Consider the following 57,671-nt stretch of genomic DNA (forward strand, 5'->3'; position numbering starts at 1 on the left):
CGACCTTATTTATTTTTATTTATTATTTAACTGAACAGATACTTTTCCTTTAAATTCATCTCCTTTAAAATTGATTCTATAACTTTTATAAGATTCTAAATGAATAGATTCTTTTTTATTCATTTTCCCTTTTGAAGCACTACCTATTTGAGTTAATTCTTTTCCTGTATAATCTACAATCGAGAAATCCATTAAACCATTTTTTTGTTTCACTTCATAATCTAATTCAAGTTCTATATCTTGATTTGTTTTCAAGAAATAATAAACTTCTCCTTGCATTTGTGTAAAGTCCAAAAAGATTTGATTATTATTTCGTCTAATAACTTTTGTTGCTGAATATGTTGTTCCTTCTGTTTTATAAATTCCATCAATACTTAAATATCTTGACGCATTCGTTGACACATTAGAAACAGTTGAAATTGTCACACAAGATTGTACCAACATCACTGCAAAACACAATAAAATAAATTTTCTCATAACATCATATCTTTACTATTAAGATGCATGTTTTATAAAAAAGTTACAGCAAAGGTTTAAATTCTATTCGTTTTTTCTCGCACCAACACACCCACAACACCTAAAATAACCACCTCATCATTTTCGTGTATTTGCACACAATCTTTGTAATTTGGATTTATCGCAATCAATTTATTGTTTATTTTATCAAAACGTTTCAACGTATAATCTTCATTATTAACGGAAACAATAATATCATCATGATGCAACGGAATAAGATCTGTCCGAATCACCAAAATATCATTTTTTTGATAAACAGGATACATCGAATCTCCGCCAACAACAATCAAAAAAGTAGATTCGGGATGCGTTAAATAACGTTCGTCCAAACTTATCTTATCATCTACAAAATCTTCCGCAGGCGAAGGAAATCCAGCATTTACATGACCAAAATTCGGAATATATTTTTTCTCACCATCTGTATTTATCACAAAAAGATTGAGTTCTTTGTCTAACATTTTTATCTCTCCATTCATTTTTTCTATCGTTTAATACACCACCAACAAATCTTTCCACTTGGTTGTATAACAAGGTGATAAATTATTTTGACGCATTTTCCACGTTTTATTCAACTCTTGCGAAGCTAATTTTATTTTTGCCGCACCAAATTTTTTGTTCAACAAATCGATGACTTTCATCAAATCTGGGTGATTTGGATTTTCTTCTTCAAAAAGCGATAATTGTTTTTGATCTGACGAAACAATTCCAGACACCACTACTCCAGCCTTTTTGTACTCATAACCATCTTTATAAATTTGCTCAAACGCTTTAATTGCAAATTTGGACAACGTTATACTTGAATTCGATTCGTAAGGTAAATGGACCGAAATTGTACGGTAATATTGTGGTTTATTTCTATCAAAATTATTGGTCTGAATAAAAACTGTAACCAAATTGCAAGAAGAATTCTGTTTCCGAAGTTTCTCTGCACACGAAACCGCAAAAGTAGCAACACGCTCTTTTACATATTCAAAATCGTTGGTATATTCTTCAAAACTACGCGTCGTTGCAATACTTTTCTTTGCCGAAATCGCTTCTAAATCTAACACCGCTTCACCTAACAAATCTTTTTTCAAACGCAAACCTACTATCGAAAATTCTTTCCGAAGAAAATCATCTTTTAATTGTACAAAATCCAACGCTTTATTGACACCGATCATTCTCAAACGTCGTGACATTCGTCTACCAATTCCCCAAACATCTTCGATATTTAACCATTTTAACGCTTTATGGATTTGTTCTTGCGTCTGAATAACATAAATTCCTTGATGAACTTCTGGAAATTTTTTCGCAATATGATTCGCTAATTTCGCCAAGGATTTTGTTGGAGCAATTCCGACACAAACTGGCAATTTTGTAAATTGATATATTTTAGATTTGATTTCTAATCCGTAATTTTTCAAATCAAAACGTTCAAATCCATTCAATTTTAAGAAACATTCGTCTATCGAATAAATTTCTTGATCAGGCGAATACAACGATAAAATCGACATTACACGACTGCTCATATCCGCATATAATTGATAATTTGACGAAAAAACTTTGATTTTTTTCTGTTCAAAAATACGCTGAAATTGATGCGCAGGCGCACCCATTGGAATTCCAGCTAACTTTGCTTCGGCAGAACGCGAAATTACACAACCATCATTATTAGACAATACTACAATTGGCTGATGAAGAAGCTTCGGTTGAAAAACACGATGGCAACTGGCGTAAAAATTATTACAATCTATCAATACGAACATAGTACAAAGTTGAGAAGTTAAAACGCCATATTGTGTCATCGAAAATGTTAATTTATTCCAAAACAAAAAAACCACTCAAATGAGTGGTTTGTATCCTTATTTAATTTTATATTTTTTATGTAAATCTTTTATTACAACAGTTGGTTCATAAACCGTTTGAAATTTTACTGGTTTACTGTTTTTGAAATATTGCACTTTCAGCCACGTATCATTATTATCTAACTTTGTATAGCTGTTACTTTTTTCCAATACTTTATCGTTCACTGTACTTAAAATTGCAAAATAATCGAAATTATTACGTTGACCAATTTCTGCTGCTCTCAACAAAGCATAGTCAAACGTTTTGTCTTTTTTATTGTATTCGTTTCCATCAAAACTAACAATATACGTATCATTGTTCACCTTTTCTTCGGTATACCCACCTGTACCATTATCTTTTTGGTATGCAACAGCCTTGCTGTTATGACAACTTGCTAAAGCAAAAATAAATGCTGTAGCACATAAAATTTGAGTTAATTTTTTCATATCATTATAATTTAGTTATTGTTCTTTAACAAAAGTTGTTCCTTTTAAGATATGTTTTTGATATTTCTAAATATTTTCTTAACAAATTATTTTTGAATAAAATGCTTTGTTATAAACATTTCTGATTAACAGTGTGTTTATTAAACATTTAAAATCAATTTTGGCACAACATATTTAACATTCTATTAACTAATTGATTCTAATAAAAATCATTTAAGTTTTAATGCTTTATCTGATAAACTCGCCTATTTTTGTAATTCAATTATAAGTAATGAGTAAATTAGAAAAATATCTATTTTCTACCAGAACCATGACGGTCTTGCTATTCATCTACGCAATCGCCATGGGTTATGCCACTTTCATTGAAAATGACTACGATACGGCTACTGCAAAAGCTGTTATTTACGAGGCAAAGTGGTTTGAGGTATTAATGATTTGGTTGATCGTTTTGTTCTTAATGAATATCAAACGATACCGATTATGGTCAAAGGAAAAATTGCCTTTGTTGGTTTTCCACTTAGCATTTTTGTTTATTTTTATTGGAGGAGGAATTACTCGTTACATCAGTTTCGAGGGTGAAATGCCTATTCCAGAAGGAGGAACAAGTAACGAAATTACATCGTACAAATCTTATTTCAAGATGATGGTTGATGATGGTACACAACGTTTAGCGTACGACAATCATCAATACAACATGACATATTTTGACAGAAAAGATAGTACAAGTTCTTTGTTCCATAGACACTTTGAAGGTGAATATCAGTTCAAAGATAAAGTCATTAAATTAAAAACTTTTGATTACGTACCTCACGCTTTAGATACAGTTGTAAGAAAAAAAGAAGGAATTAATGTTTTAGAAATCGTAACAGTTGGACAAACTGGACGTAATTCTGTTTTCATCAGAAATGGTGAAATCAAAAGTGTTAATGGAACTTTAGTTTCGTACAATAGACCGCAAGATGGTGCTGTACAAATTACTGGAGAAGGAGAAAATTTGGTTATCAAATCACCTTTCGAAGGAGAATATGTACAAATGGTTGGACAACAAGTTGGACAAATTACAGACATGCAGAAATTGCAAGAAGGTGCTGGAAAAGTTGAGTTTAATGTTCCTGCTCCATTAAAATTACGTTCATTGTATACAATCAACGGAGCGCAATTTGTAGTTCCAAATCCGGCTTTCAAAGGAGAAGTTTTATATAGACAAGGTTCTAAATTTAAAGCAGAAGAAAAAAATCTACCTGGTGCAATTAGAGCCGAAGTTATTGTTGGTGATAAACGCGATACAGTGACGATTGTTGGTGGAAAAGGTGTCACAAATTATTCTGCTGACGTACAAATTGACGGAATGAATATTTCGTTAGGTTACGGTTCAAAATTAGTAAAAGTTCCATTTAGCATTCGTTTAGATGACTTTATTTTAGATCGTTACCCTGGCTCTACAAATCCTTCTTCTTTCGAATCTAACATTACAGTTATCGACGAAGGAAAAGAAACAAAACATCACATTTATATGAACAATGTAATGGATTATAAAGGTTACCGTTTCTTCCAATCGAGTTATTTCCCAACAGAAGACGGAACTATTTTACAAGTTAACCAAGACTGGTGGGGAACTAACATTACTTATTTAGGATACTTCTTATTATTTGGGGGAATGTTTGTTTCATTATTCTGGAAAGGAACTCGTTTTACACAATTAAACTCTTTATTAAAAAGTTTACATACCAAAAAAGTAAATATTTTACTTCCATTATTTTTACTTTCTGGATTAGCATTTGCTCAAAATCCAAGTACTACTGATGGCGAAAAAAATGGACATCAAAAAATTCAGACTGATTCGGAAAAAGGTAATGTTCATTCATCGGAGCACATTGGTAGTTTTTCTACAAAAATGGCTGATGGTGATGAATTAGCGAAGAACGTAAAAATTCCGGACGAGCACGCTGATAAATTTGGTCATTTACTTACACAAGATATCGAAGGACGTATAAAACCTGTTAATACGCAAGCTTTAGAAATCCTTAGAAAAGTTTATAAAAAAGATAAATTCCACGGATTATCTGCCAATAAATGGTTTATTTCTTTGCAATTAGACCCTGCTTATTGGGTAAATGCTCCGATGATTGAAGTTGGAGATAAAGGAGGAGATCGTTTAAAGAAAATTACAAACGCAAACGAAGATGGTTACACATCTTTAATGAATTTGATCGATCCAAAAACGACTCGTTTTAAATTAGATAAAGCCTATAACGAGGCATTCTCAAGAAAACCTTCAGAGCGTTCTAAATTTGATGAGGAAGTAATTAAGGTTACAGAGCGTTTCAATATTTTAGATCAAACTGCAAAAGGATATCAATTAAAAATAATTCCAGTTCAGAATGATCCTTCAGAGCGTTGGACTTCTTGGATTTATCAAACACAAGAAAATCCTGTAGAAATCGATACAATGGCACTTGGAATGATTAGTGTTTATTTTAACATGGTTTCGAAAGGATTAGAAAATGGTAATTGGACGCCTGCAGATAATGCGGTAGATTATATCGATAAATACCAACAAAAATGGGGTAAAAATGTTGTGCCTTCTCCAACAAAAGTTGAGATAGAAGTGTTATACAACAAATACAACGTTTTCTTTTGGGTGATGATTGCTTATTGTATGATTGGTGGAGTCTTAATGATTTTATCATTCATTCAGTTATTTTCAGAAAGCAAAGCACTTCATCGAATTATCAATGTTTGTTTGGGATTAATATTTATTGTCTTTATCGTACAAGCCGCAGGACTTGGTGTTCGTTGGTATTTAACTGGACACGCACCTTGGTCTAACGGTTACGAAGCCATTGTATTTATTTCATGGATTAGTGTTTTAGCTGGATTGTTATTATACAAAAACCGAAACGCATTTATTCCAACAACAGGAGCTATGGTTGCTGTAATTATGATGGGATTTGCGCACGGAGGTTCTATGTTAGATCCACAAATTACACCATTAGTACCTGTACTAAAATCGTATTGGTTAATTGTACACGTTGCGATTATCGTTTCATCTTATGGTTTCTTCGGATTAAGTGCTGTTTTAGGAGTTTTCTCATTAATTATCATGATGATTAAGCCAAATAAAAAGATTGAAATTTCGCTAAAAGAAATGACTTACGTTTCTGAAATGTCATTAACAATTGGTATTTTCTTACTTACTGTTGGTACATTCTTAGGAGGTATGTGGGCAAACGAATCTTGGGGACGTTACTGGTCTTGGGATCCAAAAGAAACTTGGGCTTTCGTTTCAGTAATTGTTTATGCAGTCGTTTTACACATGCGTTTAGTTCCAGGATTAAGAGGAAAATTAACTTTCAACATCGCTGCAATGTGGGCCGTTTGGACAGTAATTATGACGTATTTTGGCGTTAACTATTACTTATCTGGATTACATTCATACGCAGCCGGAGATCCAATTCCAATTCCATTTTGGGTTCCTGCAACAGCAGTCGCAATGTTAGTTTTATCTATTGCAGCTTGGTATTTCCAAAACAAAGTTTACCATGTAAAATCAAAAGATTAATTTCTTTGAATATTATAAATGTTAAAAGCTCATCGAAAGGTGAGCTTTTTTTATTTTGGTTTTAATAATCATTAAATATAATTTTTAAAACCTAGACGTTAAAGAAATCTATATTATTAATGATACAAAATAGATTCTTAGAAGAAGCTTATATTTTATAAAACTAAAAAAAGGTAATCCAAAAACTCGGATTACCTTTTTAATTTGAAAAATATTTAAAAGAATTGTTTTATTTAAAATCAGCGTCAGAAACGTTTTTATTAATTTCTACTGATTCAATTACTATTTTAGCTGTTTGAGGTCCAGCTTCTGTTAAAATTTCTGTTGGCATTAAAATACCTTCAAAAGTTTTATATTCTTTGTTTATCGTCGTCGCAACCATTTCTCCTTGTGGAGATTTCATTTTTTGTTCAGACTTCATTAACAAGCCAGTTTTTACATCATAATAATCTGTACGAGAAATATCAGCAGCAACAACTTTGTAATATTCAACTCCGTTTTCAGAAACGATTCCTTCTACTTTAGCCGTTTTATAACCTTCTGATAATGGTACAAACAAAGAATTTGTTTTCTTTAAAGGTGCTGTCAATTCAGCTGGTAAGTCAAATTTTTGTCCTTGTATAACAAATCCTTTTTCACCATCAAAAGCTTGTGTAACATTCATTCCACCTATACTCATAACCGTAATAGACTTGTTTGGAGCTAAATCCTTTTTTGTATAAGTTCCAGACATTCCCATCATCTCAATTTTTCCTTTTTGAGCAATCGATTTTACAGCTTTCACTTTGTCCGTACCACCAATAGCTTTGAAAAAATTATCTGTAATTTGAGCAACTGAAACAGTTGTAGTTTTTGCACCAGAAGTTGGTTTATCAGTTTTATTTCCGAAAGAATCGTAGTAATTAACTGAGTAACCTAGCTTTTCTAAAGCTGGAGCAATTTGCTCTAATTTCCCTGTTACATTGATTTTTGCTTGATCTGGACGGAAATATTTTTTCGAAACGCGTAATACATCATCAATTGTTACAGCATTAATATTTTTGATGTAATCTGCATAAAAACTATCTGATAATTGATTTGTTTTTTTCGTTAAAGCTTGGTTAGCAACCGTAGAAGGACTTTCTAAAGTCAAGATAAAGTTTCCTAAGAATTTCGCTTTTACATCATTCAACGTTTGCTGATCAATTTTGTTTAACGTCATCCCTTTGATTTCCTTCATCGTCTCAACGATTGCAGAATCCGTCACTTCGTTACGAACAGTTGCATTTGTATTGAAACGTCCAATGTAACGAGAATCAGAAACTCCCCCACGTGCACCATATGTCCAACCATGCGCTTCACGAAGATTCATATTCAATTTCGAATTGAAATCTCCCCCTAAAATAGACGACGCAATTAACGCTGCATAATAATCTGGATCTTTCTTCGTTAACTGAACTGGATACGAAACTGAAACCACAGATTGCACTGCATTAGGCATATTAATCGCGTTTAATTCCGTTTTTGTAACCTCTTCTACTTTTGGAAATGCTGGAATATTTAATTTTCCTGCTTGCCAAGAATTAAAGTTTTTCTTCGCCAATGCTTTTACATCTTTTGTCGAGATATCTCCAACAACAATCAAATAAGCATTGTTTGGTTTGTAGTAGGTATTGTAGTAATCCTTCACATCTTGCAATGTAATTTTCTCAATTTGGGCTGGTGTATCAAATTCTGAGAAAGGATTATTTTTTCCATAAACTAATATGTTCGAAACCCGAGATGCTGCAGCTTCTACAGATTTTTCATTCGATTTTAAACCTTCGATGTAGCGTTTTTTAACATCCGCAAATTCACTTTCAGTAAAGTTTGGATTCATAGCTCCATCTGCCATATAACCAAAAATCTCATTGAAATATTTAGTCAAAGAACTTGCAGAAGCTCCTTCCTCCCAAAAGTTAACACGAGCACCTAAAAACTCAATACGTTTATTGAAATCATCTTTGGATTTTGTTTTCGTTCCTGTTCCTAACATTTCGCTCAACAAAGACTCTGCTCCTTTTTTTGCACCTAATGCAAATGGTGGATTATCGATGGTTAATGTTGCTGAAACTCGTGGTAATTTATGATTTTCAACAACGATAACTGTTAAACCATTTTTTAATTTGAATTCGTTCGATTTTCCTAAATTAACCGTCGGTGCTGGACCTGGTTTTGGCATTGGAATCGCCACTTGCGCATTTAAGCTAACTGCCATAAAAGCGATTGCAAGAGATAATATTTTTGTTTTCATAATTCGGTTGTTTTTTATTTTGCAGCTTTTTTAGATTCTGGTAAATAATGAATAATTACACGTTGGTTTTTGTTTAGATACTTTTTAGCAACATTGCGAATATCTTCTCTTGTTACAGATTGATAAATTTTCAATTCTTCGTTGATTTTATTTGTATCTCCGCCCAACATATAAGCATCCGCTAAAGCATGTGCAATGTTTTGAACACCCGATTTTGAAGCCACAAAACTATTTTCAATTCCATTTAAGATTTTTTGGTAATCTTCTTCAGAAATCAAATTTGTTTGAACTTTTTCTATATCTTGTTGTAAATCTCCTTCTAATTTATCCAAAGAAACTTCTCCTTGAGGTAAAATTCCGATTGAATAAATTCCGTAATCTTCCATTTGACGATTGAAAGCAAATATTTGTAATGCTTCTTTTTTCTCGTCAACATATTTTTTATATAAAACTGATGATTTTCCACCTGTTAAATAGCTTGATAACATTTCTAATGCATAAGCATCTTTTGATTTGTTATCTGGCGTACGATAATTAATCGCCAATAAAGGAATCTGAATATTTGCATCATATTCTGTTGCACGAATTTCTGATGTAATTGGATCTTCCTTCTCAACAGTTTTCACAACATCTTTTCCTCTTGGAATTACACCAAAATATTTCTCAATTAATTTCTTTGCTTCGTCTTTATTAAAATCACCCGCAACAACTAATACAGCATTATTTGGCACATAAAAAGTTTGACTAAAGTGTTTGAAATCGTCTAATTTTGCATTACTCAAATCCTCAAAAGAACCAATTACACTCCAACGGTAAGGATGTTTTTTGAAAACATGAGGATTAACCGCTTCTCCGTACGAAAATTTACCATAAGGTTGATTGTCTAAACGAGAACGTTTTTCTTCTTTTACAACTTCTTTTTGTGTATCAACACCAATTTGATTGATGATTGGCTGACGCAAACGATCAGATTCCATCCATAATCCTAATTCTAAATTATTTGATGGAAAAGTTTCGTAATAATATGTTCTGTCCGTTGTTGTATTCGCATTGTTAGAACCTCCGTGAGAAGAAACAATTTTGAACCATTCTCCTCTCTTAATATTCTCCGTTCCTTCGAATAATAAATGCTCAAAAAAGTGTGCAAAACCTGTTTTACCAACTTGCTCATCTTTCGAACCTACGTGATACATAACACCTGTTGTAATAACTGGAGCAGAATTATCTTGATGAAGGATAACATGCAATCCGTTTGGTAGAGTATACTCATCAAATTTTATTTGCTGACCAAATAAAGCTGATCCTGCAAATAAAATAGACATAAAAATTTTCTTCATTTAGTAATTTTTAAGTTTTTTATCTATTATGCTTATGTAACATTAGTAGCAGTTTTTTTGAAAATGTTACACCAAATTTGCATAATAATTAAAAAAAGTAAAATAATACACGTCTATTGATTTAGTAGGCATTTGTATTAATTTACAACAATATTTCATAATATACCTATAGTAATTGTTATTGTATTTGCTATAGATTTGTAAAAATCGAGAGAAAAAAATGGATTTTATAGAGTTTTTTGGTTTTGTAGGTGCCTTCTTCATCGGATTAATTATGGGAGTTCTTGGTGGTGGTGGATCTATTTTAGCCGTTCCTATTTTAGCGTATATTTTTCATTTCGACGAAAAAATTGCTACTGCTTATTCATTATCCATCGTTGGATCGACAGGATTGATTGGAGGAATAAAACAAGCTTCGCAAAAAATGGTTGATTGGAAAGTCGTTTTTCAATTTGGATTACCAGCTGTTGTTGGAATTACATTGGTTCGTGCATTTTTAATTCCTGCCCTACCAAGTAATTTATTTTCTATAGGCGATTTTATCGTCACACGTCGAATGGCAATGTTTGGTTTATTCGCTATTCTGATGGTTTTCGCAGCTATTTCTATGTTAAAAGGTAAGAAAGAAGAACAAATTAATCAGAAAAATGATAAGCTAAATCCTGTTTTATTAATTCAAGGATTTTTAATCGGAGGATTAACAGGAATGGTTGGTGCTGGCGGTGGTTTTTTGATTGTTCCGGCATTAATGATGGTTGCAAAATTAGATATGAAAAAAGCTTCGGCAACTTCGTTGGTAATTATTGCCATCAATTCACTTATCGGATTTTTTATTGGTGATGCTTTACACATCAAGATTGATTGGAGTTTCTTGAGTGTTTTCATTGGAATTTCTATGGTTGGAATTCTTGTCGGAACCTACATCAACAAATTTTTACCAGTACAATTTCTAAAGCGAACATTTGCTATCTTTATTATTTTAATGGCTATTTTTATGTTCATCGAAGAATTTATAATTCAATAATTTAAAGTATGGAACTGAACGAAAACTTTTGGAACGATAAATACACCACAAATCAAACTGGTTGGGATTTAAAAGCTCCTTCTACTCCGCTAAAAGAGTATATCGATCAATTAGAAGATAAAAATATCCGTATTTTGATTCCTGGTTGTGGAAATGCTTACGAAGCAGAATACCTTTTGGAACAAGGTTTTACAAATATTACATTGATTGATATTTCGGAAATTGTAGTTGAAAAAATCAAAGAAAAATTTAAACATAATCCCAATATCAAAGTTCTTCATCAAGATTTTTTTGAGTTAGATGGTGAGTTTGATTTGATTTTAGAGCAAACTTTTTTCTGTGCGTTAGATCCAAAATTACGTCAAAATTATAGCATCAAAATGAATGAACTATTAGCCGAAAACGGAAAATTAGTTGGTGTATTATTTAACAGAGAATTCAAAAATGACACGCCACCTTTTGGAGGTAATAAAACTGAATATCAGACGTATTTCAACGATTATTTTGATTTCAAAGTCATGGAAAATTGTTACAATTCTATTCCGCCAAGAGCAAAAACTGAATTATTTATTAATCTAAAAAAGATTGCCAAATAACCTATGATTTCATTCATAAATTTTAGGCTAACTATCAATCTTATTTGAGTTTAAATAGAAGAAAAGTATCAGAATTCATCCATCAGAGGAAAATTCTAAATTTAAATATTTGTATTTTTACACACTAAATCATTCTTATGAAAATTGAACAAATTTACACCGGATGTCTTGCGCAAGGTGCTTATTATATAGAAAGCAATGGTGAAGTTGCAATTATTGATCCATTGAGAGAAACACAATCTTATATCGATCAAGCGACAAAAGACAATGCAAAAATCAAATACATTTTCGAAACGCATTTTCATGCAGACTTCGTTTCTGGACATGTAGATTTAGCTCAAAAAACTGGTGCTACAATTATTTATGGTCCAACTGCAGAACCAAATTTTGATGCACATATCGCAACTGATGGCGAAGTTTTTTCTTTAGGAAATATAACTATTACAGCTTTACACACGCCAGGTCATACAATGGAGAGTACAACGTATTTGTTGAAAGATGAAAACGGTAAAGATTATGCAATTTTTACAGGAGATACTTTATTTATTGGTGATGTTGGTCGTCCAGATTTAGCTCAAAAATTAAATACAGATTTAACGCAAGAAAAATTAGCTGGTTATTTATTTGATTCTTTACGAAACAAAATTATGCCTTTGGCTGACGATATTATCGTATATCCTGCACATGGAGCGGGTTCTGCTTGTGGAAAAAATATGAGTAAAGAAACTTTTGACACATTAGGAAATCAAAAACAAATGAATTATGCTTTGAATCCTACTATGACAAAAGAAGAATTTATTACTGAATTAACTTCAGGATTAATGCCTCCTCCATTCTATTTTCCAGAAAATGTGATGATGAATAAATTAGGTGTCGAATCTTTGGATGTTGTGAAAGAACGTGCGAACAAAGCTTTATCTCCAGACGAATTTATTCAAGTTGCGGAAGATACAAATGCTTTAATTTTAGATGTTCGCGATCCGCAAACTTTCGCAGCAGGATTTATTCCAAATTCTATCAATATCGGAATTAGAGGAAATTTTGCACCATGGGTTGGTACATTAATTACAGATATCAAACAACCAATTTTGTTAATTGCAGAAATTGGTGAAGAAGAGGAAGCGGTAACACGTTTGGCTCGTGTCGGATATGACAATGTAATCGGATTTTTGAACAATGGTTTCCAAGCTTGGGTTGAGGCTGAAAAAGATTTCGATGAAATTGTTTCGGTTTCTCCAGAAGAGTTTGTAGAGTTAGTTGATGAAACTGAATTAAAAATTTTGGACGTTCGTAAGCCAGGTGAATACGAAACTTCTCACGTAGAAGGTGCAATTACAGCTCCTTTAGATTTCATAAATGAATCTATGAAATTAATCGATCCTGAAGAAACCTATTTAGTACATTGTGCAGGAGGTTATCGATCGATGATTTTCACTTCAATTTTACGCGCTCGCGGTTACGAAAATTTGATTGACGTTGCTGGAGGTTTTGGTAAAATAAAAGAAGTTGAAGGTGTAAAAATTGTAGAAGGAACTTCGCCTTGTCAATCAGGATATAATTCTTGTTCAACGAAATAAACAATTTATTTTAAAAAATAACGTTATAGCCTTGTGATAAACAAGGCTTTTTTTATATTCGTCATCTAAATTCATTCAATGAAAAAATTGTTATTCATCGCTACTCTTTTTACATGTATTACCGCTTTTGCTCAACAGAAAATACATGGAGCTGAATCGTTTGCGTTAACTATTCCGAAAGATTTTCAGCGTACAGTTGGGTTAAATGATTATGCAACTATTCAGTTTGAAAGTCTTGCTCCAAAGCCAAATTCGTATGGTTTTGTGATTTTTGAACACAAAGATGAATTAAAATTAGCAGATTCTAATTTAGATATGATTGATTATACGCTAAATTCTATCGAGCCATATAAAACACAAAAAGGGTTTAATTACATCAAAAAACCTTATGTTGCCTACGAACAGGGATTCAATTATGCCTATACCGAATTTGAAACAAATAATCCCGAATCTGGTCATATTTATTTCCTACAAACTGTAATCGAAACGAAAGAATTTGTCTATCAGATTTTACAATATTGCAGTTTCGAAAATCAAAAAATAATGAAAAGCGATTTTGTCAAAATTGTAAATAGCTTCAAAGTAGAATAAAACTTTAAATTTAAAAAAAAAAAAAACAATACTTTATATGAAGAAAATTTTATTGGCTTTTACGCTAATGTTATGTCTTATGAACAATACAAATGCGCAGTCAACAATAATTGGCTCTGAAGCTTTCTCTGTAAATTTACCAGCTGGATATCAGCGAACAATTGGTACAAATGATTTTTCTATAGTACAATGGGAAAATAATGACAGTACAGCTTATGGTTTTATCATTACTGAAAATATTGATGAATTAAAACTAGGTAATATTTCTGATGATTTAGCTTCTTACATGGATATAATGGTTTCAAATTATTCTAGTAATCCTAAGTTTAAATCTTTAAATACAAAACAATTTAAAACAAGTAAAGGAAAAGAAACTTTTCAAAAACAAATTAGTTATTACAATGAAGAATTAGAGTCTAATGTTTATCTACAAATCAATATTTTTAAGACAAAAAATTTCATCTATCAAGTAGTCAATTTTGGTAGTGACGATTTCTTAAAAAATTCAAAAGAATATACAGATTACATTATCAATAATATCGATTTACCTTTTTAAAAATCATAAAAAACCTTCCTATTTCGGAAGGTTTTTGTTTTTTTGTTCTATCCAAAGTGACATATATTTTGTACTTTGATGATGATGATGTTGCAAAATTTGACCAATAAAATTTAGATTTCGATGTTGAATTAAATTTTCTTCAATCGATTTAATTTTCTCTAAAAAGTCAGCTTCAAATTTAGTTTTAATGTAATTTTCGTTCAGAATTTTGATTCCATTTTGTTGAGCAATTTCCCACTCTTTCTCATTATTGTAAAGCAAAATAGCTTTCTCCACAAACGCTTCAAAATCATCTTCTACAAAACCATTCCAATCAAAATTATCTTTCATTGCTTCTGCTCCAATCGTAGTCGTAACCGAAGGAGTTCCAGTTTGCATTGCATCTACAAACTTTCCTTTTACACCTGCACCAAAATTAATCGGAGCCAACAAAATTTTGTAATTTGACATCGTTTCTTGCGCATTTTCTGCTCTACTTTTGATCAAAAAACGTTCGGAAGGATTATTCAATTGCAAAACTTTTTGCGTTGCATAAGCGCCATAAATATGTAATTCAGCTTTCGGAAGTTTCTTTCTCAAAATTGGCCAAATTTCTTTTTTTAAGGTCTGAACACAATTAAAATTAGGTTCATGAATAAAATTTCCGATAAACATAAAATGTTCTCTTTCTTCAAAATTTTTCCAAGAATTGATTTTTTCATTTGTAATTTCATTTTCTAAAAAAGGTAAATAATACAAGATTTTTTCATCAATTTTAAATTGATTTTGAAGAATATCCATTTCCTTTTTCGAAATCATCAACGATAAATCACAGCGTAAAATAGAAGCTATTTCTCGTTTTGCTAAATCAGAAAACAATAAATCTTCTGTAAATTCTATTCCTTTTTTAGCTGCTTCTTGTCGCGCATTTCGTAGAAAATGTAAATCTTCTGTGTCCAAAATTTTCAATGCATTTGGACATTCTTTCGAAACGCGCCAACCATATTGTTCTTCAATCATAAAACGATCAAAAAGAACAATTTCAGGATTTAATTCTCTTACAAAATCATCAAAACTATCATCATTTAACTGAATTTCAACTTCTTTTATTCCTTTCAAAATCAAATCAAAACTATAATCAGATTTTGAAGCAGCACACGCAAAAGTTATCTCAAATTCAGTTTTTTTGAAACAATCGATTAACTGAATCATTCGAGTTCCTGCCGCAGAAGAAGTTGGTTCTGGCCAAACTTGACCAATGATTAAAAGTTTTTTCATCCCACAAAATTACACTTTCTGTTTCTTAATTGGAAGATTAAATATTATACACACAATTTGGCTTATTTTAATGTAAATTTGCAGCTAAAATTATATAAAATGTCTTATCAAACTGTTTTTGAAGAATTTTTCGAGCAAGTAAAATCAAGTATCAAAGAAGGAACTTTTGCAAAACTTACAATGGCCAAAACTATTGGAGATACTGATCTTAAAAATATTTTTGTTCGTTTACATCTTTTAGAAAATAATGAGTACAATTTTGCCTTCACATTTCGTTATAAAACCGAAGAAGTTGAGCAATTTCATAGTGTTGAACAGACTTTTTTAATTTTGAGTTCTTACATCAAAAATCCATTTACAAACGCTTTATTATTTACAATTGAGAAAGATTTAATTTTTAAAGTCAATAAAAAGAATGCTGCAAGTTTAACAGAGCAAGCTCCAACTTTTAAACATGCTTCGGATGTGATGTTAGAAATGATTGAAAAGAAAACCATTTAGAAAACGATTTTTCACATTCAATCTTTAAACAATATAATTTCGTAAATTTGGACTTAATATTTTTCGAAAAATGCTTGGATTAAAACTTTTGACAGACCCACGTTGGGCTGATATTGCGGAAAGAAATTTAGAAGAAATTTTAACAGACCATGCGTGGTGTGAGCAAAAAGCGGCAACAAATGCGATTACAATGATTGCGTATAATTCTGAACATGACGAATTTATTCAAGAAATGTCAGATATTGCCATCGAAGAAATGCAACATTTCAAAATGGTTGTAGAAATTATCGAGCGTCGTGGATACAAATTAGGTCGCGAGCGTAAAGATGATTACGTTGGTCAGTTGATGAAATTTTGTAAAAAAGATGGTTCTCGTAATATGGCTTTTGTGGATCGTTTATTATTCGCAGCGATGATTGAAGCTAGAAGTTGTGAACGTTTCAGAACATTATCACAAAATATTAATGACGAAGAATTAGCAAAATTTTACTATGATTTGATGGTTTCGGAAGCAAATCATTATACTACTTTCTTAAATTTTGCTCGAAAACTTTCCACTGATGTTGATGTGGACAAACGTTGGAAAGAATGGTTGGATTTCGAAGGAAAATTGATTCAATCTTATGGAAATAAAGAAGCAATTCACGGATAAAAACCCGTTTAAAAATAAGAAAAAAGAGTTCATTCAAATTTAATAGAATGAACTCTTTTTTCTTTCCTATCCTACATCAATTTAAATCTAAAATTCTATACGTAAATTTGACTAAATCTAAAATAGAATAGGAATGTTTGGCGATCTACATATTGATCCTAAAACTGGTTATACGCAAACTCCTCAACAACGTATGAGTGAGATTATAGAAGAAGTGAAATTAATGGACGAAATTGGATTAGATTTCTTTGGAATTAGAGAGCATCATCGTCCTGATTACGCAGTTTCTTCTCCAGAAATTATTTTGGCTGCTTTGTCTACAGTTACAAAAAATATTAAGTTGGGAAGTGCCGTTTCTGTCATCAGTTCTACAGATCTCGTAAAGTTGTATCAAGATTTTGCTAGTGTTGACAATTTATCGAATGGACGTGCTGAAATTATGGCTGGACGCGGTTCATTCATCGAATCTTTCCCTCTTTTCGGTTATGATTTAAACGATTACGATGCTCTTTTTGATGAAAAACTTCGATTACTTTTAGATTTAAATAAAAACGAAGTAATAAACTGGCGAGGAAAGTTTAGAATGCCAATTATTAATCAAAGTGTTTATCCAAAACCTGTGCAAGAAAAACTACCTATTTGGATTGCTGTTGGCGGAACAAAATCATCAATTGTACGTGCTGCAACATTAGGTTTACCTATTATTTTCGCAATTATTGGAGGCAATCCTGCTGATTTTAACTATCTGTTCGAAATTTATAAACAAGTTTATATCGAAAATGGACATGACATAAATAAAATGCAAATTGGCGTTCACATGCATTCTTTTTTTGGAGAGCATGGCGAAAAAGTTGCTGAAGAATATTTTCCAATTTATGGCGCACAAATGAATAGAATTGGGGCAAGTAGAGGTTGGCCAAAATATAGAAAACAACAATTTGATTATGGACGTTCTACAAATGGACATTTGATTGTTGGAGACGCTTCTTTGGCGGTTGATCGTATTTTGAAATATCAGGAAATGTTTGGTTTAACTCGTTTTTCTGCTCACATGGATGTTGGAGCGCCAAATCATTTGGATATGATGAAATCTATCGAAATTTTTGGAAAAGATATTTTACCAAAAGTGAAAAAGGTAACAAAATAAATTTAACATATACTGACAAAAGACACGATTCGTTTTCGTGTCTTTTTTTATTTTCGTTAAAATTGAATGAATGAAGAAAATATTAGCCTGTTTTATTGTTTTAGCCAACTTCGGTGTGCAAGCACAAGAAAGTAATTTTAGAACTTGGAATACCTTAAATATCAATCAAAAAATCAATAAAGATTTTAATTTTCAGTCGGATATACAATATCGTTCGTACGAAGATTTAGATCAGTTACAACAACTTTTGATTCGTGGAGGAATTGGTTACAACTTAACCGAAAATAACAATACAGTGTTAGCTGGTTACGCCTACATTCAGAACAGAACACCTACTTCTACCGATGATTATGCACATAGTCACGAGCATCGTTTGTATCAACAATTCAATACAAAACATACTTTACAACGTTTTAATTTTGCCCATCGCTTTCGTGTCGAAGAACGCTTTTTAGAAAATGATACACAATTTAGATTTCGTTATCAATTGACTGCAACTATTCCTCTAAATAATGCCAAATTAATCGAAAACACGTGGTATTTGAAAGCGTATGATGAGATTTTTCTACAAGCTGTAAAAGATAAAACGTTTGATAGAAATCGACTTGGTTTAAGCTTTGGTTACGTTATTTCGCCTACTTTTAGTTTAGAAGCTGGTTACATGTTACAAAGTCTTAAAGCATCTCATACTGATCATTTGATGATTGGATTAACAGTTAATAATCTGATAAAATAGAGTCTTATCTTGGTTAGAATAATTTACACTTGATTATATGAAAGTTAAGCTAAATGGAAAAACAAAAGTAAAATGCACTATTTTTATTGATAAATCAATAACTTTATTAAAATAGCTTACTAATTACTCTATAAAATAAGACCAAGGTATATCAAATCTTCCTCGTCTTTCTGCTACTTTAAGCTTTTCTCCTTCAAAACTTGAGTAATACTTTTTATAATCTACTTTTATCTCTTTTTCTATAAATGTATTGTTCCAATCTTCAATTATTAAATAATAACTACTACCTCCTTTACTATTTTTCTTAATTTTTTTCAAAATCTGAGTTTCATAAATTTGAGGAGTAGATTGATCATACTTACAATTAATGAATATAACAGAATAAATAGAAAATACTTCAATTAATATTATGATAAAAACATTATAAACAAAATTTTTCTTGTTGTAAATCAATATTTTAAATTGATTAAAATAATAGATTATTAAGATTAATAACGCTATAACACTCGAAGGAACCCATACATTTTTATAATCTAAGACATTGTAATCCATAGCGGTTCTAATGATTAATCCAAAACAAGATAACATAAAACCTATAGAAATTGTTGGAAGATTTGGTCTAATTTCAGGCTCAATTGAGATCAAACCTCGATAATATCTAACTAAAATGATGCAAAAAATAGGATAAACAAAAGATAAATAAATTAAAATTTCATTAAAAAACTGAAAAACTAATGTACTCAAACCGAAAATGCATCCAATAATATTAATTAATAAAGCCGTTCTTTTCAACGACTTTAAATCAGTAAATTTTTGTTCAATAATAACTAAATCTAAAAAATTCATAAAATCTAAAAATCCGCTCAATGAGCGGATTTTCTATTTGTAATAAAATATATCATTTCCTATTAAGCTTCACAAGAAGAACAAGAAACTAAGTTTGCAACTAATTCCTTAGAAACTGATTGTGAACGCTGATAGTACAATGTTTTTACACCTAATTGCCAAGCTTCGATCATCAAACGGTTAACTTCTTTCACAGGTAAATCTGGTGGAATATTTAGGTTTAATGACTGCGATTGATCTACATATTTTTGACGAATCGCTGCTTGTTGAACAATTTCTAATTGAGAAATTTCTTTGAATGTTTTGAACACATCTTTTTCCTCTTTTGTCAATTGTTCTAAATGTTGCACAGAGCCACCATTCAACATGATTTCGCGCCAAATATCTTCGTTATCGATTCCTTTTTCTTGTAATAATTTAGTCAAATATTTATTCTTACGCATAAAGTTTCCTTTCGATAAACCTGCTTTGTAATAATTTGAAGCAAACGGCTCAATTCCTGGAGAAGTTTGTCCTAAAATCGCAGAAGAAGACGTAGTTGGTGCAATTGCACAAGTTGTTGTATTACGACGTCCGTAGCCTTTTAAAACCTCTGGTTCACCATAAATACGAGCTAATTCTTCCGAAGCTTTATCTGCTTTAGATTGAATATGCTTGAAAATTTCTGTTGTACGTAATTTCGCTTCCATTCCTTCAAAAGGAATCATGTTGCGTTGTAAGTAAGAGTGCCACCCTAATACACCTAAACCTAATGCACGGTGACGTTTTGCAAAACGATTAGCTGATGCTAAATAATGATTTCCTTCTGTTTTTTCGATGAATTCTTGTAAAACTGCATCTAAAAAGAAAATTGCTAAACGTACTGCCTCAGTATCTTTCCATTCATCGTATAGCTCTAAGTTCATAGAAGATAAACAACAAATAAATGATTCATCAGCAGATGAAGGCAACATAATTTCTGAACAAAGATTAGAAGCATTAATTGACATTCCTAAATCTTTGTAAACCTGTGGTTTATTTTTATTTACGTTATCTGTAAAGAATAAATATGGTAATCCTTTTTCTTGACGTGATTCTAAAACTTTCGCCCAAATTTGACGTTTATCCGCATCTCCATCAATCATTTCTTGCATCCAATAATCTGGCACACAAACACCATAAAATAAATTCTGAATTGAACTTCCTATCGATTTAATTTTCAAAAATTCTTCGATATCATCATGGTCAATATCCAAATAAGCCGCAAAAGCTCCACGACGTGTAGAACCTTGAGAAACCACATTCATCGCAGAATTGAACAATTCCATAAACGAAACAGCACCACTACTCTTTCCGTTATCTGTAATCGCCGCTCCACGCTCACGTAATTCACCAAAATAACCAGAAGTACCACCACCGATTTTAGTTTGCATAATAACTTCTCCTAATTTATGCGTAATTCCTTCAATACTATCTGGAATATGAACATTGAAACAAGAAATTGGTAAACCACGCTCTGTTCCCATATTTGCCCAAATTGGAGATGATAAACTCATCCAACCTCTTTCTATCATTTCTTTGAAAGATTCTTGCAATTCTGGTTTGTATAAACGTTTTGCAGCCGCAGCCGTGATACGATCTATAGCTCCTTCAACTGTTTCCCCTTTCAATAAATAACCTCTATTCAAAATTTGTTCAGATTCAGAGTTTTTCCACCATAATTTTGGTGCTTCACCGTCAAAAAATATATTTTGAATGTCGTCGTGTGGTATTGGATTGTCCATAGCTTTAGAATTTATAATGATATGATATTGTTAAATAATTTTATTTATAGTTGTGTTTTTGATAAAAAGTTTTGGCGGTTTAAAATAAATCGTCGGCCGAAATACTTTTGTCGTGTTTAGTATAATCTACTGGTCTTTTTGCGAAGAAATCATCTAAGCTACTTGCAAAAACTTCTTCCTCAAACCAAGCCATCGGCTTATATTGTTCTTGGGAAATATGAAATATTTTTTTGTATCCAATTTTAGCAATTGCTTCATCAATACGGTATTTCATATAATTTAATAAATCTGCTTTTGAGTAATAACTAAATTCTCCTTTCTCGAAAATCCAATCTAACATCATTTCTTCTTGGTCAATATAACCACGAACAGCAGTTTCTACCCAATTTTGATCTAATTCCTCTGGTAATAAACCTTCTTCACGAATTTTATTAATCAAATAAATCCCAGCATTTGCGTGAATTTGCTCATCTGTAGATGTCCAAGCAATGATATTTGCTGTATTTTTCATTAAACCATCAAAACGTGTAAATGCCAAAATATTTGCAAATTTCGAGAATAACGAACTATCTTCGATTACCAATGCAAAGAACAATAATTTCTCTACAATTGATTTGTTCTCGTCACGCATAATTTCTCCAACAAACGTATTATAACTTTTGAAAATTGGATTTTGCAAGGCTACATTAAACTCATCTAAATAACCATTTACCTCCAAAATACGCGAATACGCTTCACTATGTCTAAACTCACATTCTGCAAAAGTAGCACCTAATCCATTCAATTCTGGCTTTGGAAAATAATGATACAAATCTCCCCAAAATCCTTTTACCGTTACCTCTACTTGCGCAATTGATAAAATAGAACGTTTGTGAATTTCGCGTTTCGCATCATCTAAATTAGCATGATAATCTTGGATATCTGAAGTAAAATCTACTTCTCCGTGTACCCAATATGCTTTTTGGATTGCTTCTGTAAAGGTTAAAATTTCAGGATATTCAAATGGTTTATAATTTACCCTTTTATCAAAAATAGACATAGTTTTTTGGACTTTTTAGATTAATAAACTTTGGTAAAAACGAATTCTTTCATCAAAATAAATGAAGTTGGTTCTTTTATTTTATTTAGAAATTTGAACCTCAATAGGGTTACATTCTCGTTTCAATTACTCATCGATTCTTTCAAAATTAAGATAAGATTTTACAATTAAAAATTTTGTAATCTTAAAAATTAAAAAGGTTATCAACAAGTTGTTAATTATTTGATTATTAATTAATTATTTTTGAATTTTTATTCGTTATAATTTAATAATTTTTATCAAAATAACAACTATAACTTGGATTAATTTTCTATAATTTAACAAAAAAATAGGCAAGCCTTGTTGTAGACTTGCCTAAAGAATATGATAAATTCTAAATTTTATCTTGCAATATTTACTGCACGTGTTTCACGAATTACAGTTACACGAACTTGACCTGGATAAGTCATTTCGTTTTGAATTTTATCCGAAATTAAGAACGATAATTCAGCTGCTTTTGTGTCATCAACTTTATCACTTTCTACAATCACACGCAACTCACGACCAGCTTGGATAGCGTATGCTTTTTCTACACCATCAAAGTTAAGAGCCGTAGCTTCTAAATCTTTCAGACGTTGCATATACGATTCCACAACCTGACGACGAGCACCTGGACGAGCACCAGAAATTGCATCGGCAACTTGTATAAGTGGCGAAATTAAAGAAGTCATCTCTATTTCGTCGTGGTGAGCTCCAATTGCATTAATTACGTCTGGATGTTCTCCATATTTTTCTGCCCATTGCATACCCAAAATTGCGTGAGGTAATTCAGATTCTTGCTCCGGCACTTTACCAATATCATGTAATAAACCTGCACGTTTCGCTAACTTAGGATTCAATCCTAATTCCGCAGCCAACGTTCCTGCTAAATTTGCCACCTCGCGAGAGTGTTGTAACAAGTTTTGACCATAAGAAGAACGATATTTCATACGTCCAACGATACGAACTAAATCTTTGTGTAAACCGTGGATTCCTAAATCTAAAATTGTTTTCTTACCAACTTCGATGATTTCGTCCTCGATTTGTTTTGTTGTTTTCGCAACAACTTCCTCAATACGTGCTGGGTGAATACGTCCGTCTGTTACTAAACGATGTAAAGATAAACGAGCAATTTCACGACGAACAGGATCGAAACAAGAAAGGATAATCGCTTCTGGCGTATCATCAACAATGACTTCAACTCCTGTAGCAGCTTCTATTGCACGAATATTACGTCCTTCACGACCAATGATACGTCCTTTGATTTCATCAGATTCAATGTTAAACACAGAAACTGCATTTTCTATCGCTTGCTCTGTTCCGATTCGTTGAATAGAAGAAATTACAATTTTACGCGCTTCATTTTTCGCATCTAATTCAGCCTCTTCCATAATTTCTTGGATATGAGCTTGTGCTTTCGTTCTTGCTTCGTCTTTCAAGACTTCAATCAATTCAGCACGTGCTTCATCAGCAGAATAATTCGAAATTTTTTCAAGTATTTCTACTTGTTTTTTGTGCATCGTATCCACTTCTTTTTGCTTAATATTAAGCTTTTCTGTTCGTGCTTGTATATTTCCTTTCTCAGATTTAATCTGATCTTTTTGTTTCTGAATTTCTACTAAGTCCGTTTTGATTCTCTCTTCACGTTCTTTTACTTTAAGCTCAGCATCAGCTACTTTTCTTTCACGTTGATTAACAACTTCTTCGTGTTTAGATTTTAATTCTAAAAATTTTTCTTTGGCTTGAAAAATTTTCTCTTTTTTAATGGCTTCACCATCTTTCTCAGCATCATTAATCAAATTTTGTGCTTTGCGAGTTGCTTCGTCAATCAGTTCTTGATTCTGTTTATCAACTGATTTTTTTGATAAGAAATATCCCACCGCTGCACCTATGATTAATGTAACAATTGCAATAATTATTGTCATAATTGGGTCCATAGATTATGTAATGTTTATATATAAAAAAACCTACATTAGTAAAGTATGTTTTGAGTTAACTCCTGTAAACAGGATTTGAGTTAGTCCGTCAGTCAAGTATCCGCTGTCAAATAAATGAACCTAAAAGGTTGCGGCCCGCTTTCCGAACGGTGTTCACTCGGTAACAAAACTAGTGTTGAGTTAACCAAAATAGCTAGAACTAATGTAGGAATATTGTTTAGTGGACAGTTTCACAACTGTCAGAACTTCTCTTATTTTGCGATTGACTGATCAATCAATTCTAATAACTTCGAAATGCGTTCTGTTGTCATTTCTTCGTTATCTTTCACTTGCTTTTTCAGCTTTGCTTCGCGTAAAGCTAACTGAATTGTCACCATTGCAAGCGCGTCTTGTTTGTCAGAAACAGCGTACTTTTGTTCAAATTGTTTCAAAATACCATTTATTTCTTCTGCACAAGAAAGTAACATTTCTTCCTCTTCAGAATTAATCGTCATTGGGTAATAACGTGAAGCAATTTTTATCTCAATTCGTTGAGTTGACATTCTTTTTATTAATTATTAGTTTTAATTTGAGCGATGCACGTATCGACTTCTTTTATTAATTTGTTCATTCTTTGCTTCATCATTTGTTTGTACTCCTGATTTCCGCTCATTGCATTAACGACTTTTAATCGTTTTACCTCCTCATTTAAATTTAAGTTATTCGCTTGCGAATCTCTCAATTTATTTTTCAATCGGGCATTTTCTTCTTTTAGAGAATTGATTTCATTTTGCAATTTTTCCAATTCTTGTATCGAGTTTTCAGCGCCCTTCAATATATCTTTATAATTCCCAAGTTGGCCTAAAACACTTAAAATTTTGTTTTCAAGTTCATTAAATTTCACCATTTTTTCCATCTCCTGAGAATTTCAATTATTCTAGCTTCTATTGCAAAAATAGTATTTTTTTACTTCTAATCAATACAAAAACCTAAATATTATCAGTTTTTTCTTATTCATTTGACAAATAGAGATTTACTTATATTTTTTGTTTCGTTTCTTTATTCTTCACTACTTTCACAACATACTTGATACTAAAAAACAAAAACAATACCGAAAGAATAGTTGGCAGAAATTGACAGAAAATAATCAAAATTGATTTGAAATGATACATTCCATCTTTCCAACTTTGTTTTAACTCATATCCTAAGTTGATTTCTCTATACGCTTTCAGATCGGTTTGTGGTAAAATATTCGTTACAACTCGTGGTTCTTCTGATAATTGATATGCAATAGTCGCATAAGAAATCGCATCATTTATCAACGCTTTGTTGACTTTATTTTCGATTTGTTGCGAAATTTTAACTGCTTTATTGTTTTCATTTTTCAACTCATTCTCATATTTCTCAAAGGTCATTTCTTCATTATTAATTAAAATATGATCGATAATAATTCCTTTCTCCACTGCAAATTTGACATGCTCGCGCAATTTATTTGACGGAACTTTCAATTCAATCAAATAAGAACGTTGAATTTTGTCTATTTTCTTAACGCTTTCTTCAGATAATTCAACTTTATCCGAATCTAAAATTTGATTAATCATTTCACTATTCAAAACAAATCCATTCAACGAAATCGCATTTTCTTCGATCTGAACCGCATCTTTCATCGCATCTTTTACTTTCATTTCGATCAACGCATTCGATTTAAAAACCTTTCCTTCTACTTCTAAATTTGCAGCATTAGAAACCGCAACTTCTTCTTTCGCATCAGCAGCCAATTCTGCATTACTTTCTGAACCTTTGTATTCATTACAACTTACGATAGAAGCAACTATAAAAAGTGCTAAAATAATTTTTCTCATGATGATGTTTTTTATGTTTGATTTAAAATTACTTTCATCATTTCTCAATCATTCACTAAAATCCTTTTCTTTTACTTGTTTATTATTTTACAAATACAAAATATTGATAATCATTTATTTAATTTTATTTTACAAAAATTTATCTCCAAATAATTTTCAGAAATTCAAAAGATTAAGGAGGTTTGTAAAAGATTTAGTTTACTTTTAACTGATTTGTTAATTATTGAAAAGAAAAAATGAAAGTGATTAAGCCAATTTTCCTAAACTTATTACTAAGTTCTGTTGTTTTTGGACAACGAGCAGAACAACCAAAATCTGAAACATATCCAAAAAATATCTTCCAAAATCCTTTAGAAATTACCAATTATTTAGCTGGTAATTTTGGAGAATTACGTGCCAATCATTTCCACGCTGGGCTTGATATCAAAACTCAACAACGAGAAGGTCTGAAAGTAAAAGCGGTTGGAGACGGTTACATTTCTCGCATTAATATTTCGCCAACAGGTTATGGAAATGCACTTTATATCGATCACCCAAACGGATATACTTCTGTTTATGCGCATTTGAGAGAATTTGCGCCCGAATTGCAAGAATATGTACGTAAACAACAGTATGCAAACGAAACGTTTAAGATAGAATTACATCCAAAACCAAACGAGCTTCCTGTAAAAATGGGAGATTTGATTGCTCTTTCTGGAAATTCTGGAGGTTCTGGAGGTCCACATTTACATTTCGAAATTCGTGATACCAAAACAGAAGAACCAATTAATCCTTTTTACTTCGGTTTTGATTTGCCTGATACTCGAAAACCATCTATTTTAGGCCTATATGCTTATCCAATTTATGGCGATGTGAATCAAAAAATCAATCGTGTTGTTGTGGCAAATGGAGGTACAATTTCTGCCTCTGGCGCAATAGGTTTTGGTGTAAAAGCCTATGACAAACACAATGGAGCAGAAAATAACAATGGAGTTCATCAAATTAATATTTATGTGAATGATGAACCGATTTATACGTTTACTTCTAATCGTTTTTCGTTTGATGAAGCGCGAGCTATAAATACAGTTTGCGATTATGGCGATATTCAGAAAAATAATAGTTGGGTGTATCAAGGATTTGTGAAAGATGGGAATCCTGTCAGAATGTATTCAAATCTAAAAAACAATGGAATTTTAGAGCTTGAAGAAGGAAAATCGTACAAAGTAAAAATTGACGTTTCTGATTATGCAGGAAATTTATCTTCGCAATCTTTTACAGTTAATGGAAAAGCATTTGTAGATTCTGCAAAACTTCCTGAAACAAATCCAATGTTGTGGAACAAAGAAAATCATTTCAAATCTGATGGAATCGAAATATTTTTCCCTAAAAATATTTTTTATGAAGATTTTGATTTAGCTTATAAATTCTCGAATGGTAAACATTGGGTGGGCGATTATTATATGCCAGTTCATCAAACTTACACGTTAGCAATAGAACCTACTGCTGACATTCCGACAGCGCAATTGGACAAAGCTGTTATTGTACGCGAATATCAAAAAAGAGGTGCTTGGAAAAAAGATTATTTAACAACAGAGCTCAAAAATGGAAAGCTTGTTGCAAATCCAAAAGATTTTGGCGTTTTTTCTATTTTAATTGACAATACTAAACCGACAATTACTCCGTTAAATATCAAATCAGATAGTCAATTTACTCAAGCTAATGCTATTATCAAATTTACAATTGATGATGCACAATCTGGGATAAAAGATTATAAAGCTTATATCGATGGTAAGTGGGTTTTAGCCGAATATGATCAAAAAATTAAACGATTATCGATTAATTTGAACAAAGAACAGATTTCGGTTGGTGACCATCAATTAGAATTAAACGTGAAAGATGAAAAAAACAACACAGCAACGTACTCTACAACATTCAAAAAGATTTCTTAGTACCATAAGTTTATCTCTTTTGGGTGGAATTTTATTTGCTCAAACTGCGCAAATTAATGGTAAAGTTGTCGACGAAAATAGAATTCCAATTAGTGAAGCTGAGATTATTGTCAACGATCAATCTTATTTTACGGATCAAAATGGTAATTTCAAAATAGATATTCCATCAAACTCTTCCGTTACCGTAACTTTTAACAACAATGGTTATCATTCGTTTGCACAAATATTTACGCTAAAAGATAAAAACAAGAAAGAAATTTTTGTTCAATTAGTTCCTGATCAAACCAATGCGATTGAATTAGGTGAAGCAACAATTTCTTTTCAATCTAATAAAAATAAACCTTTGCAAAGTACCGTTTTGAGTGCTGCGCAAATGCAACAAGGACCAAGTTTGACTGGCGGAGTTGCCGATTTATTGAAAACGTTACCTTTCGTAAATTCGAATACAGAATTGAGTTCGCAATATATGGTTCGCGGAGGAAATTATGACGAAAATTTAATTTACGTTAACGGAATCGAAGTTTATAAACCTCAATTGATTCGTTCTGGCGAACAAGAAGGTTTAGGTTTTGTAAATCCTGCGATGACGCAATTTATCAACTTTTCTGCTGGTGGTTGGGAAGCAAAATACGGCGACAAAATGTCTTCTGTTTTAGATGTTACCTACAAACGTCCCACTAAATTTGAAGGACAATTAGAAGCAAGTTTAATGGGCGGAAGTTTGACATTAGGCGGAGGTTCTAAAGACAAAAAACTTTCAGCAATTGTTGGAGCGCGCTATCAAAACAGAAATTTAGTGTTGAATACCTTAAAAGGTGATACCAATTTCAATCCTGAATATTACGATGTACAAGCCAATATCAATTATAAATTAAATGATAAATGGAATGTTGCATTTTTGGGAACAATGTCGCGTTCGCGCTACGAAATGTTTCCTATAAAACGTGAAACTTATATCAATACAATGGATACGCCGTTGTTGCTAACTGTTTTTTATGACGGAAAAGAAGATGATAAATTTGCGACAGAAACAGGAAGTTTATCATTTACATATCAACCAAATTCTAAAGTAGATTTAGGGTTAGATCTTTTTGCTTATCATTCGAAAGAGCGCGAATATTTTGATATTCAAGGTTCTTATTTCATTTCCGAAGTAGACGAAAAAGGCTTTGCAACTTCTACGAATGATGTTGGTTCGCAAATCGATCATGCACGAAATAATTTTGATGCGTTGGTTGCTGGAATTCAACACAAAGGAAAATATAAGATCAATGGAAACAATGATATTGAGTGGGGTGCAAAATTTCAACAAGAAGATATTCGTGATTTATTAGGTGAATGGCAAGCAATCGATTCGACAGGATATGTTGTGAATCCAAATCCAGGAAATGGTTTGAATTTAAGTTATTATGTGAACTCTAAAAATAATTTAAAAACAAATCGTATTTCAGGTTATGCGCAATATACGAGCAAATTTATGTGGAATGATTCAAAAGTATTGTTCAATGCTGGTGTGCGTACGGCTTATTGGGATTTTAACGAAGAAACAACTATTTCGCCTCGTGTTCAAATCGCTGTTAAACCAGATTGGGAAAGCGATATGTTGTTCCGTATTTCGACAGGTATTTATTATCAACCTCCCTTCTATCGCGAAATTCGTCGTTTAGATGGTTCTTTGAATAATAAAGTAAAATCGCAACAATCGATACATTTTATTCTTGGAAACGATTACGAATTCAAATGGATGAATCGTCCGTTCAAATTAACTACTGAGGTTTATTACAAAATTTTAAACGATTTGAATCCATATTATGTGGACAATGTGAGAATTCGTTATACGGCAGACAACAACTCGAAAGGTTATGCGTATGGACTTGACATGCGTTTATTTGGGCAGTTTGTTCCTGGTATTGATTCTTGGTTCTCGGCTTCGTATGCGCGCGCTTATCAAAATATTGATGACAAAGGAAATATTCCATTACCAACAGATCCTCGTTTCAAATTATCGGCATTTTTCCAAGATTACATGGAGTTTTTACCATCTTTCAAAGTGAATGTGAATTTGATTTATGCTTCTGGATTACCAAACGGAGCACCACAATTTGCAGATCCATATAATTATCAAACAACTCTGACAGATTACAAACGTGTAGATATTGGTTTTGTGAAAGAATTAATTAATCAAAAAGAATTGAAACCATCAAAAGGAACATTTTGGAGTAATTTCAAAGAAATTTCGATTGGTGTAGACGTTTTCAATGTGTTTGATATCAAAAATGAAATCAGTAATTCGTGGATTCGTGACGTAAACTCGAATGCAGTTTACACAATGCCAAATTATTTGACAGGACGTTTCTTGAATGGAAAAATTAATTTTAAGTTTTAAGATAATTTTTAAGACTCTATGTCAAGTTGAATTCATTTCAACTTCACATCCTCAAAGTAAAACTCATATCAAAAAAACTTTATACATTTACCGAAGCACTTCTCGCGACAGAAGTGCTTCTTTTTTATTTAAAATCTGACAAATAAAAATACCCCAAAAAGTGTCTAACTTTTTGGGCCAAATCCAAATTCAATTGGGGATTATATTTTTTATTCTATTTGAAAATAGATTATTGTTTTACAATACTAAAATTAGATAAGCTAAGCCCATTTACAGCCGTACCTGAACCATATTTCTGATTAATAGCATCAATTACTTCTCGTTGACTTGGTGGTCTTGACGCATTACGAATCACAATCTCAACTGCCATTCCTTTTGCTAATTTACCGTATACTTTTACAGCAGTTACTTTGTATAAGTGTGTTGACATAGGATTTGATTTATAGTTTTTTTTCGATTAAATATCCCAAACATGATTTTTATCTTCAAGCGCATTTTTTGTATCTTGAATACTTGTCAAATCTTTAAAAGGGGAAGTTGCAGCCAAATTATTTATACTATCTAACCCTAAAGCTAATTGTTGCATATTATTATTTTCTAATGCATGATCCACAATTTTAAAAAGATTTTCGAAATTATTTTTACGCTCATCAAATGTTCTATCTAAATATGCAAGCATAACTACTTTTTGAGCATTTATTTTTGCTACATAAGCATCTCTTTGCGCTTCTATTTCCTTACGTTTTGTTTTCTGAACTTCAGAAAATTTTTCAACTTCTCCTGCTAAAGTTATTAATTCTTTTAAAACAAATGCTGCTTCACTAGGATTACTAATTGATTTTACACTTAAATTTTCTAAATTATTATTTAATAATTTTTCAAACTGGTCACCATTCCTATACTTTTCATCTTCAGAATCTACAATTATATGTAATGGATTTTTATCATTAGAATTATTCCCTCTTTTATTTATTGCATTATCAAGATTAGGTTCTAATGATTGTTCTTGTTCTTTGTTATCTATTGAATTTATAAATGAATTTAAATTAATTTTTCCTTTAGAATATTTATTGACTTTATCATTAGTTACATCAAGGATTGTTTCTTTACTCTTCTGAAGAATTTCATCTTTAGAATTTTGCAAAGTATCTTTACCTTGTTCTATAAGTTTATCTTTTAATTCATTAAAAATGCTTTTCCCTATATTAAAAATTGAATTATCTCCCATGATTTGTGATTTTTGTATTTAATACTTTATTTGTTTGTTGTATAATTTGAGCTGATTTAATTGAAGTATTTCCTTCTTCATCTAAAAGAGGTGTTTGTGCTAATTCACTCATTGATTTAGCTAGTAAACCAACTCGTTGAAAAGTTGTATTGTAATAAATGATATCAGTCGAAAAATCAATTGCTAAAGGTTCTAAAAACTCTAATTCTGTTTTAAGTCTTGTTTCTAATTTTTTGGTAACATCACTTAGTTCATCAGTCCTCTTTTTGATATTTTCCAATACTGTCCACAATAATTCCATATCTGCCACATGAGTTTCCACTTCTTTTTGAAATTCTTTTGCTTCTGTTAATTTTTTTGAATAATATGTAGATGCAATTAAACCAGCTGCGATTATCCCAACACCTGCTGTAGCTCCCATAGTTAAGCCTGATAAAACAGTACCACCTAATGCCATACCTCCTCCACCTGAAGCTAAACTACCTCCTCCTAACCAAGCTAAAGTTGCGTTCGTTGCTGCTGCACCACTAAGAGTACTAATTGCTGTACCAGTTGATGCTGTAGCTAATGCTCCAACTGCACTTGTTACTGCTGCCGGAGTTCCCATAGCAGCAGCAGCACCTAAAACCCCAACTGTAGCAGTGCTTTTTAAAGCGTTAGTTGCTTCCATATCTAAACGTTCCATTTTTTGGATAGCGTTTGTATTTATACCGACATTATCTAATATTTCATACTCTTTGATACTACTTTCTTTATTCATATCTTTTAAAATACCTAAGAATCGTCCAGTTGTTGCATGTAAAGATTCTAATCTATATTTACCAAATTCATTTATGGATAAATTTAATTTTTTTCGAGCTCCTTCAGTTAATTTTTGAGCTTCATCATAATATATTTCACAAGCTTGTTTTAGATTAAGAGAACTTTTTCTATTTTGATATGCTTGTATCCCAGTAACTACTTTAGTTATTTTTTTAACACCTCCTAATATTCCTTTTTTATTAACTCCATTATCTTTAGTTTCTTCGACTTCTTTAACTTCAAGATAAGTCTCTTTAATCGATTCAAATATTTCTTTATCCTCATCTGAAATTATAGATTTATTTAGTGCAATAGCTTCTTCGTTATATCGATTAGTAGTTAATTCTTTAATAATAGAGATAGACTTACCTATTTGATATATTTCGTGTTGTATGATGTTACCAAATTTGTCAAAAATTTTATAATCTCCATTTAAAAGATTATTTTCATAAAATGACTGAATATATAACTCCCCTGTTGGATAATAAATTTTACACTCTCCCTCTAACATATTATTAACCCATCTTTGTTCTTTATTTAAATTACCATTTCGGTAATAAAATGTTTCAAGATCTTTTTTAAGGTTAGAAGATTTATCAATAAAATATTTGTGACGAAGCTTATTATTCTCATAAAATATTCTTACTCCTTTATTTTTTTTAATAATGTAGAATACTATACATGAGATAATGATTAGAGCTATTAAGCCAGTTAATAGATATTGGATATTTTCATTCATTGTTATTTATTTTTATATTGTTTGAAATCATTCATATTAGTATGGATTTATTATAATCCTGCATTTATGTTTGTAAATTTCTTATAACCTCCCCATTCTTCTCTTCCAAAAACGCTTTCCACGCCTCTGGCGAAAAATAAGCAGAAGTATGTTTGATGAAAGTAAGGTTGATTTGTTGTCCATCTATAACGATAGATGCCGTACGTGGGCTCACGTTATTGATTTCGGGATGAACCATGCGATCAGTTCGTTGAATATTTAATTTATCCATCATACGCTCGAAAGGTTCGGCAGCACGAACACCAATAAAAATACAATCTGTTGGTTTTAGAATTTTCACCAATTCAACAAAAGTCTCCCATCCTAAATCAAAATCTTTTATTGTCGGTTGTTCTGTATTTTTACTATTATTGATGTTGCTGTAATTCATGCTTCGTTGCACGAAATTATAATAAGCCAATTGGCTCCATAATTTATTTTCATCAATAAGTTTATTCCCAAATAAAGCACTAAATAGATTTTTCAACGGTTTATGTTCGTATGCTTTTTGAATTTGTGTTTGATAGATTGTATTTCGTGTAAAATCATTTTTAGCTGATAAATTCAGATTTGTTTGAAAAGCATCCATCGTTTCTCCATCAGCATAATGTGATTCTCCAATAATCAACAATCTTTTGTGTTGATTAAAATAATTTTCACCAATCCAAGGTAACCAAGTTAAAGTTGAAATTTGGTTGAGTCTTTTATCCTCTTTTGTATTATTTAGATTCATTCTCTAATTTTCATTAAATTTCATACTCAAATCGGACAAAACACGTCTCTTTGTTTTCGAAATATTTATTTAATTTTTAATATTTTTCAAATGTATTTTATTTATCAAAGCTTCCTTTACGGTTTCACGTAATTGAAGTTTTTATTTTTGATTCCTTAGATTATTCAATCCTACTTCCAAAAATTTAAGATATTCTTCCCTTACAGCTTTTGGTTCTAGTGATAATAATCTTTCGTTATGCGTTAATAATTCTTGATAAAAATCATATTCTGGAACTAAATTTAATTCCAATTTCAACTCATTTTGGTTATCAATAAGAATTTTTTGCGAATGATGAATAGGTAATGATTTGACATACATTCCTTGCATCGGAATCAAAGACAGCGTTATTTTGATTGGCTCTTTTCCTAATGTCGACATAATACCAAAAGAATTGACAAACATCTCTTCAATATTCACGTCATTATTCTTTATAAAAGTAGAAGAGTGAATTTCTAAGTTTTTGATTCTATCCAATCCATACGTTTTCAAAGTAAAGTCTTTATCGTTTCGATCTTTTGCAATCAAATACCAACGATTTCTAAATTCTTTGACTGCATAAGGTTCTAACACTTTCTCAATCGGAATTCCTTCCCAATATTTAGTATAAGTACAACTAATTATTTTTGAGTTTTTAATTGCATAAATAAAACCATCAAGATTCTCTAAACCAGAAGCTTGTCGCTTTTCAAAAAGTAGGATATTTGTTTGATCGGAAGTTTTTTTATAAGCATTCATCAAAATCAAAATGTCGAAAATGGTTTGATTAAACTCAACATCATCAACTATCAGATAAAGCATTGTCGAACGATTAAATTTTGTTTCTATATTAAAAAGGTCACAAAGCAGTTTACGATCTCGCTTAAAAGTTTTTTCACTAAAAGCTAAGTCGCTGTCAAATCCTCCATCATTATACTTTTCCTCTAAATAAAGTTGAACTTCTCTAAATGTTACACCATTTGGTTTTGATTTTAGATAGTTTGATATATTCATCAACCGAAACATTTGTTCTCTTTTAGCCATATTTTGTAATTTTAAGACAAACATAAAACAACAAACGGACAAATAATGTCCGTTTTTTTTTATTTTAAAATTATTTTTCGAAAAACTTTATTTGCTCGTGTACTTTTATTTTAAAATAAATTTTTAAACCCTATGTCAAGTTGAATTCATTTCAACTTCGCAACCTCAAAGTAAAACTCAAATCAAAAAAACTTTATACATTTACCGAAGCACTTCTCGCGACAGAAGTGCTTCTTTTTTATTTAAAATCTGACAAAACGACACATAATGGGCATTGGCAAACTATTTGATTCAATCAGAAACAAAAAAACTAATAAGAATATGTCTGACCAAAATATACACGAAGAATTAGAAAACGAGAATCTTCAAGAAAACGTTCAAGAGAGTGATAACACTGTAGAACAACCGCAAGAAGAAACTGCTGGAAAGTCAGAATTAGAAATTGTTAAGGAACAATTAGCAAAAGAAAAAGACCAATATTTACGTTTATTTGCAGAGTTTGACAACTTCAAAAAACGTACATCGCGCGAACGCATGGATATTTTCAAGACAGCAAATAAAGAGGTAATCACTTCATTATTGCCTGTTTTAGATGATTTTGGACGCGCAATCAATCAAATTGAAAAATCTGGAGACGACAACTTACTTCAAGGAGTTGAATTAATCAATAATAAATTAGTAGAAACGTTACGTGCAAAAGGTTTGAAAGAAATGGAAGTAAAACCTGGAGACGATTTCAATACAGATTTACACGAAGCAATTACTCAAATTCCTGCTCCAACAGAGGATTTGAAAGGTAAAATTGTAGACGTTGTAGAAACAGGATATTTATTAAATGATGTAGTAGTTCGCTACGCGAAAGTTGTTGTTGGATTATAATTTAGATTAAGAAAATGTCATCAAAAAGAGATTATTACGAAATATTGCAGGTCGAAAAATCTGCAACATCAGAGCATATCAAGAAAGCTTATCGTAAACTTGCCATCAAATATCACCCTGACAAAAATCCTGGTGACAAAGAGGCAGAAGATAAATTTAAAGAAGCTGCAGAAGCTTACGAAGTTTTAAGCGACGACAACAAACGTGCACGTTACGACCAATTCGGACATGCAGGAATGGGCGGAGCTGCTGGCGGAGGATTCGGCGGTAGCGGCGGAATGAATATGGAGGATATTTTCTCTCATTTCGGCGATATCTTTGGAGGCGGAGGATTCGGTGGCGGATTTGGAGGTCAATCTCGTGGTCCACGTCGAATGAAAGGTTCTGATTTGCGTATTCGCGTAAAATTGAACTTAGAAGAAATGGTGAACGGTTGCGAAAAGAAAGTAAAAGTTAAACGTTTCAAACAAGCAGATGGCGTTACATCTAAAACATGTCCATCTTGTGGTGGTTCTGGACAACAAGTTCGTGTTACCAACACATTTTTAGGACAAATGCAAACTGCTACAACTTGTGGTACTTGTCAAGGAGTAGGAAAAGTTGCTGACAAAATTCCTTCAGGAGCAAATAATCAAGGATTAATCAAAATTGAGGAAACAATCGACCTTAAAATTCCAGCTGGAGCAAGAGAAGGAATTCAATTGCAAGTTCGCGGAAAAGGTAACGATGCGCCTTTTGATGGTATTCCTGGTGATTTACTTGTTTTGATTGAAGAAGAAGAACACGATACATTAAAACGTGATGGAAACAACTTACATTTTGATTTGTATGTTTCTATTCCTGATGCTGTTTTAGGTGCTTCGAAAGAAATTCCGACGGTTAATGGAAAAGTAAAAATTAAAATTGACAAAGCAACTCAATCAGGAAAAGTATTACGTTTAAAAGGTCAAGGTTTACCAGATTTGAATGGTTACGGAAAAGGTGATTTATTTGTGCATGTTAACATTTGGACACCAACTCATTTATCGAAAGACCAAGAAGCGTATTTTGAAAAAATGAGAGACGATGATCATTTCTCACCAGAACCTTCGAAAAATGAAAAATCATTCTTTGAACGTGTGAAAGATATGTTTCAGTAATTGAAAAATATATAACAAAAAAATCCATCTCAAATGAGATGGATTTTTTTATTTATCATTAAGATGATAGTTATTAATCTACAATAATCTTATTAGATTGATTTTTCGTTTTAACGATATAAACTCCTTTAGGTAGTTTATTTAATCTAACTTTAGAATTATTTGTTACATTTTGAATCGTTTGAACCAATTGTCCATTGATAGTAAAAATTTGAATTGTTTCTTTATTTTCAATTCCATTGACAACAAATTCATGATTTTTAACTGGATTAGGATAAATAACTAGTTTATTATTTTGTTTTTTAACCTCATCTGTTGCTAATTTTTCGTAACAAGTCCATGATAAATTATCAAAAGAAACACGGTTATTTGAAGTTTCATCTATCAACTCAATTACAACATCTCCTTCAACATTAATATTATCAATTTTTGTTGTTTTAGCTGTTTTAGAATAAGGTATTTGTCCTTTTACTTCTCCATTAATTTTTAATGTATAAAATCCATCAGAATCTGCAAAAGGAAGATATGTTTTTACTGATAAAGAACCTATTCCTCCAGAAATTGTAGATGATTTTAAATTTCCTTTTCTAATACAAATTGCTTTATTACTATCTCCATCGATATAAATTTGTTTGTCTGTTCTTGCATTTGTTGCAGTCCACACAATTCCTCTATTCGACCAAGTTCTATCTGTATAAGATGATGCTGGAGGTGTACTTCCTGTAGATGGAATATTTTCAAAATCCTCTGTTCCACAGCTTGTTCCTTCTCCTGAACCTCCTCCTATATTAGATTCTTTTGTTGTTACTTGAATTGCAGTACTATTATCCGATTTATTTCCAGCTGCATCTTTTGCAACAACATAAAAAGAATAAGTTGTTGAAGAATTTAATCCAGAAACTGTTCCGTTATTACTATAAACAGTTGTATTATATGTATTGTCTACATAAATATCATATCTATTAACACCTACATTATCTGTAGAAGCTGTCCAAGTTAACGACACACTTGATGGCGTAATCGTTGTTGAAGCTAAATTTGTTGGTGCAGTAGGTTTTTCAGTATCCTCTTCAGAACCTCCTTCTTCACCAAAAGATTCTGGCCAATTATTTTGCGCTTTAGGACCTCCCCAAATAACAGTTGCTAAATATGGATTATCGATAAATGGATTTCTATTTCCTTGAACATTCGCTACAACATTATTTCTTTGAATTTCAAATTGCGAAACAGGATCTTCTACATTCCATTTCAAAAGAATATCAGGGAAATCTGATGAATATGTACTTGGTCCAAAAGTAATGTTAAGAGGTAAAGTTCGTTTGTCATAACGTACATACATATACATTAAAATTCTCGCAACATCTCCTTTCCATTCATCACCTGGATACCAACCACCACGACTCGTTTTCATTGCCATTGCTCCTACTCCATCATCAAAAAGCAAACTTCCACGAGTACTATTCAATGTGACATCAGCAGGACGTAAATGATGTCCATCTGATCCAGGTCCAGAAGTTCCTAAATTTGGTGTTCCTTTAGATTTTGCATAAACATGCTCTCTATTCCAAGATCCTGAAAAAGCACGACTTCTTTGATGTGTACCAGAACTTTGAGATCCATAAACCAACAATAAATTAGATGGATTTTGAGGATCGGCATCACTTGTTTGAAATAAATTTTTCAAACCTGCTGAATAAGAAACATTTTGCTTATGAGTATCAGTAATTAATTTAGCAAAATCATTTTTCAACTCATTCTTCGTCTTGCTAAAATTAATGCTCGAGTAATACGCAGGTGCTTTTTGAGCTTGTGCGAATAATGCTAAAGCAAATGATAAAAAAGTAAATTTCAATTTCATTTTTATAACAATTATTTATTTAATAGTATAACTTCCTTGTTTTCATAAGAAAGCCTTAATGTGTAATTTTTCATTATCAAGGGAATTTGTTTTTTAAACTCCAAAAAATAGATTTTTCCAAATTGATAAAACCTCGCATTTATTTCTTCTTTCAAATGTATAGAAGTAACATTCACTTCTATCTCATCTATTAAAAATGGTTTTTCTAACCAACTTAAATTTTGTTCTTCAAAACAGAGTACGTCCGTAAAAAGACCTGGATGATTTTTTCCTTGCCCTACAAAAATTCTATTTTCGCGTTCATCAATTCCAATCACATAAACCGGAAATTCTTTTCCGCTAACATTTAAACCTTTTCGTTGTCCTATTTCAAATTTTTCTATTCCAGTATGTTCTCCTACAATAAAACCATCAAACAAAGAATAACTTCTTTGGCTTACCTTCCATGAAAGTTCTTCTTCTTTTGATCGAAAAGATGGTTTTTCTTTATTATAAATAGAAGAATTTTTTGGAATCTCTACAATTTGACCTATTTTCACTTCAATTAATTTATTTGCTTCTTTCCAAAAAAGGAAAGACAACAAAGATAGAATGTTAATGTTAACTAAAAGTTAAAAATGTAATTTTTATTTTTAAAATATTAACATCTTATAAACAAAAAAGGGATTTCAATTAGAAATCCCTTTTTTGTTTAATAATTTTATTTTAATGACTATGTGTATTAGCTTCTCCAGCTGAACCTTCACGGTCATACGAACAACAAGAAGGTAAACTTCCGTACACTTTTTCTTCTGCACGTTTATTATCAGTATCGTGTCCAACCGCTACTACAGCGTTTTCTACATCATCAACTTTACTCTTTTTTTCATTTAATATGATATGTAAATTTTGTGTATTACTATCCCATTCAGCAGATTTTACACCTTTTACACCATAAGCCGCTTTTTCTATACGATCTTTACATTGCCCACAATTTCCTTTGACATGTAAATCGTGTTTTGCATTTTTATTTTGTGCTTGTGCGCTAATTCCTAAAGTCGCAACCAAAGCAAAGGCTAACAATTTTTTCATTGTGTTATTATTTTTATGATTTTTATTTTAAACTAAATCTTAATCCAGCATAATACATTTGTCCAAAAATTGGTGCATAAACAATCGAACTATCGAAATTTGAACCAAAAGGATTATCTGCTCCTAAAATTACGCGATGTTGTTGATAATTCGTTACATTTTCCCCTCCAACATACACTTCAAAACGTTTTGAGAAAACACGTGTAATCTGGAAATTAATTGTTCCAAATGGATTCGAATAGTCATTCAATTGATTTTCTGGTAAATTATCTGACGTATTTGGTAAACGCTGTTTTCCAATCCAATTGTATGTCGCATCAAAACGCCAATTCTTACCATTCTTTTCATGTGTTTCATATTCAAGATTGGTAAAGAAACGATGTTTCGCTTGTAATGGACGTTCTAATTTTCCGTTTTCATAATCAGTTGCTATATCATAATATTTGTATGATGCTCTAATTTTGAAATGCGTAAATGGATTATAATTAAAATCAAATTGGAACGAATTTGCATACGAATCTCCTTCTAAATTATAAAATCTTACTTGACGAGCCGAATAATCGATATCAGTTACAATTTGATTTTGAAAATCTGTTCGATAAAAATCTGCTGTTACATCTGCATTTTTTCCAAATAATTTGAATTCTTGTGTTACACTAAATCCATAATTCCAAGCAATTTCTGGTTCTAAACCATATATTTTTCCATTTCCATCGCCCAAAATATTAAATTGTCTTGAAGATGCAAATAAATTCTGATTTTCTGCAAATATATTATTGATTCGTTTTCCACGACCAACCGACGCTTTTATCGTTGTTCCTTTTACAGGCGTATAACGTGTATGCAAACGAGGCGTTAAGAAAAATCCCATTCGGTTATGATAATCTCCACGAAGCCCAGCAATCATATTGAAATTCTTCATATTATCAAAAGTATATTCAAAAAATGCTCCCGCAGAATTATCAATTCGATCATAATTTGCATCAGTTGGAAGCGCTACAAATTCTTTGAATTTATCGTATGTAAAACTTGCTCCTGTAGAAAATTTGTTTTTGGTATTGCTAATAATCGAACTGAAAATATAGTTGGAATAAAAACTTTGTTGCTCAATATCATATTGATTCAATCCGAAGTAAGAATCTTGTTTATGATAACTAAACGCCGTTTGCAATCCCATACTTTGATATGGCATTTCTGGAAAAACATACCCAATTTTTGATGAAACATCTACACGATTTGTATTGATTTCTGATCCCCAATAATTTGTTGTTAATTTGTCTCGATCTTTATCAAAATCAACTTGTCCTGCTTGTTTTGTATCATTCAAATATCTTGCAGATAAAAATCCAACCCAACCTTTTTCTAAGTTTTGATATTGCCAACGATTCATCACATTAACTTGATGTCCAAGCGGATTATCTAAAAACCCATCATCGTTCATATCATTCTTCGAAACGCGTGCATTTCCATGCATAAACAAAGAAGTACTCCATTTATCATTCAATTTTTTGTTCAAATGCACATTCCCTTCGAAGCGCGAATCTGTAGAACCATAAAGATTCACAAACAACGGAATATCATTTGAAGGTTTGATTAATTCTGTATTAATCTGCCCAGAAATACTTTCATAACCATTAATCACCGTTCCCGCACCTTTCGTCACCTGAATACTTTCTACCCAAGTTCCAGGCGTAAAACTAAGCCCAAAAGCTTGCGAAGCTCCACGAACATTTGGTATATTTTCTTCTGCAATCAAAATATAAGGAGAGGTTAAACCCAACATTTTAATTTGCTTATTTCCCATTACAGCATCCGAAAAATTGACATCAATAGAAGGATTTGTTTCAAAAGATTCGGCTAAATTACAACAAGCTGCTTTCAACAATTCCTTTCCTGTCATTGTCGTCATATTAGTTGCAAACTTCGATTTTTTAAGCGAACTACTTGTATCACGAACCACAACTTCATTCAACGAAGTATCCCCAAAATGATCTTTTACATTAATTGTAATGTTTTGAAATTCGTCTTTTAATTCCTTAAAAGTTGTTGTTTCATTGTCATAAAAAACACCTAAAATTGAGGTTGGTTGATAATTTTCGATCTCAAAATTCCCCTTTTCATCTGTGATAACAGAAATATCTGACGATTGCCAAAACACTTCTGCTCCAACAATTGGTTGTTGATTTTGATCTGTAATTTTTCCCTTTAATGTAGATTGTGCGTAAGATAACACAGCACTTAGTATAAATACTGAAGTGAATATTTTTTTCATTTTTACGATTTAAGGCATAATGCCTATTTATTATTGTGTACTTGTTGATTAGATTTTCATCAAATACTTTAATATTTAGATAATAGCTTATTATTTTCTGATTGATTTAATCAAAAACAACGGATATTATCCTTCGTAAAATGTTAACTGAGAATTGAGTATATAATTTGGTGGCGCATTTGACGCAACATAAAAATCAAGGAAACTAGATTGATTGCTCACCTCTTCATCTTGAATCGGAATTCTAATTTGAAGAATTTGAGAAGCTATAAAACTTATTGGAACAAGTTTCTGTATTTTGACAGTTTGCTTTTCTACAAACTTATCCGAATAAGAAATATCCTTGCAACAATCGTCTTTTTTAGATTTATTGTTTTCTGGTAATTCGCAATGTTTTTTTTCTGTTTTTGGAGGGCAACACGAACTAGAAACTTCCATTTCGTGTGAATTATTATCCAAATGATTCAACTTCACTTGCTCAACCACTCCTTGACAAAAGTGCATAGAAAATGCGTAGCTAAGATTTGAAAAAATCAAAACCACCGACAAAACATACTTTATGTACTGTTGCATTTTCATGTTGGACAAAAATAAACAAAAAATTCAAATCAAAACAAACTGAAATTTATATCATTTTCCAAGTTCCTTATAGAATTTTCAGTTTTACTAAATTATCTTTTCGGTTGCTTGTTGGTCGGTATATTAATAATTCCAGAACCATTTACTAACGATTTATTATTCTCGTTGACAACTTTCAAAACGACTTCAAAATCTTGCCAATCTATTCCTTGCAAAGTCACTAAACCTGTTGCTTTATCAATCGATTTTATTTTAAATCCTTTATCTGGAAAATCTTGTCCATCAACAATCGGATCAAAATCCAAACCAACTTCTGGCTCAACTTTATAAGCAGAATCTTGCACAAATTTGTATCGATCTTTAAAACTTTGTGTTAACAATTCATTTTGTTTGATATAGTTCTCTTGATTTATTTTTCCAATTGTATCCATGATATAATCAACATAATTATTCATAAAACAAAGCGCAACATTATAATTAACATCTGATTCTTTAACCGAATCTTTCACTTCATTTTCAACTTTATTTTCTGTAGACGAAGAAGATGAATTGTTAGAATTACAACTTGCAACAAAACTTAATAATAGAATAGGAAGAATAAACTTTTTCATACGGTTATCATTTTTTTTATGATTTAAAAGTATATTTTTTTGATTGAAATGGAAATAATCCGAATTATAAAATCAATCATTCCGCTAATAATCTTCTCAAAAATTAGAATAAGTGGTTAAAGCCTTACGATTTTATCAAAATATACCTCAATAGTCATCAAAAATCACTAAAATTGCACTTTAAATAAGAACACACAATTAATTATGTCAGAAGATATTTTCAAGAAAGTAGTTTCTCATGCGAAAGAATATGGTTTCATTTTTCAATCGAGTGAGATTTATGATGGATTATCAGCCGTTTACGATTATGGTCAAAACGGAGCTGAGCTAAAAAATAACATCAAACAATATTGGTGGAAAGCAATGGTACAAATGCACGAAAACATTGTTGGCATTGATTCTGCTATTTTTATGCACCCTACTACTTGGAAAGCTTCGGGCCACGTTGACGCATTTAATGATCCTTTGATTGATAACAAAGATTCTAAAAAACGTTACCGTGCCGATGTTTTAATTGAAGATCATTGTGCAAAAATTGAAGGTAAAATCGAGAAAGAAGTTGCGAAAGCTGCAAAACGTTTTGGTGATGCTTTTGATAAAGATCAATTTGTTGCGACAAATCCTCGTGTTGTAGAATATCAAAATCAAATCAATACAATTTTAGCACGCATGGGAAAATCTTTGGAAAACGAAGATTTAGATGACGTAAAAGCTTTGATTGAAGAATTAGAAATTGCTGATCCTGCAACTGGTTCTAAAAACTGGACAGAAGTTCGTCAATTCAACTTGATGTTTGGAACAAAATTAGGTGCAACAGCTGATCAGGCAATGGATTTATATTTGCGCCCAGAAACGGCTCAAGGTATTTTCTTAAATTACTTGAACGTACAAAAATCTGGACGTATGAAATTACCTTTCGGAATTGCTCAAATTGGTAAAGCTTTCCGTAATGAGATTGTTGCACGTCAATTTATTTTCCGTCAACGTGAATTTGAACAAATGGAAATGCAATTTTTCGTAAAACCAGGAACAGAGTTAGATTGGTATGAAAAATGGAAAGAAACGCGTTTACGTTGGCACCAAACATTAGGTTTAGGAAATGAAAATTACCGTTTCCATGATCACGAAAAGTTAGCGCATTACGCAAATGCTGCAGCTGATATTGAGTTTAAATTCCCATTCGGATTCAAAGAATTAGAAGGAATTCACTCTCGTACAGATTTCGATTTGAAAGCTCACGAACAACATTCAGGTAAAAAAATTCAATATTTCGATAACGAAACAAACGAATCGTACACACCTTATGTTGTAGAAACTTCTGTAGGTTTGGATCGTATGTTCTTAGCAGTTTTCTCAAATTCATTGAAAGAAGAAGTTTTAGAAGATGGATCAGAACGTGTTGTATTATCTTTACCAGCTGCATTAGCGCCAATTAAAGCTGCAGTTTTACCATTGGTAAAGAAAGATGGTTTACCTGAATTAGCGAAAGAAATTTTGAAGAAATTACGTTTAGATTACAACGTAATGTACGAAGAAAAAGATACTATCGGTAAACGTTACCGTCGTATGGATGCGATTGGAACACCTTTCTGTATCACTGTTGACCACGATTCATTAAACGATAATTCTGTTACTTTACGTTACCGTGATACAATGGAGCAAAAACGTGTTAATATTAATGAGTTAGCTCAAATTATCGACAAAGAAGTCAACATGAAATATCTTTTTGAACAATTATAAAAAGAGAATTTTTCAATACAATAAAGCAAAAGCTCAGAAATTTCTGAGCTTTTTTTATTTTTTATTAAAATTTTTAACAATTTGGCAAAGCTTTTGATTTTAATTAGATATATTAATCTAAAAAATACAAATTATGGGCTTTATTATTAATCTTTTGGTATCAGCATTAGTTGTTTTCGGACTTGCTAACATTTTACCTGGAGTATCTGTAAAAGGATATGGTTCTGCGATTATTGTTGCACTTGTTATCGGACTTTTAAACGCTATTGTAAAACCAATTTTAAACATTATTAGTTTACCTGTAACAATCTTAACATTAGGTTTATTTTCTTTTGTGATTACAGCAATTATTATCTTATTAGCAAGCGCAATTATGGGAGATAGTTTCCATGTTGACGGATTCTGGTACGCATTATTATTTGGTATTGTTTTAGCAATTGTCAATTCTTTAGTTGGAGGAATGATGGGAGACTAATTTATACAGATTATTACATATAAAAAGCTGTCCAAAATTGGACAGCTTTTGTATTTTATAAAAGTTTTATTGAGGATAAAATTTTATTTGCTCAAAAATATAGTTATCATGTTTTTTAAGAAGATCAACCAATTTTTTCAATTCGGACTCTTCCCATTTATTCTGAAACATCTCATCATGAATTAACATAACTATATTATTATTTGCAAAGGTCTTATTCGATTATAATTGATTAACAATTTGTTTATAAATCGCTTGAACAGATTGCACCGGTGTTCCATCTTTTCCATGATGCGTCCATTCCAAATCCCAACCAATAACTTTATATCCCAACTTTGCTAAACCATCAGCCGTTTGTACACCAGAAGCTCCATCATTCTTCGATTTCCCATCCAATCTCCACATATTTCTTCCAGGTAAACGAACAATTTTATCTTGCAATTTTAATGTCGATTGATTTTTCAAAATATCCGCAACCGACGTTTGCTCGTTACTATAAAAGTTTTTGTACTGATCATTCATTCGCATGCGTCCAACTATGGTTACATTCTTCGATATACGGGTTATCATCGTAATATTTAAAATAATCCGTCATTGATTTATTTTTCTCCACATGTTCTCCAACAAGAAAAACAGTCACTTTTAACTTCTCATTTTTGAAAACCTCATCCATATTTTCACTTCCATTCAAAGGTCCATCATCAAAAGTTAAATAGATATATTTTTTCACAGAATCACTCGCTTTTTGTGCAAGCAAATTTGTCGAGAAGATTAATAAAAAGACACTCAAAAGTGTCATTATTCTTTTATTCCATATCATTTAAGTTAGTTTTTAATGAATTAAATGTATGAAAGAAATTCTATTTTTTATATTTTTCTAATGCTTTTTCTAACCGTGTTTTGATTCTTTTTTTCACTAATCTTGGAGCAAGAATTTCTATTTCTTCTCCAAATCCTAAAAGTTCTCGTTCCAACTCAAAATTATGTACAACTTCTATCGAAAATAAAGTTCCTTCGTCCGTCACTTCCAACACTTTTTGCGTCGCATGAATTGGCTTTGTCACCACATAAGGCGCTAATTTTTTATTCACACGAAAAACAACACGCTGCTCCCTTTCTTTCACACTTTTCGTTACACCAATCGCATTGTTATAATACGTATCAAAATTAATTTCTTGCTCATCGATAAAAGGTTCATTTGCCAATTCATAAAACTCAACAATTCTATCCAAAGCCAACGTATACAAATTTTTATCTTTTCTCGATTTAGCCAATAAAAACCAGCGATTACGGTATTATTTCAACAAATACGGATAATAAACTTGTTGTTTTGGTTCTTGATTTTTTGCTTTGAACGATTGATAAGAAATCAGCAAAGACTGCTTCTTCACAATTGCTTGATACAATCGATTCAAATGCTCCAAACCTTTTAACAATCCATTTTCCTCAAACTGAATATAATTTGGTTGTTGATGAGTTTGCTTGGATAAATTATTTTCGAGACGCGTAATAATCTCGTTCATATCATCAAAATAATTAAAACCATTCAATTGTTTCATCACCGAAATCACTTCTTTCATTTTATCTAAATCTGCAGACGAAACAGGCGAATTATGAATCGAATAATTATGATCTTCATATTCATAAAACTTTTTTTCTCGAACAACAATTGGCGCATGATAACCCAATTTATCACTTCGCATCACCTGAATGTCGCTTTGAATTGTCCGTTTCGAAACGCCAGAAGTTATTCCTTCGTATTCATACAAAGCTTCCGAAACTTTTTCTATCAAATCTTCTAATGTCCATTTTCTGAAATGATTTTGAAGACATTTATCGATCGTTTGATAACGTATTAATGCAATTTTATTGGTTGCCATGGTTGATTTCTTTGTTCAATACTACAAATTTCAAATCAAAGTACGCAATCTATTTGCGCAGAAATTTTTATTTCAAATTTTATTCAAAATATTTTCAATATAAAACCCTCTGTTAATCATCGTTTACAAATTATTTCGAAAAAATATTTTATTGCGCAATTCACTTGCACACTTCTACTCCAACTTTGTCAAAGGTTTAAAAACCAAACGATTTTAATTATTCCTTGACAAATGTTTCAGTATAGCATTGTAGTAGAAATTGTTTCATCACTTCTATTCTGAATAATTAAAATCTCCAGCGGATGGGTCGTAGGTTCGATTCCTACTTTCAGGAAACTGAAATAGCTCAGTGGGTAGAGCAATTCACACAGACTTTAATCTGTTTATCGCCCGAAAGGGTACCATTGGAAACAAAAGCTAAAAAGTTTTCTTTTCGAATAGAGAATATATTTCCTAGAAATGAATTTGAAATAAGATCAAAAACTTCTTTAAAACCTGAATTTGAAACTTTAGTTGATGATTGATTTCAAAAGTTTAAACTAAAAAATCAAGTCAAAATGATTTGAAAAAAATGATTAAAACAAGAAATCAAAATAAGCTGCTCAAACTTCAAATTCCGTTTTAAAAAAGGAAAATGATTTAGCTTTTTTAATTAAAAAATTTAGAAAAAGATTCTTCGATAAAGGAGAAATATAAAATAGTAAAAACTTATAAAAAATTAGATAATGAAAAAATTACCAATTAACAACCAAGAAATTGGAATCTATATCAAAAATAACGAAGTAGAAAAAATTTATACAAAAGGAAACTATTGGATTTTCTTTAATAAAAACATCGAAAAATTAAACATTAACGAAATAATTGATGAAAAATACTATGCAATATTTTTAGAAAATGAAACATTGAAATCGATGGTAGATTTTATCGAAGTTTTACATAACGAAGTGTTGATTATTTACAAAAACAATCAAATCTATGATTCATTTTACAATAAAAACGTGATGATTTGGAAAAATTCGACTCAATTAAAAGCTGTAAAATTTGATTTAAATTCTACTGACGAAATTAAGAATTTAACAAAAAGAGAAATAGATATTTTAAGAAAAGCTGGTGCGATTCGTATTATTTCTATTCCAACTTATCATGAAGGAATTTTATTTAAAGACAATGAATTTAATTCAGTTTTAAAAGCTGGCGAGTATAAATTTTATAACAACGAAGTTAAAATCTCGATGGTATCTTTTGATATGCGTCCGCAAACAATTGAAATTTCGGGACAAGAAATTTTGACGAAAGATAAAGCGCAATTACGAATCAATTTTATGGTAAATTATCAAATTACTGATTTGTTAAACGCTTATCAATCGAACAAAGATTTCGAAAAAATGATTTATCAAGCGATTCAATTAGGTTTGAGAGAATTTATTGGAAACATGAATTTTGATGATTTGATGTCAGATAAAAATTCGGTAACGAATTATATCATTCAAAAATATCAAGCTGAATGCCAAGAAATTGGTCTAAAATTGATTGACGCAGGTATGAAAGACATTATTCTTCCTGGAGAAATAAGAGAAATTATGAACCGTGTTTTGATTGCCGAAAAAACGGCTCAAGCTAATTCGATTACGCGTCGTGAGGAAACTGCTTCGACAAGAAGTTTATTGAACACTGCGAAATTGATGGAAGAAAACGAAACGTTATGGAAATTAAAAGAAATGGAATACATCGAAAAAATTGCCGATAAAGTGGGAGAAATCTCAATTTCTGGTGGATCGAATGTGTTAAATGAACTAAAAACATTGTTTACTAAATAATATTCTAACCAAATTATATGAAAACAACTGAACAACAAAACAAACCAATTAATGGAAATGATTTGATTGCCTTGGGTTATCCTGAGAATGAAATTTTAGGAATTGCCTTAAAAATTAACCGAAAAAGAAATGGTTATACAAAAGCCGAAATGCTTGATAAATATGCGCAAGTTTTGTCTTCGCCACAAGATTTCTTAGAAGATAAAATTTTCAAAACGCTTGCAAATGGTTTTATCAATGGAATTCATTTACCTCAACAAGATGAAAACTTAATTGAATTGAATGAAAATCCGAACGATTTCAACATTTATGGTGCAAAAAATATTGAAGATGGTGCTTTAGAACAAATGAAAGTAGCCATGAAACTTCCTGTAACAGTTGCCGGCGCAATAATGCCAGATGCTCATCAAGGTTATGGTTTACCGATTGGCGGAGTTTTAGCAACAAAAAATGCAATTATTCCTTATGGTGTCGGCGTTGATATTGGATGTAGAATGGCTTTATCGATTTATGATTTACCTGCTTCTTATTATTTTGAGCATCATGATTCGTTAAAAAAAACTTTAATAAAAAACACAAAGTTTGGTGCAGGACATGGTTTTCATGGTCAATACAAAGCCGAACATCAGATTTTGGATGATGCAAAATTCGAAACAAATTCATTTATTCAAAATTTAAAAGATAAAGCGTGGTCGCAATTGGGTTCTTCTGGAGGAGGAAATCATTTTGTAGAATTTGGTCTGATTGATTTCAAAGAAGATGATAAGAAACTGAACATCAAAAAAGGTTCGTATTTAGCGTTATTAACGCATTCTGGATCGAGAGGTTTCGGTGCTACAATCGCTGGACATTATACAAAAATTGCAAAAGAAATTTGTAAACTTCCGTATAAAGCACAAAATTTAGCTTATTTGGATTTGGATTCTGCAGAAGGTCAAGAATATTGGATTACGATGAATTTGGCTGGTGAATATGCTTCGGCTTGTCACGAAATTATTCATCAAAAAATTAAAAAATCTATCGGTGCAGAAGTTTTAGCTAAAGTAGAAAATCATCATAATTTTGCTTGGAAAGAAATTTACAACGGCGAAGAAGTCATTGTTCATCGAAAAGGTGCAACGCCAGCTTCTAAAGATGTGATGGGAATTATTCCAGGTTCTATGACTGCGCCAGGATTTTTGGTTCGCGGAAAAGGTGAAGAAAATTCTATTCATTCGGCTTCGCATGGTGCTGGTCGTCAAATGAGCCGAACACAAGCAATTAAATCATTATCACAAAACAAGATAAATGATTATTTGAACGATTTTGGAATTACATTAATTGGCGGTGGAAAAGATGAAGCGCCGATGGCATATAAAGATATTCACGAAGTAATGGCAGCGCAACAAGATCTGGTAGATGTTGTGGCTACTTTTACGCCTAAAATGGTCAGAATGGCTGATGACGGATCAAGAGAAGATTAAAAAAATGCCTGAACAAATTGTTCAGGCATTTTATATTTTATTGATTAAATCCAATCTTTTGGATATTTTAACACGTCTACTAATCTATATTCTTCAGAACCTTCTTCTGGCTGATGATTATAATGCCATTGTACATGTTTGGGTAAACTCATCAAAATAGATTCTATTCGTCCATTGGTTTTCAAACCAAACAAAGTTCCTCTATCATGAATCAAATTAAATTCTACATAACGACCTCGTCTAATTTCTTGCCATTCCTTTTGTTCAGCAGAAAATTCATCATTTTTGTGTTTTTCAACAATCGGAATATACGCCTCCAAAAATGAGTTTCCTACTTCTGTTACGAAATCATACCATTGTTCAACTGTTTTTTCTGAAGTTGGTTTCAAGTAATCAAAGAACAAACCTCCTATTCCACGCGCTTCTTCTCGATGCGTATTCCAAAAATATTTATCACATTCTTCTTTATACTTTAAATAAAAAGCCGCATCATGCGCATCACAACTTTTTTTACAGATCGTATGCCAATGCATCACATCTTTTTCATCCAAATAATATGGCGTCAAATCTTGACCTCCTCCAAACCATTGATCGACAATATTTCCTTCTTTGTCATACATTTCAAAATATCTCCAATTTGCATGAGTCGTCGGAATATGTGGACTTGTTGGATGAATAACCAAACTCAATCCACAAGCAAAAAATTTACCCGAAGAAACATTCAAAGCCTTTTGCATGGTTTCTGGTAATTCACCATAAACCTTAGATATATTAACGCCAGCTTTCTCAAAAACAGCTCCGTCAGTTAAAACACAAGATAATCCACCACCTCCTTCTTCGCGTTCCCAATTATCTCGTAAAAATTTAGCTTTACCATCAACTTCTTCAAGTTTGGCTATAATTTTACTTTGTAAGTCTTGTATATATTGAAAAAATTGATCTTTCATCATAAATATTTTTGCAAATATAGAATGAAATCTCATTGTGATAAAATTAGCCTTAAGATTAATAAAATTTCAAACCTTAATTTATAATTTTAAATGGTATATCAAAAATTAATCTTGCAGGTTCTCCTTTTTCAGTAAAAGCTGGAATTATTTTTTTGTTGTCTTTTTTCAATTTTAAAACATAATTCACAAAAGCCTCTTCTATAAGTAATTTTTCTGAATCATTCCCATTTATTTCTAAATCTTGAAATTCACCTTCTTTATTTATCTCAAATTTAACTTTTGCATTTACATTTATTTCATTAATTGTCAAGCCATTATTTTTTAACACCTGTTCAACTTCAAGCAATAGCTGTTTATTAAAATCCTTACTAAAACAGTCTGCTAACTTCTTTACACCTTTCTTTTCAAATTTTTCTCAACCAGGATAAATCATCATCCTAGCCTTCCCTTTTTCTTGAGCAAAGACAATTGAACTAAATAATAAAAAAGTAAATAGTAATTTCATTCATTTTAATTTTTTGTAATATAACAAAACCCATATCCATTATCAGAATTATAAGTAATATATATTAAAATACAATTTTAAATAGTAAATACTTATATTTATCAAAATCAATAGAACCTTCAAAATAAACTTAATAGCATTAAAAATAAATATTTTAGCCAATTAAAATCATTTAAACGATTTAATTTTAAATCAAACCAATAGCAACCCAAAAAAGTTATTAACAATATTATTCACAAAAGAAATCTTTCTATACCTTTGCAGAAGAAATTTTATAAAACAAAATATAAATGTCACAAAACGGAATTCCATCGGTTAATTTAGCAGACTTTTTATCTGATGATCCAGCAAGAAAACAAAAATTTGTCAAAGAAATTGGACAAGCATACGAAGAAATCGGATTCGTTGCTTTGAAAGGACATTTTTTATCTGACGAATTAGTTGAAAATTTATATAAAAGCGTTCGCGAATTTTACGCTTTACCTACAGAAACAAAACAAACTTATGTAGTAGAAGGAATTGGTGGTCAACGCGGTTATACAGCTTTCGGAAACGAACATGCTAAAGGTAGAACTGTTGGTGACTTGAAAGAATTTTGGCATTTTGGACAGTATTTAACTGAAGAAGATAAAGCGAAATACAACTATCCAGAAAATGTTGATGTAAACGAAGTTCCAGGTTTTAACACTTATGGTGAAGATACATACAAACAATTAGAAAAAACTGGTGTTTACGTTTTACGTGCTTTGGCTTTATTCTTAGGTTTAGACGAGTTTTACTTTGATGATAAAGTGAAAAACGGAAACTCTATTTTGAGAGCAATTCACTATCCTCCTATCACAGAAGAGCCTAAAGATGCGGTTCGCGCAGGTGCTCACGGAGATATTAACTTGATTACATTGTTAATGGGAGCGCAAGGTCGTGGATTACAAGTGCAACGTCACGATGGAACTTGGGTTGATGCTATTGCTGCTGACGACGAATTGGTGATTAATGTTGGTGATATGTTATCTCGTCACACAAACAACAGATTGAAATCTACAATTCACCAAGTGGTTAATCCAGAGAAAGAATTATGGGGAACATCTCGTTTTTCTATTCCATTCTTTATGCATCCAGTTTCTGAAATGGACTTATCTGTTTTAGAAGATTGTGTAACAGAAGAAAATCCAAAACAATTTGAAGATATTACAGCTGGGGATTTCTTAACTCAGCGTTTAAGAGAAATTGGTTTAATTAAATAAGCCATATTTAATCTATTATTTCATAAAAAAGAGAGTTGATTTTCGTCAACTCTCTTTTCTTTTACATGCCTCTTACGTACATGTTGTAGTTAAAAATATCCAAACACAACAAGGTGTATTTATAATCATTTTTATTGATATTCACTTCCAAAACTGGATCCGAATTATAAAATCTAATTTTTAGATTATCATTCTTATCCAATAATAAATAAATAGAAGAAATCGTTGGACGAATATCATTCATCCAATTTTTTAAAGATTCTTTTGAATCTTTAATCAACTCAAATTTTTGAAAATATTCTTGAAAAAAATTCTCTAAACGTTGCACTTGTGTCAAACGATCCAATTCACGATATAAATCGATAAAAACGCATAATTTTTCGCGCTTTGGACAAACACATGGATATGGATGTTCGCCATTATAAAGCCATCTTTGCCACTTTTTACAAGACGTTTGTTCTATTGCTTTCTCAAATTCGTCTTCGTATTTTAAAAGCCACCAACTCATACGGCAAATCCGTAAATTGCCTTTTGATAACTGCAAAAGCTCGTCTATATAAGCGCTAACGTTTAACATCAATTAAAAATTTGAGTCTTGCTAATTTACAACTTTTCTGATTGAATTTTAATGTTTTAATAATAATTTTTCAAATTTTAGAATCTTAAGTTGCTCATCAAACAAAACGTTATAAAAGAACATTTTTTCCTTCATCGTTTTATTTTTCATTTGCACATTTCGAACTGGAATTAAGACGTTAAATTGAAATTTTCTATCCTTCTCAAAATGATTAACAGCCGCATAATAAATCAAATTATACCACGAATCGATTGGTGCATAAATCCCATAAAAGTCAGGATATAACGCATCTGCTTCATCTTTGTAAACATTGGTAATCGAATAATTATCAATCTCAAATTTCGAAACGCATTTATAGGTTGTTAATTTAGAACAAATTGAAGTGTCTTGTACATATTTCGCCGAATCTAATTTCAGCCCAAATTCGTCCATTTTATAATCTTCAAACTTATTAATCGTAGGATCTACCACAATTTTTTTGTTCGGAAATTCTAAACTTTGTTTTTGGATATCTTGTAAAATAGTATCGTAAATTTTTGTTCGAATTTGATTTGGGTTAACATTTTGCGCATCAACAAATAACACAATATGTAAGGAAAAAACCAATAAAAAAAGTCTCATTTTGGCGTTTTGGTTTAAAATTTGTTTAAATTTATGAAGTCTTTACGATTCAAAATCAAATTTAGTTGAAAAGATTTCAAATCTTATCATTTCATCATATTTTCGTGAACAAATAGTTAAAAAGGTGTTAAAGTGCGCTTTCACACAATTATAGTTTAACTATTATTGTTTGTTTTTAACAAATTAATAAAAAGCTTAATATCCGACAACAAACGTTTATTATAAATATTCTCTATAACAATTATAAATAAAATCTTTTACAATTTTTCCAAACAAGACATAAAAGTTAGAAATTTGCAGTGTCAAATAATTTATTCATAGATAGTAAGACAAAGAGTAACAACGAGTATAACGAAATTGATTTATGAAGTTTGGAATTACTCGCACTCTTTTTACTTTTTAGAGTTTTTTATAGTAGTTTAGGTTGGTTAGTAATCCGTTCACTTTGAACGGATTATTTTTTTATAGCTTATCAATAAAAGCTTTCAACAAATTATATACTTTTTCAGAGGAACTCAAATCCAAACTTTCAGCTGTATCATTGGGATCATGATAAAAACCTTTTCCTCCTAATGTGTAAATAAAAAACGACGGAACACCTTTCAAATAAAACGGACAATGATCAGAATTACACGATTCTCCTCGAGTTTTAACTTCTTTTAGGTATTTATTTGTTTGATTGAATTCGACTAATTTTTCAAATTGATTTTTAAAAACTTTACCATTCACAACTTGAATTCCTTGATTGCCGGCTCCCATAATATCTAAATTGACTAAAAATTTGATTTGATTCAATGGAAAAAGAGGATGATTAACATAATAATCTGCGCCTAAAATCCCCGCTTCTTCTCCTGCAAAAGCCATAAAAACTGTTCTATAATTAGGCTGATGCTTTGAATAATACTTCATCAGCGCCATCATCATTGCAGTTCCGCTCGCATTATCACTCGCTCCAGGAAAAATAGTTTGCCCAACTTTCCCTAAATGATCATAATGAGCAGAAATCACAATTACGCTATCATTGTTCTTTCCGTCAATGTAACCAATTATATTATTTGCTTCGAATGAATTATTTAATTCTGTATCAATAGAATAATCGTTTATTTTTAAATTTTTAGAATAAAATTTATCCGAAATAATAAATTCTGAAATAGAAGATTGTCGTTGACTAAGACTTGAAGTCAATTTATCTGATGTAAATCTAAAAATCGCTCGATTTTTATTTTCATTTTTCTCATAAATATTCTCCCATTGTTTGTAATATTTCTGAATAGAATCTACAGAAGTCACTAAAGGCGGCAAAATAATATGTTTTCCTTGTTGCGATTCATCATCTTTCACAATAAAATCCCTCGTTTTATCTTTCGACTGAAAAGATTCCACATAGGCTTTTGTTTCAAAAATATAAAAAGGTGAATTGGTTTTCGAAATTGATTTAGAACTTGGTTTTACAATAAAATCAATTCCATATTTTAATTCTTTTCCATTAATTTTCAGTTTTGCGTTTTTGATAATATTAATCGGAAAAGTAAAATTCTGTTTATAATTCGAGGAAAAAGATTTCAAACCTTTTTTTTGAAATTCGTTTTGTATATAAATACCCGCATTCCTCATTCCATCTTCTACATAACCACGTCCAGCAAAAGATTTTGAAGTAAGTGAATCTAAAACTGTTTTAAAATAGTTTTGGTCAAACGATTGAGCTTTTACTATCGCAACCGTAAAACAAGAAATCAATCCAAAAAGTATTATTTTTTTCATCATCATTTGATTCATATTCTGTATTGAAAATACATTCAATTCAAACTCAATTATCATTTTAATAAAAAACAACAACTATCTATTGTAACTCGTTAACAAATTTAGAAAATCTTTAAAGAGTAAATCAAATTAATACTACTATAATTTTTATATCTTGCATTATATAAGTTATTATAATAAAAACAACAAATCACAATTAAATGAAAGAAGTCGTAATAGTTTCAGCTGTTCGTACAGCAATGGGATCTTTTTTAGGAAGTTTATCAAATGTTCCTGCTACAGATTTAGGTGCAACAGCGATTAAAGGCGCTTTAAATAAAATTAACCTAGATGGTTCTTTGGTTGATGAAGTATACATGGGGAATGTTTTGCAAGCTGGAGAAGGACAAGCTCCTGCTAAACAAGCTATGATAAAAGCTGGTTTACCAAATACAATTCCTGCAACAACCGTAAATAAAGTATGTGCTTCAGGAATGAAAGCTGTTATGTTTGCAACACAAGCAATTCGTTTGGGTGACGCAGAGATTGTAGTCGCTGGAGGAATGGAAAACATGTCGATGGTTCCTTTTTATTCACCAAATGCAAGAACAGGTAATAAATACGGAAATACCGTTTTATTAGATGGTATTGTAAATGATGGTTTACAAGATTACTACAGCAAAGAAATGATGGGACTTTTCGGAGATACTTGTGCAACTGAGTTCAATATTTCTCGTGAAGAGCAAGATGAGTTTGCAATTAATTCTTACAAAAAATCTGCTGCTGCTTGGTCTGAAGGGAAGTTTGACAACGAAGTTGTTCCTGTAGAAATTCCTCAACGCAAAGGAGAACCAGTTATTTTTAAAGAAGACGAAGAATATAAAAATGTAAACTTTGATAAAGTTTCAGGTTTGCGTGCAGTTTTCTCTAAAGACGGAACTGTAACTGCTGCAAATGCTTCTACAATCAATGATGGAGCTTCTGCTTTGGTATTAATGTCTTTGGATAAAGCAAACGAGTTAGGATTAAAACCTCTTGCAAAAGTTATCGCTTATGCAGATGCTTCTCAAGAACCTTCAAAATTTACAACTGCGCCAGCTAAAGCGGTTGAAAAATTATTGAAAAAAGCAAATATGACAGTTGCTGATGTTGATTTCTGGGAATTTAACGAAGCATTTTCAGTTGTTGGAATTGCAAATACTAAATTATTAAACCTTGATGCTTCTAAAGTCAATGTAAATGGTGGTGCGGTTTCTATTGGTCATCCACTTGGAAATTCTGGATCAAGAATTT

Annotated in this window: 53 protein-coding genes and 1 pseudogene (1 of these 54 running past the window's edge); 20 read left to right on the top strand and 34 right to left on the bottom strand. The window is 31.3% G+C overall.

Annotation, left to right across the window (positions count from 1 at the left end; translation table 11 throughout):
* Positions 1-15: 15 nt before the first annotated feature.
* From B4G36_RS02630 to B4G36_RS02645, 4 genes are all read right to left on the bottom strand, one after another.
* The gene (locus B4G36_RS02630) at positions 16-477 is read right to left on the bottom strand and encodes a hypothetical protein (protein WP_291061768.1); all 462 of its coding nucleotides are present in this window, start codon (positions 475-477) and stop codon (positions 16-18) included.
* Between the two features lie 56 nt (positions 478-533).
* On the bottom strand, positions 534-992 hold the full coding sequence (locus tag B4G36_RS02635; protein WP_280063004.1) for a LexA family protein: 459 nt from the start codon (positions 990-992) through the stop codon (positions 534-536).
* Between the two features lie 12 nt (positions 993-1,004).
* A complete protein-coding gene (locus B4G36_RS02640) occupies positions 1,005-2,261 on the bottom strand; it encodes a Y-family DNA polymerase (protein WP_291061771.1) in 1,257 nt (418 codons plus the stop codon).
* A 96-nt stretch (positions 2,262-2,357) separates the two neighbouring features.
* Positions 2,358-2,786 carry a CC0125/CC1285 family lipoprotein gene (locus tag B4G36_RS02645; RefSeq protein ID WP_291061773.1) on the bottom strand — a complete coding sequence of 143 codons (429 nt, stop codon included), beginning with the start codon at positions 2,784-2,786 and terminating at the stop codon, positions 2,358-2,360.
* A gap of 271 nt (positions 2,787-3,057) precedes the next feature.
* Here B4G36_RS02645 and ccsA point away from each other — a divergent pair, with 271 nt between their 5' ends.
* Positions 3,058-6,348: a cytochrome c biogenesis protein gene (gene ccsA, locus B4G36_RS02650; RefSeq protein ID WP_291061775.1), complete on the top strand. Its 3,291-nt coding sequence runs from the start codon at positions 3,058-3,060 to the stop codon at positions 6,346-6,348.
* Between the two features lie 229 nt (positions 6,349-6,577).
* On the opposite strand, the gene B4G36_RS02655 is transcribed toward ccsA, so the two are convergent.
* Positions 6,578-8,620, bottom strand: coding sequence for a M16 family metallopeptidase (locus B4G36_RS02655; protein WP_291061777.1), 2,043 nt, complete (start codon positions 8,618-8,620; stop codon positions 6,578-6,580).
* Positions 8,621-8,634: 14 nt separating this feature from the next.
* Positions 8,635-9,957 carry a M16 family metallopeptidase gene (locus B4G36_RS02660; protein WP_291061779.1) on the bottom strand — a complete coding sequence of 441 codons (1,323 nt, stop codon included), beginning with the start codon at positions 9,955-9,957 and terminating at the stop codon, positions 8,635-8,637.
* Positions 9,958-10,177: 220 nt separating this feature from the next.
* Between B4G36_RS02660 and B4G36_RS02665 the strand changes: the two genes are divergently transcribed.
* The 5 genes from B4G36_RS02665 (at position 10,178) to B4G36_RS02685 (ending at position 14,301) form a co-directional block, all read left to right on the top strand.
* Positions 10,178-10,981, top strand: coding sequence for a sulfite exporter TauE/SafE family protein (locus B4G36_RS02665; protein ID WP_291061781.1), 804 nt, complete (start codon positions 10,178-10,180; stop codon positions 10,979-10,981).
* A gap of 8 nt (positions 10,982-10,989) precedes the next feature.
* Positions 10,990-11,577 (top strand): methyltransferase domain-containing protein, encoded by a 588-nt coding sequence (locus B4G36_RS02670; RefSeq protein ID WP_291061783.1) that lies wholly within the window; start codon positions 10,990-10,992, stop codon positions 11,575-11,577.
* A gap of 137 nt (positions 11,578-11,714) precedes the next feature.
* Entirely contained in the window at positions 11,715-13,154 is a 1,440-nt protein-coding gene (locus tag B4G36_RS02675) for an MBL fold metallo-hydrolase (protein WP_291061785.1), read from the top strand.
* A gap of 78 nt (positions 13,155-13,232) precedes the next feature.
* The gene (locus B4G36_RS02680; RefSeq protein ID WP_291061787.1) at positions 13,233-13,745 is read left to right on the top strand and encodes a hypothetical protein; all 513 of its coding nucleotides are present in this window, start codon (positions 13,233-13,235) and stop codon (positions 13,743-13,745) included.
* 37 nt (positions 13,746-13,782) lie between these two features.
* On the top strand, positions 13,783-14,301 hold the full coding sequence (locus tag B4G36_RS02685; protein WP_291061789.1) for a hypothetical protein: 519 nt from the start codon (positions 13,783-13,785) through the stop codon (positions 14,299-14,301).
* 18 nt (positions 14,302-14,319) lie between these two features.
* On the opposite strand, the gene B4G36_RS02690 is transcribed toward B4G36_RS02685, so the two are convergent.
* On the bottom strand, positions 14,320-15,561 hold the full coding sequence (locus B4G36_RS02690) for a glycosyltransferase (RefSeq protein ID WP_291061791.1): 1,242 nt from the start codon (positions 15,559-15,561) through the stop codon (positions 14,320-14,322).
* 99 nt (positions 15,562-15,660) lie between these two features.
* Between B4G36_RS02690 and B4G36_RS02695 the strand changes: the two genes are divergently transcribed.
* The 4 genes from B4G36_RS02695 (at position 15,661) to B4G36_RS02710 (ending at position 18,597) form a co-directional block, all read left to right on the top strand.
* Positions 15,661-16,062 (top strand): hypothetical protein, encoded by a 402-nt coding sequence (locus B4G36_RS02695; RefSeq protein ID WP_280051750.1) that lies wholly within the window; start codon positions 15,661-15,663, stop codon positions 16,060-16,062.
* A gap of 70 nt (positions 16,063-16,132) precedes the next feature.
* Complete coding sequence (locus B4G36_RS02700; RefSeq protein WP_291061793.1) at positions 16,133-16,714, top strand: tRNA-(ms[2]io[6]A)-hydroxylase; 582 nt, start codon at positions 16,133-16,135, stop codon at positions 16,712-16,714.
* A 133-nt stretch (positions 16,715-16,847) separates the two neighbouring features.
* On the top strand, positions 16,848-17,861 hold the full coding sequence (locus tag B4G36_RS02705) for an LLM class flavin-dependent oxidoreductase (RefSeq protein ID WP_291061795.1): 1,014 nt from the start codon (positions 16,848-16,850) through the stop codon (positions 17,859-17,861).
* Positions 17,862-17,931: 70 nt separating this feature from the next.
* Positions 17,932-18,597 carry a DUF2490 domain-containing protein gene (locus tag B4G36_RS02710; protein WP_125350203.1) on the top strand — a complete coding sequence of 222 codons (666 nt, stop codon included), beginning with the start codon at positions 17,932-17,934 and terminating at the stop codon, positions 18,595-18,597.
* A 123-nt stretch (positions 18,598-18,720) separates the two neighbouring features.
* Here B4G36_RS02710 and B4G36_RS02715 read toward each other — a convergent pair whose 3' ends face one another.
* The 7 genes from B4G36_RS02715 to B4G36_RS02745 all read right to left on the bottom strand — a co-directional run bounded on the left by B4G36_RS02715 (position 18,721) and on the right by B4G36_RS02745 (position 26,041).
* Complete coding sequence (locus tag B4G36_RS02715) at positions 18,721-19,443, bottom strand: hypothetical protein (RefSeq protein WP_280062991.1); 723 nt, start codon at positions 19,441-19,443, stop codon at positions 18,721-18,723.
* A 62-nt stretch (positions 19,444-19,505) separates the two neighbouring features.
* Positions 19,506-21,206 (bottom strand): ribonucleoside-diphosphate reductase subunit alpha, encoded by a 1,701-nt coding sequence (locus B4G36_RS02720; RefSeq protein ID WP_115001235.1) that lies wholly within the window; start codon positions 21,204-21,206, stop codon positions 19,506-19,508.
* A gap of 79 nt (positions 21,207-21,285) precedes the next feature.
* Positions 21,286-22,245 carry a ribonucleotide-diphosphate reductase subunit beta gene (locus tag B4G36_RS02725; protein WP_291061799.1) on the bottom strand — a complete coding sequence of 320 codons (960 nt, stop codon included), beginning with the start codon at positions 22,243-22,245 and terminating at the stop codon, positions 21,286-21,288.
* 380 nt (positions 22,246-22,625) lie between these two features.
* Positions 22,626-24,188 carry a ribonuclease Y gene (gene rny / locus B4G36_RS02730; protein ID WP_371202802.1) on the bottom strand — a complete coding sequence of 521 codons (1,563 nt, stop codon included), beginning with the start codon at positions 24,186-24,188 and terminating at the stop codon, positions 22,626-22,628.
* A 263-nt stretch (positions 24,189-24,451) separates the two neighbouring features.
* Complete coding sequence (locus tag B4G36_RS02735) at positions 24,452-24,742, bottom strand: cell division protein ZapA (RefSeq protein ID WP_291061802.1); 291 nt, start codon at positions 24,740-24,742, stop codon at positions 24,452-24,454.
* A gap of 8 nt (positions 24,743-24,750) precedes the next feature.
* Positions 24,751-25,095: a hypothetical protein gene (locus B4G36_RS02740; protein WP_291061804.1), complete on the bottom strand. Its 345-nt coding sequence runs from the start codon at positions 25,093-25,095 to the stop codon at positions 24,751-24,753.
* Between the two features lie 121 nt (positions 25,096-25,216).
* Positions 25,217-26,041 carry a hypothetical protein gene (locus B4G36_RS02745; RefSeq protein ID WP_291061806.1) on the bottom strand — a complete coding sequence of 275 codons (825 nt, stop codon included), beginning with the start codon at positions 26,039-26,041 and terminating at the stop codon, positions 25,217-25,219.
* Positions 26,042-26,277: 236 nt separating this feature from the next.
* Here B4G36_RS02745 and B4G36_RS02750 point away from each other — a divergent pair, with 236 nt between their 5' ends.
* Together B4G36_RS02750 and B4G36_RS02755 are read left to right on the top strand one after the other, a co-directional pair.
* Positions 26,278-27,969 carry a M23 family metallopeptidase gene (locus tag B4G36_RS02750; RefSeq protein WP_291061808.1) on the top strand — a complete coding sequence of 564 codons (1,692 nt, stop codon included), beginning with the start codon at positions 26,278-26,280 and terminating at the stop codon, positions 27,967-27,969.
* Positions 27,917-30,355: a TonB-dependent receptor gene (locus tag B4G36_RS02755; RefSeq protein ID WP_291061825.1), complete on the top strand. Its 2,439-nt coding sequence runs from the start codon at positions 27,917-27,919 to the stop codon at positions 30,353-30,355. Before B4G36_RS02750 ends, B4G36_RS02755 begins: the two co-directional genes overlap by 53 nt.
* A 229-nt stretch (positions 30,356-30,584) precedes the next feature.
* Here the strand turns inward: B4G36_RS02755 and B4G36_RS02760 are convergent, their stop codons facing one another.
* The 5 genes from B4G36_RS02760 to B4G36_RS02780 form a co-directional block, all read right to left on the bottom strand.
* Positions 30,585-30,785 (bottom strand): peptidase, encoded by a 201-nt coding sequence (locus B4G36_RS02760; RefSeq protein WP_291061827.1) that lies wholly within the window; start codon positions 30,783-30,785, stop codon positions 30,585-30,587.
* A gap of 27 nt (positions 30,786-30,812) precedes the next feature.
* Positions 30,813-31,583 carry a hypothetical protein gene (locus B4G36_RS02765; protein ID WP_291061829.1) on the bottom strand — a complete coding sequence of 257 codons (771 nt, stop codon included), beginning with the start codon at positions 31,581-31,583 and terminating at the stop codon, positions 30,813-30,815.
* Entirely contained in the window at positions 31,573-33,123 is a 1,551-nt protein-coding gene (locus B4G36_RS02770) for a toxin-antitoxin system YwqK family antitoxin (protein WP_291061831.1), read from the bottom strand. The genes B4G36_RS02765 and B4G36_RS02770 overlap by 11 nt, the downstream gene beginning before the upstream one ends.
* A 64-nt stretch (positions 33,124-33,187) precedes the next feature.
* Complete coding sequence (locus tag B4G36_RS02775) at positions 33,188-33,895, bottom strand: hypothetical protein (RefSeq protein ID WP_291061833.1); 708 nt, start codon at positions 33,893-33,895, stop codon at positions 33,188-33,190.
* 141 nt (positions 33,896-34,036) lie between these two features.
* Entirely contained in the window at positions 34,037-34,957 is a 921-nt protein-coding gene (locus tag B4G36_RS02780; protein WP_286475919.1) for a helix-turn-helix transcriptional regulator, read from the bottom strand.
* A 321-nt stretch (positions 34,958-35,278) separates the two neighbouring features.
* Between B4G36_RS02780 and B4G36_RS02785 the strand changes: the two genes are divergently transcribed.
* Positions 35,279-35,836, top strand: coding sequence for a nucleotide exchange factor GrpE (locus B4G36_RS02785; protein ID WP_038335626.1), 558 nt, complete (start codon positions 35,279-35,281; stop codon positions 35,834-35,836).
* A gap of 14 nt (positions 35,837-35,850) precedes the next feature.
* Positions 35,851-36,975, top strand: coding sequence for a molecular chaperone DnaJ (dnaJ, locus tag B4G36_RS02790; RefSeq protein ID WP_291061837.1), 1,125 nt, complete (start codon positions 35,851-35,853; stop codon positions 36,973-36,975).
* A 73-nt stretch (positions 36,976-37,048) separates the two neighbouring features.
* Here dnaJ and B4G36_RS02795 read toward each other — a convergent pair whose 3' ends face one another.
* From B4G36_RS02795 to B4G36_RS02820, 6 genes are all read right to left on the bottom strand, one after another.
* Entirely contained in the window at positions 37,049-38,833 is a 1,785-nt protein-coding gene (locus B4G36_RS02795; protein WP_291061839.1) for an endonuclease, read from the bottom strand.
* 11 nt (positions 38,834-38,844) lie between these two features.
* Positions 38,845-39,414, bottom strand: coding sequence for a tRNA methyl transferase PRC-barrel domain-containing protein (locus B4G36_RS02800; RefSeq protein ID WP_291061842.1), 570 nt, complete (start codon positions 39,412-39,414; stop codon positions 38,845-38,847).
* 124 nt (positions 39,415-39,538) lie between these two features.
* Complete coding sequence (locus tag B4G36_RS02805; protein WP_052217802.1) at positions 39,539-39,904, bottom strand: heavy-metal-associated domain-containing protein; 366 nt, start codon at positions 39,902-39,904, stop codon at positions 39,539-39,541.
* A 22-nt stretch (positions 39,905-39,926) separates the two neighbouring features.
* Positions 39,927-42,176, bottom strand: coding sequence for a TonB-dependent receptor (locus B4G36_RS02810; protein WP_291061846.1), 2,250 nt, complete (start codon positions 42,174-42,176; stop codon positions 39,927-39,929).
* Positions 42,177-42,302: 126 nt separating this feature from the next.
* Positions 42,303-42,755 (bottom strand): HYC_CC_PP family protein, encoded by a 453-nt coding sequence (locus B4G36_RS02815; RefSeq protein WP_414646338.1) that lies wholly within the window; start codon positions 42,753-42,755, stop codon positions 42,303-42,305.
* Between the two features lie 92 nt (positions 42,756-42,847).
* Entirely contained in the window at positions 42,848-43,366 is a 519-nt protein-coding gene (locus tag B4G36_RS02820) for a hypothetical protein (protein ID WP_291061850.1), read from the bottom strand.
* Between the two features lie 204 nt (positions 43,367-43,570).
* On the opposite strand from B4G36_RS02820, the gene B4G36_RS02825 reads away from it, so the two are divergent.
* Both B4G36_RS02825 and B4G36_RS02830 read left to right on the top strand, forming a co-directional pair.
* Complete coding sequence (locus B4G36_RS02825) at positions 43,571-45,106, top strand: glycine--tRNA ligase (protein ID WP_291061852.1); 1,536 nt, start codon at positions 43,571-43,573, stop codon at positions 45,104-45,106.
* 133 nt (positions 45,107-45,239) lie between these two features.
* Positions 45,240-45,581 carry a phage holin family protein gene (locus B4G36_RS02830; protein WP_125349050.1) on the top strand — a complete coding sequence of 114 codons (342 nt, stop codon included), beginning with the start codon at positions 45,240-45,242 and terminating at the stop codon, positions 45,579-45,581.
* A 222-nt stretch (positions 45,582-45,803) separates the two neighbouring features.
* Here the strand turns inward: B4G36_RS02830 and B4G36_RS02835 are convergent, their stop codons facing one another.
* The 4 genes and pseudogenes from B4G36_RS02835 to B4G36_RS02850 all read right to left on the bottom strand — a co-directional run bounded on the left by B4G36_RS02835 (position 45,804) and on the right by B4G36_RS02850 (position 47,461).
* A complete protein-coding gene (locus B4G36_RS02835; protein ID WP_291061854.1) occupies positions 45,804-46,109 on the bottom strand; it encodes a hypothetical protein in 306 nt (101 codons plus the stop codon).
* Entirely contained in the window at positions 46,096-46,401 is a 306-nt protein-coding gene (locus tag B4G36_RS02840; RefSeq protein ID WP_291061856.1) for a polysaccharide deacetylase family protein, read from the bottom strand. The genes B4G36_RS02835 and B4G36_RS02840 overlap by 14 nt, the downstream gene beginning before the upstream one ends.
* Positions 46,402-46,441: 40 nt before the next feature.
* Positions 46,442-46,861: pseudogene (locus tag B4G36_RS02845) on the bottom strand (helix-turn-helix transcriptional regulator); the annotation flags it as partial.
* Positions 46,862-46,876: 15 nt separating this feature from the next.
* On the bottom strand, positions 46,877-47,461 hold the full coding sequence (locus B4G36_RS02850; protein WP_291061858.1) for a helix-turn-helix transcriptional regulator: 585 nt from the start codon (positions 47,459-47,461) through the stop codon (positions 46,877-46,879).
* Positions 47,462-48,186: 725 nt separating this feature from the next.
* Between B4G36_RS02850 and B4G36_RS02855 the strand changes: the two genes are divergently transcribed.
* Positions 48,187-49,278 carry a slipin family protein gene (locus B4G36_RS02855; protein ID WP_291061860.1) on the top strand — a complete coding sequence of 364 codons (1,092 nt, stop codon included), beginning with the start codon at positions 48,187-48,189 and terminating at the stop codon, positions 49,276-49,278.
* A gap of 17 nt (positions 49,279-49,295) precedes the next feature.
* Positions 49,296-50,741, top strand: a complete 1,446-nt coding sequence (locus tag B4G36_RS02860; protein ID WP_291049074.1) for an RtcB family protein — start codon at positions 49,296-49,298, stop codon at positions 50,739-50,741.
* Positions 50,742-50,785: 44 nt separating this feature from the next.
* Here B4G36_RS02860 and hemF read toward each other — a convergent pair whose 3' ends face one another.
* Both hemF and B4G36_RS02870 read right to left on the bottom strand, forming a co-directional pair.
* Positions 50,786-51,688, bottom strand: coding sequence for an oxygen-dependent coproporphyrinogen oxidase (gene hemF / locus B4G36_RS02865; RefSeq protein ID WP_291061862.1), 903 nt, complete (start codon positions 51,686-51,688; stop codon positions 50,786-50,788).
* Positions 51,689-51,764: 76 nt separating this feature from the next.
* The gene (locus B4G36_RS02870) at positions 51,765-52,037 is read right to left on the bottom strand and encodes a hypothetical protein (protein WP_291061864.1); all 273 of its coding nucleotides are present in this window, start codon (positions 52,035-52,037) and stop codon (positions 51,765-51,767) included.
* A 449-nt stretch (positions 52,038-52,486) separates the two neighbouring features.
* Here B4G36_RS02870 and B4G36_RS02875 point away from each other — a divergent pair, with 449 nt between their 5' ends.
* Positions 52,487-53,440: an isopenicillin N synthase family dioxygenase gene (locus B4G36_RS02875; RefSeq protein ID WP_291061866.1), complete on the top strand. Its 954-nt coding sequence runs from the start codon at positions 52,487-52,489 to the stop codon at positions 53,438-53,440.
* A 61-nt stretch (positions 53,441-53,501) separates the two neighbouring features.
* Here B4G36_RS02875 and B4G36_RS02880 read toward each other — a convergent pair whose 3' ends face one another.
* The 3 genes from B4G36_RS02880 to B4G36_RS02890 all read right to left on the bottom strand — a co-directional run bounded on the left by B4G36_RS02880 (position 53,502) and on the right by B4G36_RS02890 (position 56,399).
* Positions 53,502-53,948, bottom strand: coding sequence for a hypothetical protein (locus B4G36_RS02880; protein WP_291061868.1), 447 nt, complete (start codon positions 53,946-53,948; stop codon positions 53,502-53,504).
* Positions 53,949-54,065: 117 nt separating this feature from the next.
* On the bottom strand, positions 54,066-54,638 hold the full coding sequence (locus B4G36_RS02885) for a hypothetical protein (RefSeq protein ID WP_291061870.1): 573 nt from the start codon (positions 54,636-54,638) through the stop codon (positions 54,066-54,068).
* A gap of 462 nt (positions 54,639-55,100) precedes the next feature.
* Positions 55,101-56,399, bottom strand: a complete 1,299-nt coding sequence (locus B4G36_RS02890; RefSeq protein ID WP_291061872.1) for a M28 family metallopeptidase — start codon at positions 56,397-56,399, stop codon at positions 55,101-55,103.
* A 200-nt stretch (positions 56,400-56,599) separates the two neighbouring features.
* Between B4G36_RS02890 and B4G36_RS02895 the strand changes: the two genes are divergently transcribed.
* Positions 56,600-57,671, top strand: partial view of a thiolase family protein gene (locus tag B4G36_RS02895; protein ID WP_225539322.1) — the 5' portion only. It continues 107 nt past the right edge of the window; 1,072 of the gene's 1,179 nt are visible here — the first part of the coding sequence; its start codon is at positions 56,600-56,602; the stop codon falls past the right edge of the window.

The sequence above is a fragment of the Empedobacter sp. UBA3239 genome, assembly GCF_002362875.1.
Classification (GTDB): domain Bacteria; phylum Bacteroidota; class Bacteroidia; order Flavobacteriales; family Weeksellaceae; genus Empedobacter; species Empedobacter falsenii_B.

Bases quoted from the DNA above. Each gene is read 5' to 3' on its own strand.
- B4G36_RS02780 (WP_286475919.1), bottom strand. From the start codon at position 34,957: ATGGCTAAAAGAGAACAAATGTTTCGGTTGATGAATATATCAAACTAT.
- B4G36_RS02755 (WP_291061825.1), top strand. From the start codon at position 27,917: ATGAAAAAAACAACACAGCAACGTACTCTACAACATTCAAAAAGATTT.
- B4G36_RS02860 (WP_291049074.1), top strand. From the start codon at position 49,296: ATGAAAACAACTGAACAACAAAACAAACCAATTAATGGAAATGATTTG.
- B4G36_RS02840 (WP_291061856.1), bottom strand. From the start codon at position 46,401: ATGATATGGAATAAAAGAATAATGACACTTTTGAGTGTCTTTTTATTA.
- B4G36_RS02855 (WP_291061860.1), top strand. From the start codon at position 48,187: ATGAAAAAATTACCAATTAACAACCAAGAAATTGGAATCTATATCAAA.
- B4G36_RS02880 (WP_291061868.1), bottom strand. From the start codon at position 53,948: ATGAGTTGGTGGCTTTTAAAATACGAAGACGAATTTGAGAAAGCAATA.
- B4G36_RS02685 (WP_291061789.1), top strand. From the start codon at position 13,783: ATGAAGAAAATTTTATTGGCTTTTACGCTAATGTTATGTCTTATGAAC.
- B4G36_RS02640 (WP_291061771.1), bottom strand. From the start codon at position 2,261: ATGTTCGTATTGATAGATTGTAATAATTTTTACGCCAGTTGCCATCGT.
- B4G36_RS02830 (WP_125349050.1), top strand. From the start codon at position 45,240: ATGGGCTTTATTATTAATCTTTTGGTATCAGCATTAGTTGTTTTCGGA.
- B4G36_RS02805 (WP_052217802.1), bottom strand. From the start codon at position 39,904: ATGAAAAAATTGTTAGCCTTTGCTTTGGTTGCGACTTTAGGAATTAGC.
- B4G36_RS02680 (WP_291061787.1), top strand. From the start codon at position 13,233: ATGAAAAAATTGTTATTCATCGCTACTCTTTTTACATGTATTACCGCT.
- hemF (WP_291061862.1), bottom strand. From the start codon at position 51,688: ATGAAAGATCAATTTTTTCAATATATACAAGACTTACAAAGTAAAATT.
- B4G36_RS02750 (WP_291061808.1), top strand. From the start codon at position 26,278: ATGAAAGTGATTAAGCCAATTTTCCTAAACTTATTACTAAGTTCTGTT.
- B4G36_RS02745 (WP_291061806.1), bottom strand. From the start codon at position 26,041: ATGAGAAAAATTATTTTAGCACTTTTTATAGTTGCTTCTATCGTAAGT.
- B4G36_RS02725 (WP_291061799.1), bottom strand. From the start codon at position 22,245: ATGTCTATTTTTGATAAAAGGGTAAATTATAAACCATTTGAATATCCT.
- B4G36_RS02675 (WP_291061785.1), top strand. From the start codon at position 11,715: ATGAAAATTGAACAAATTTACACCGGATGTCTTGCGCAAGGTGCTTAT.
- B4G36_RS02835 (WP_291061854.1), bottom strand. From the start codon at position 46,109: ATGCGAATGAATGATCAGTACAAAAACTTTTATAGTAACGAGCAAACG.
- B4G36_RS02850 (WP_291061858.1), bottom strand. From the start codon at position 47,461: ATGGCAACCAATAAAATTGCATTAATACGTTATCAAACGATCGATAAA.
- B4G36_RS02630 (WP_291061768.1), bottom strand. From the start codon at position 477: ATGAGAAAATTTATTTTATTGTGTTTTGCAGTGATGTTGGTACAATCT.
- B4G36_RS02815 (WP_414646338.1), bottom strand. From the start codon at position 42,755: ATGAAAATGCAACAGTACATAAAGTATGTTTTGTCGGTGGTTTTGATT.
- B4G36_RS02890 (WP_291061872.1), bottom strand. From the start codon at position 56,399: ATGAAAAAAATAATACTTTTTGGATTGATTTCTTGTTTTACGGTTGCG.
- B4G36_RS02765 (WP_291061829.1), bottom strand. From the start codon at position 31,583: ATGGGAGATAATTCAATTTTTAATATAGGGAAAAGCATTTTTAATGAA.
- B4G36_RS02775 (WP_291061833.1), bottom strand. From the start codon at position 33,895: ATGAATCTAAATAATACAAAAGAGGATAAAAGACTCAACCAAATTTCA.
- B4G36_RS02795 (WP_291061839.1), bottom strand. From the start codon at position 38,833: ATGAAATTGAAATTTACTTTTTTATCATTTGCTTTAGCATTATTCGCA.
- B4G36_RS02695 (WP_280051750.1), top strand. From the start codon at position 15,661: ATGTCTTATCAAACTGTTTTTGAAGAATTTTTCGAGCAAGTAAAATCA.
- B4G36_RS02735 (WP_291061802.1), bottom strand. From the start codon at position 24,742: ATGTCAACTCAACGAATTGAGATAAAAATTGCTTCACGTTATTACCCA.
- B4G36_RS02705 (WP_291061795.1), top strand. From the start codon at position 16,848: ATGTTTGGCGATCTACATATTGATCCTAAAACTGGTTATACGCAAACT.
- B4G36_RS02740 (WP_291061804.1), bottom strand. From the start codon at position 25,095: ATGGAAAAAATGGTGAAATTTAATGAACTTGAAAACAAAATTTTAAGT.
- dnaJ (WP_291061837.1), top strand. From the start codon at position 35,851: ATGTCATCAAAAAGAGATTATTACGAAATATTGCAGGTCGAAAAATCT.
- B4G36_RS02770 (WP_291061831.1), bottom strand. From the start codon at position 33,123: ATGAATGAAAATATCCAATATCTATTAACTGGCTTAATAGCTCTAATC.
- B4G36_RS02665 (WP_291061781.1), top strand. From the start codon at position 10,178: ATGGATTTTATAGAGTTTTTTGGTTTTGTAGGTGCCTTCTTCATCGGA.
- B4G36_RS02875 (WP_291061866.1), top strand. From the start codon at position 52,487: ATGTCACAAAACGGAATTCCATCGGTTAATTTAGCAGACTTTTTATCT.
- B4G36_RS02710 (WP_125350203.1), top strand. From the start codon at position 17,932: ATGAAGAAAATATTAGCCTGTTTTATTGTTTTAGCCAACTTCGGTGTG.
- B4G36_RS02645 (WP_291061773.1), bottom strand. From the start codon at position 2,786: ATGAAAAAATTAACTCAAATTTTATGTGCTACAGCATTTATTTTTGCT.
- B4G36_RS02660 (WP_291061779.1), bottom strand. From the start codon at position 9,957: ATGAAGAAAATTTTTATGTCTATTTTATTTGCAGGATCAGCTTTATTT.
- B4G36_RS02810 (WP_291061846.1), bottom strand. From the start codon at position 42,176: ATGAAAAAAATATTCACTTCAGTATTTATACTAAGTGCTGTGTTATCT.
- B4G36_RS02670 (WP_291061783.1), top strand. From the start codon at position 10,990: ATGGAACTGAACGAAAACTTTTGGAACGATAAATACACCACAAATCAA.
- B4G36_RS02885 (WP_291061870.1), bottom strand. From the start codon at position 54,638: ATGAGACTTTTTTTATTGGTTTTTTCCTTACATATTGTGTTATTTGTT.
- B4G36_RS02820 (WP_291061850.1), bottom strand. From the start codon at position 43,366: ATGAAAAAGTTTATTCTTCCTATTCTATTATTAAGTTTTGTTGCAAGT.
- B4G36_RS02715 (WP_280062991.1), bottom strand. From the start codon at position 19,443: ATGAATTTTTTAGATTTAGTTATTATTGAACAAAAATTTACTGATTTA.
- B4G36_RS02825 (WP_291061852.1), top strand. From the start codon at position 43,571: ATGTCAGAAGATATTTTCAAGAAAGTAGTTTCTCATGCGAAAGAATAT.
- B4G36_RS02635 (WP_280063004.1), bottom strand. From the start codon at position 992: ATGAATGGAGAGATAAAAATGTTAGACAAAGAACTCAATCTTTTTGTG.
- B4G36_RS02700 (WP_291061793.1), top strand. From the start codon at position 16,133: ATGCTTGGATTAAAACTTTTGACAGACCCACGTTGGGCTGATATTGCG.
- B4G36_RS02760 (WP_291061827.1), bottom strand. From the start codon at position 30,785: ATGTCAACACACTTATACAAAGTAACTGCTGTAAAAGTATACGGTAAA.
- ccsA (WP_291061775.1), top strand. From the start codon at position 3,058: ATGAGTAAATTAGAAAAATATCTATTTTCTACCAGAACCATGACGGTC.
- B4G36_RS02655 (WP_291061777.1), bottom strand. From the start codon at position 8,620: ATGAAAACAAAAATATTATCTCTTGCAATCGCTTTTATGGCAGTTAGC.
- B4G36_RS02785 (WP_038335626.1), top strand. From the start codon at position 35,279: ATGTCTGACCAAAATATACACGAAGAATTAGAAAACGAGAATCTTCAA.
- B4G36_RS02690 (WP_291061791.1), bottom strand. From the start codon at position 15,561: ATGAAAAAACTTTTAATCATTGGTCAAGTTTGGCCAGAACCAACTTCT.
- B4G36_RS02720 (WP_115001235.1), bottom strand. From the start codon at position 21,206: ATGGACAATCCAATACCACACGACGACATTCAAAATATATTTTTTGAC.
- rny (WP_371202802.1), bottom strand. From the start codon at position 24,188: ATGACAATAATTATTGCAATTGTTACATTAATCATAGGTGCAGCGGTG.